Here is a 57,671-nt window from a genome sequence, read left to right on the forward strand (position 1 = left end):
GAAGCCGAGGCCAAGGCCGAAGGCGCCACCGTCACCACCCAGGGCCCCGAGAAGTTCGACCCGACCCTGCAAAAGCCCATCGTCGACGCGGTCGTCGCGTCCAAGCCCGACGCGCTCCTCATCGCTCCCACCGACGTGTCGGCGATGCAGGCGCCGATCGCCGCGGCCGAGGCCGCGGGGATCAAGGTCGTCCTCGTCGACACCACCCTGGAAGACCCCTCGGGTGCGGTGTCGCAGATCTCCTCCGACAACGAAGGCGGTGGCGCGGCAGCGTTCGAGGCGATCCAGAAGGCCAACCCGAACGGCGGCAAGGTCCTCGTCGTCTCCACCGACCCCGGTGTCTCCACGACCGATGCCCGCGCCCAGGGCTTCGAAGACGCCGTCAAGAAGGACTCCAAGTTCACCTCCGTCGGTGTGCAGTACTCCCACAACGAACCCTCCACCGCCGCCGAGATCGTCACCGCCGCGCTGCAGAAGGACCCCGACATCGTCGGCATCTTCGCCGCCAACCTCTTCGCCGCCGAAGGCTCCGCCACCGGTGTCCAGCAGGCCGGCAAGCAGGGCCAGGTCACCATCGTCGGTTTCGACGCCGGTCCCGCCCAGGTCAAGGCCCTCGAAGCCGGCACCGTCCAAGCCCTCGTCGCCCAGGAACCCGCCACCATCGGCTCCGACGGCGTCAAGCAGGCCATCGCCGCGCTGAAGGGCGAATCCACCGAAGCGAAGATCCAGACCGGGTTCACCATCCTGACCAAGGACAACATCAACGGCGACGGCAAGGACGCGGTCTACAAGTCCTCCTGCTAACCCCCCTCTCGTTCTCGCGTGAGGGGTCAAGAACTGTCGCCGCGGCGTGCCCCCGGCGACAGAAGATGACCCCTCACGCGAGATGAACCCGGCTGCCCGGACCCGCACCAACCGCCAGGGCCCGGCATCCACCCCTCCCGCCCGGAGGCTTCGACAAGCTCAGCCACCGGGCACCCGCCCCGATCGAATTCAGCCACCGGGCTCCCGCAGATCAGGTCCCCGCGCGTGTGGAAGGGACGGGTACCTGCACGACCCTCAACCGAACACTCGCAAGGAAAAGGACAACGATGTTCACCCACTCGATGAGACGAGCGACGACGACGACCGTCGCGCTCGCGATGATCACAGGAGCGCTTGTGGCCTTCCCCTCCGATGCGCGCGCGAGCGCCGCGACGACGACGGCGGTGGCGGGCGCGACGGCCTCCGTCGACACGGCAGCGGAGTTCGCCACTCTGCGCGAGAAATACGCGGCCATGCTGACCGGGGGCGCGACCGTCTCCGCCTCCGACCCCGACATCTCGGCGCGGATCGCCGCGATCACGGCATCCGGTCAGCAGTCCTGGGACTCGATGAAGAAGAACGCGGACCGCAACCGGCTCTGGGACGACTCACCGTTGGGCAACGACTCCGCGGGCGTGACCCGCACCTACGAACACCTCCGGTCGATGGCGCTCGCCTACGCGACCCACGGCTCGACGTTGGAGGGGAATGCGCAGCTCGAAGCCTCCCTCATCGACGGCTTGGACTGGATGAACACGAACGCCTACTACGCCCAGGGCCCGTCGTACCAGAACTGGTGGCACTGGCAGATCGGCGCACCGCTCGCGCTGAACGACATCGTCGCGCTCATCTACGACGACCTCACCAGCACGCAGATCTCGAACTACATGGCCGCGGTCGCCTTCTACCAGCCCTCCGTGACGATGACCGGGGCGAATCGTCTGTGGGAGAGCCAGGTCATCGCGATCTCGGGGATCATCGCCCAAGACGCCACGCGCGTCGCGGCCGGCCGCGACGGTCTCAGCGCGCTCTTCCCCTACGTCGCCTCCGGTGACGGGTTCACGCGGGACGGGTCGTTCGTCCAGCACAACTTCTACGCGTACAACGGCGGCTACGGCACCTCGCTGCTCTCCGGCATCGCCGACCTTCTGTACCTGCTCAACGGATCCACGTGGGACGTCACCGACCCGCAGCGATCGAACGTGAGCGAGTGGATCTTCGACGCCTTCGAGCCGTTCCTCTTCCAGGGGAACCTGATGGACATGGTCCGCGGACGGGAGATCAGCCGCTACGGCGTGCAGGACGACGATGCCGCGGTGCCGGTCATGGCATCCATCATCCGTCTCTCGCAGGTGTCGCCCGCCTCGGATGCCGCCGCCTTCAAGAGCATGATCAAGGCCTGGCTGGCGGTGGACGCGGACAAGACCTTCCTGAACCAGGCCTCGGTGGATCTCATCGTGAGCGCCAAGGCGATCCAGAACGACTCCTCGGTGGAGCCCCGGGACGAGCTCATCTTCAATCGGCAGTTCACCGGCATGGACCGCACCGTGCACGCGCGACCGGGATACCGCTTCGGGATCAGCATGGCGTCGAGCCGTATCGCCGCGTTCGAGTCGATCAATGCCGAGAATGCGAAGGGATGGCACACCGGCGACGGGATGACCTACCTCTACAACAACGACCTCAGCCAGTACAACGACGATTTCTGGCCCACCGTCGACAACTACCGGTTGCCCGGAACGACGGTCCTGAAGAACACGCCGCAGAAGGCGAGCACCCGCACGGACCGGTCATGGGTCGGCGGCGCGAGCATCCTGGGGCAATACGGCGTCACCGGGATGGACCTGCACACGATCGACCGGACGCTGGAGGCGAAGAAGTCGTGGTTCATGTTCGATGACGAGATCGTGGCCCTCGGGGCGGGAGTCACCAGCACCGACGGGATCGACACCGAGACGATCGTGGAGAACCGCAAGCTGAACGCGGCGGGCGACAACGCCCTGACCGTGGACGGGGCGACCGAGCCGGCGACGCTCGGCTGGTCGGACACCCTGACGGGGGTCGACCGTGTGCACCTGGCGGGCAGCGTCGCCGGTTCGGACATCGGCTACTACTTCCCCGGGGGTGCGACGGTGAACGGCCTCCGCGAGCAGCGCACGGGGAACTGGAAGCAGCTCAACTCGTCGTCGCAGTGGGGCAACTCCACCCCGATCACGCGCAACTACCTCTCGCTCGCGCTCGATCACGGTACCCACCCCAGCGATGGCGCGTACTCCTACGTGCTCCTGCCGAACAAGACGAGCGCGCAGGTCGACGCCTACGCCTCGAACCCCGACATCAGCATCCTCGAGAACTCCACGTCCGCTCAGGCCGTGCGCGAGAACGGCCTCAATGTCACGGGCATCAACTTCTGGAAGGACGAGGTCACGACCGCCGGAGGCGTCACGTCCGACCGGAAGGCCTCCGTCCTGCTGAGCAAGAGCGCGGGGACCCTCGACGTCTCGGTCGCCGATCCGACGCAGAAGAACGTCGGACAGATCTACCTCTCGCTGGATACCCCGGCGACCGGCCTGATCTCGAACGACCCGGAGGTGACGGTGCTGCAATACACACCGACGGTCAAGCTCAAGGTGAACGTCAACAAGGCGGGCGGCAAGGACTTCCACGTCGCGCTGTCACTCGACGGCACCCAACAGGCGAACCCCGCACCGATCGCGATTCCGAGCACCTACGAAGCCGAGACGCTCCCGGTCAACGCGATGACGAAGGGCGTCTCGGTCGCCAATGACGCGAACGCGAGCGGGGGGAAGAGGGTCCAGATCCAGAACACCGTGGTCGGGGACTACATCGAGTACAGCCTCGATGTGCCGCAAGCGGGTACTTACGACGTGGTCGCCCGCGCCTTCAAAGCGAGCAACAACGGCATCTACCAGCTCGCCGTCGATGGAACGAACGTCGCGAGCCCGCAGGACTTCTTCTGGAACACCAGCGTCGCGCAGCGGGATCAGACGTTCGGCTCGTACGCGTTCACGAAGCCGGGCAGCTATCTCGTGCGGCTGACCGCGACGGGCAAGAACGCCAGTGCCTCGGGGATGAAGCTGATGCTCGACTATCTGAAGCTGGTGCCGACGACGGGCGGCTAGGAAGGCTGATGACCCGCCCGCGCGCCGTCGGCGCCGGGCGGGTCTGCCGCTCGAGGGGCGGCTCACTGTGCGGAGTGACCGCCCGCTGAGCGGCGGGATCGGGACGCCGGAATCGGAGTCAGGGGCGCAGGCGCTCGGCCAACACCCCTCCGGCCCGGCGGAGCCAGCGCGACGGGTCGCGTCGGGCGTCGACGCTCGAGCCGGCGAGGTCGGTGAGCGACACGACCTCCGCGAAGCCGGACGTATCGGCGTCCAGCGACACCTGACCGGCGACGACGACCGCGGGCACTCCGGCCTCGGCGGCGGCGTCCCGCACGAACTGCGCGACCTTCCCACGCGCGGACTGCCCGTCGAAGCGCCCCTCGCCGGTGACGACGAGGTCCGCCCCGGCGATCGCCGCGCCGAGTCCCACGCGTTCGGCCACGGCGGCTGCTCCCGACCTCATCACGCCACCCCACCCCGAGAGAGCGAAGCCCGCCCCTCCGGCGGCACCGGCCCCCGGCGCGTCCGGTCGGGCGGCGGGCAGCGCACGCGAGAGGAGCGCGGCGAAGGCGTGGAGGTCCCCGTCGACGCGTCGACACTCGGCGTCGGTGAACCCCTTCTGCGGCCCGAACACCCGCGCGGCGCCGGTTTCTCCCGTGAGAAGACTGCGCACGTCGCAGAGCACGCTCACCCCGCCCGCCGGAAGCGTACGCAGGCGGGACACGTCCACCGTGGCGACCGAGCGGAGCCCGCGTGCCCCCGGGGCTACCGGCCGACCCGCCGCGGTGAGGAAGCGCGCGCCGAGCGCGGTCAGCAGTCCCGTTCCGGCATCCGTGCTCGCCGAGGACCCGATGCCGACGAGGAGCCGCTCGACCCCGTGGTCGAGGGCGTCCGCGATGGCCTGCCCCACGCCGATCGTGTGGGCGTCCCACGGGCGGAGCGTCCCGGCGAGAAGCTCGATCCCGCTCACCGCGGCCAGCTCGACGACGCCGGTGCGATCGGGGAGCTCGACCCACGATGCGTGCGCGGGACCGGCGGGTCCCTCGACGACCAGCGGGTGGCGCACGGCGCCGGCCGTGGCGCTGAGGAACGCCGCGAGCGTGCCCTCGCCGCCATCCGCCATCGGGCGCGCCAGGGTCTCGATCGAGGGGTCGGCGCGTCGCAGTCCCTCCTCGAGCGCGCGGACCACCCCCTCCGCGGTCGCGGAACCCTTGAAGCTGTCGGGGGCGAGGACCACCCTCACGCGGTGGTCCGGCGGCGGCCGACCGGAACCGGAGCGCGGCGCAGGTGCGGGGCGACGACGTCCTGGAAGGCACGCGCGGTCTCGGCCAGGACGACCTTCGGGTCCCGCGCCCAGATGTCGGCCTGGAAGATCTCGACCTCGATGTCGCGGTCGTACCCCGTCGCCTCGACGGCGCGCGTGAGAGCGGCGAAGTCGATCACGCCGTCGCCGGGGTAGTGGCGGCTGAGGAGCACGTCCGCGGCGAGCGGGGTCTTCCAGTCGCACACCTGGTACGTGGCGATGCGCCCCTCGCGTCCCGCCCGCTCGATCGCTGAGATCGCCCCCGGATCCCAGAACACGTGGAACGTGTCGACCGTGACACCCACCTCGTTCGACGCGAAGGGCTCCGCGAGATCGAGGGCCTGGGAGAGGGTCGACACGACGCACCGGTCGGTCGCGTACAGGGGGTGAAGCGGCTCGATCGCGAGGGTGACGCCGGCACCCCGGGCGTGCGGGACCAGCTCGCCGATCGCGTCGCGCACCCGCTCACGGGCTCCCGCGAGGTCACGGGACCCCGGGGGGAGTCCACCGGCCACGATCACGAGCGTCGGCGTCGAACCGGGCGCTCCCGCCGCGGCCAGCTCCGCCGTCTCGTCGATCGCGCGGCGGTTGTCGTCGAGCGATCCCGTTCCGGTGAAGAAGCCCGCGCGACACGACGTGGTGAAGCGCAGTCCCGAGTCCCGCAACATCGCGCACGCGGTCGCGAGGCCGACCTCGGCCACGGGCTCGCGCCACAGGCCGATCGCCCCGTACCCCGCCGCGACCGTCAGCTCCAGCGCGGAGCGGAGGTCGGCGTGCTTGATGGTCGCCTGGTTGATCGACAGGCGCGGGTGGGCCCTCACGCGTCCGCCCCGTTCACACGCAGAAAGGCGTGCCAGCGGGATGCCGCCCGCTCGGGGTCCTCGAGGACGTTCGCCGTGTTCGCCAGCTCGACGATCCGCGACAAGTGGGGGAGGCTCCGCGCGGAGTGCAGGCCACCGACCATCTGGAACGCCGGTTGGTGTCCGTTGAGCCACGAGAGGAACGCCACTCCCGTCTTGTAGAAGTGCGTCGGGGCCGCGAACAGGTGCCGGCTCAACGGCGTCGTGGGATCCAGCACGGCGCGGTACGACGCGTGGTCGCCAGCGTCGAGGGCTCGGATCGCCGCGGAGGCGGCGGGGGCGACGGCGGCGAATGCGCCGAGGAGGGCATCGGAATGGGTGCGGGTGCTCCCCGGCGGCGGCTCGGCGTCGTCGAGCAGGTCGACGTAGTGGAAGTCGTCGCCCGTGAACATCCGGACGCCCTCCGGCAACCGCGCGCGGACCCACCGCTCGGCCTCGGCGTCGAGCAGGCTCATCTTGACCCCGGCGACGTGGTCGACGTTCTCCGCGATGATGTCGAGCAGCGTGGTCGCCGCGTCCTCTCCGCGCGTCGAACCGAAGTACCCCGCCAGCTCCTGATCGAACGCCTCCCCGAGCCAGTGCAGCACGACCGGACGCGACGCGCGGCTCAACACCTCGCGGTACACCCGGCGGTAGTCGTCCGCCGAGGTGGCGGTGCGCGCGAGATGACGGGATGCCATGAGCACGGCATCCGCTCCCTGTTCCTCCGCGAACTCGAGCTGCCAGACGTACGCATCGACGATCTGCGAGAGGGACGCGCTCGGGGCCTCGAGGTGATCGGTGTTGACCCCCACGACCAGCGAGCCGCCTTCCTCACGGGCGACCTCCGCGGACCGAGCGATCAGCTCGCGGGTCGCGGGGGTGTCGAGCCCCATGTTGCGTTGCGCGGTGTCCATCGCATCCGCGACACCGAGGCCCCACGAGAAGAGGAAGCGACGGAAGTCCAGCGTCGCATCCCAGTCGATGCGGGCGGGCACGCCGGGGGTGTTGTCCGCCCACGCGAGGGGAACGACGTGCGCGGCCGCGTACACGACCCGACTCCGGAGGGGAGAGGTGGGCCGCCGCCAGGACGGCGCGGGGCGCAGCGCGGTCGCGGTCAGTCGACCATCCGCACCGAGCAGGCGAAGCCCGGTCATCGGGCGACACCACCGGGCACCGCCGTCAGCGTCTCCAGCGCGATCTTCCGCCCCTCGCGGCTCGAGCGAAGGCCCGCCTCGGCCAGCTGCACACCGCGCGCGCCGGCGAGGAGGTCGAACGCGTAGGGCGTCTCCTGGACGTATGACACGAGGAAGTCCTGCCACTGCTGACGGAAGCCGTTGAGGAAGACGTCGTTGTCGGGCACGCGTTGCCAATCGGCGGCGTAGTCGTGCGCGTCCTCGAGGTCGGGGTTCCACACGGGCTTGGGGGTGGCGCCCCGCGGCTGGATCTCGGCGCCGAACAGACCGACGACGGCGGAGCCGTGGGTTCCGTCCACGTGGAACTCGACCAGTTCGTCGCGGTGGACGCGAACGGTCCAGGAGGAGTTGATCTGCGCGATGATCCCGCCCTCGAGCTCGAAGATGCCGTAGGCCGCGTCCTCGGCGGTGGCCGTGTAGTGGTCCCCCGACTCGTCCCAGCGGTCGGGGATGTGCGTGGCGGCTTCCGCGTACACGCTGCGCACGGGGCCGAACAGGTTCTCCAGCACGTAGTTCCAGTGCGGGAACATGTCGACGATGATGCCGCCGCCGTCCTCGGCGCGGTAGTTCCAGCTCGGGCGCTGGGCGCGCTGCCAGTCGCCCTCGAAGACCCAGTAGCCGAACTCGCCACGGACGGAGAGGATGCGTCCGAAGAACCCGGAGTCGACCAGGCGCTTCAGCTTCTGCAGCCCCGGCAGGTAGAGCTTGTCGTGCACGACGCCGGTCTTCACCCCCGCTTCCGCGGCGAGGCGCGCGAGCTCGAGGGCTTCGTCCAGGCTCTCCGCGGTGGGCTTCTCGGTGTAGATGGTCTTGCCCGCCGCGATCGCCTTCCGCAGCGCCGCGGCGCGCGCTTTCGTCACGAGGAAGTCGGCGTAGATCTCCCAGCGCGGGTCCGCGAGAGCGGCATCCAGGTCGGTGGTGAAGTCCTCGATGTCGTGCCGGGCCGCGAGCTCGGCGAGGGTGGCGCGGTTACGGCCCACGAGCAGCGGTTTCACGGTCACGCGAGAGCCGTCGGGGAGGTCAATGCCCCCGGCGTCGCGGATCGCGAGGATCGAGCGCACGAGGTGCTGACGGTAGCCCATGCGTCCCGTGGCGCCGTTCAGGATGACGCCGATCTCGCGGGTGCGCACGGCGGTGTCGGTCGGAAGGGTCATATCTGCCTCTCTGTCGGCCGTCGGGGGCCGGGGTCGGTGGTGCGCGCCGGTCGGCAGCGCAGCGTGAGGATCTGGAAGGCGCGGAGGGTGAGGTCCACGGCGTCCGTGTCGGCGCGGTGGAGCGCGGCGTCGAGGGGGCGTTCGAGCAGGTCGACCTCGTCGATCGTCGCGAAGGGGATGCCGAACGTCAGTCGTCCGTCCTGCCGGCCGCCCGTCGCCTCGTGCAGGCGCACGATGAGATCGCCGGAGCCGTCCTCGGCGAGCTTGACGGTGAGGACGCGGATGCCATCGGTCGAGCAGGCGACCAGGGGACGGACCTCCTGTCCGCCGAGGACCACGCGCTCCGCGCGATCGAGCCGGTGCCCTTCCTCCGCGGCATCCGTCAGTGTCGCCTCCGGACGGATGCGGAAGCGCATCTCGTGCCGCCCCTGGTCGGCGTGCGGATCGGGGAAGGTCGGGGCGCGGAGGATCGACAGCCCCACCGTCGTCACGACGGCACCGCTGACGGAGAGGCTCCTCTCCACGGAATGGCCGTAGGTGGAGTCGTTGGCGATCGCGACGCCGTATGTGGAATCCGCGACGTGGATCCACCGCTGCGCCACGACCTCGAACCGCGCTTCGTCCCAGGAGGTGTTGGTGTGCGTGGGGCGCGTAACGTGTCCGAACTGGATCTCGGCTCGGGTCTCGTCGGCGTGGATCTCCAGCGGGACGACCATCCGGAGGAGGCGGTGCGTCTCGCGCCAGTCGACGCGGACCTCGACGTCGATTCCCGCCGCATCGGGTGCGAGGCGCAGCGTCTGGGTGAGGGTGCTCGCTCCGACGGAGCGCGTGGCCGAGACCACTCCGGCTCCGTCGTCGCCCACGAACGCCACGATGGTGTCCGCGCGGTCGAGGTCGATCGCGCGAGCGCGAGCGCGGTCGTGGGCGTCGACGTCCCACGCGTCCCATTTGTCGGGGTAGTCGGGGTGCAGGCGCAGGAGAGCGGCGCGAGCGCCCTCGGGCAGGGCGTTGCGCCCCGAGGGGCCGGAGAGCCCGACGAGCAGGCCCTCGGCGTCCACGACGGCGCGGACGACGCCGTTGGACAGCACCCAGCCTCCCTCGGCGGTCGCCGTGAGACGCGTCGCGGCTCGGGGCGGGGGAGACAGCGCGACAGCACCGGCGCCGACACCGCCGAGGGGAAGAGGCGCGGAGTTCGCCGTCAGTGTGCGCGTGCCCGGACCGGTCAGCGCGGCGAGGCTCGCACCGATCGCCTCTTCGAGCTCGATCGCGAGAGCGGCGTACGCCTCCTCGGCCTCGCGGTGCACCCACCCGATCGAGCTCCCCGGCAGGATGTCGTGGAACTGCAGGAGAAGGGTCTGCCGCCATGCGCGGCGCAGCAGCTCATGCGGGTAGGGCGCATCGCCGTAGAGGGCGGCCGTCGCGGCCCACAGCTCGGTCTCGTGCAGGAGCCGCTCGGTCCGGCGGTTGCCCTGCTTGGTCTTGACCTGGCTGGTGAGGGTGCCGCGGTGAAGCTCCAGGTACATCTCGCCCGTCCACACCGGCAGTGCGGGATCCTCGTCGCGAGCGCTCTCGTAGAAGTCGCGCGGTGCGCCGAGGGTGACGCGGGGCGACCCCTCCAGATCGGCCTGGCGGTGCGCTCGCTCCACCATCTCGCGCGTCGGACCGCCGCCCCCGTCGCCCCAGCCGAACGGCGCCAGAGACACCGTGCCGGTCGCGTGATCGGTGTAGGTGCGTTCGGCGTGGGCCAGTTCGGCGGGGGAGAGCTCGGCGTTGTAGGTCTCGATGGGCGGGAAGTGGGTGAAGACCCTCGTGCCGTCGATGCCCTCCCACCAGAAGGTGTGGTGCGGCATCCGGTTCGTCTGGTTCCACGAGATCTTCTGCGTCATGAACCAGTCGGCACCGGCCAGACGGATGAGTTGGGGAAGGGATGCCGAGTACCCGAACGTGTCGGGGAGCCAGACCTCCGAGGTCTCGACGCCGAACTTCTCCAGGAACCATCTCTTTCCCACCACGAGCTGTCGCGCCGTCGCCTCGGAACCGGGCAGGTTGGTGTCGGGCTCCACCCACTGCCCGCCCACGGGGACGAATCGCCCGGCGCGCACCTGCTCCTCGATACGAGCGAAGACGGCCGGATAGTGCTCCTCCATCCACGCCAGCTGCTGGGCGGAGGAGCAGGCGAAGCGGAGATCCGGATGCCGCTCGAGCAGATCGAGCACGTTCGAGAAGGTGCGCGCGCACTTGCGGATCGTCTCGCGGAGGGGCCAGAGCCACGCGGAGTCGATGTGCGCATGCCCCGTGGCCAGCACCGTGTGCGCGCTGGCTGCGGCGGGGGAGGAGAGGACCGGCGCGAGGATCGCGCGGGCACGCTCGACTGAGCCGCGGACGTCGTCCGGGTCGATGGCGTCGAGCATCGTCGACAGGCTCGAGCCGATGCGGGCGGCGCGCGGCGAAGATGGCGGGAGCTGTTCCGCGAGCCCCGCGAGCACCTCGATGTCCAGCAGCAGGTGCTCGACCCTCGTGTCGATGCGGCCGATCTCGAGCCGACGCAGCGTATAGAGGGGAGAGGACTCCGGCAGGGGACCGTCTCCGAGGTGCGTCGGACGCCAGTGGGACTCGGGCGGGATCGTGGGATTCGCGGCGAGCTCGAGATACAGGTCGACCTCGCCCTCCACCGGGACCCAGGCGTTGCGGGGCGACACGGCTTTCACGATCGAGCCGTCCGGGCGGAAGGCGAGAGCCTCGGCCTGGAAGCCGGGCGACTGGTCGTTGAAACCGAGGTCGACGAGCAGCTCGCTGCGGTGGTGTTCCGAGGCATCCCAGTCGCGGGGGACGACGCCGGTGACGTGCAGCCAGAGCGTGCTCCACGGCGTTCCCCACGGCGCGCCGACACGGAGGGGACGGAACTCGCGCCCCCGGGCCTCGGAGAAGGGCACGGGTTCCCCCGGTACGGGCCACGCCGCGATGTCGACCGGGGCGGACGCCTCCACCCTGAGGGGGCGCAGCCTCTCGCGGACGAAACGGTCGAGACGGTCGGCGACGGGAAGTCTCATCGGGCGGACACCACGAGTCGGTGGCCGGCCGGGAACAGCGGATCCGCCGTGCCGTTGGGCACGTCCTCCGGGGAGTTCTCGACGGCGGCCATCGACCGGGGGATCTCGAAGGGAAGGCGACCACGCGGGGCGATGCGGCCGGAGAGCGCGGCGACCAGCGCCGCGTCACTCACCCCGCACGTGCCGACGACGGTGTCGGCGATCTCGACGAGCGGCGTCAGGATCGCCGGTCGTTCCAGGTTCGCGTCGACGATGAGACGGGTCGCCTTCGCGAGGGAGCCGAGGCGTGCGAGCAGACCCGGACGGTAGTTCAACGACCCCTGGTGGAAGAGCGACTCGAAGAGGAGGTCGTCTCGCGGATCGTAGGGGGCGGGCAGGCGCACGACCGCGACGTCGGCGTCTTCGGGACGGGCGACGACGGTCCCCCACGGGCGGGCGGCCTCGGCGGACATGCCCTCGACATAGACGCGCCGGCCGGGCGCGGCCGCGAGGGGCAGGACGCCGTCGTCGGAGAGCACGATCACGGAGGACGCCTGGGCGTGGAACCCTGCTTCGCTGTGCGCGGCGCACCCGACGATCTCGGCCGCGGCGTCCTCGTCGACGAAAGGGTCGTCAAACAGGCCGAGTCGGAACTTGAGGGCGAGCAGGCGGAACGCCGACTGGTCGATGCGCTCTTCGGCCACGTGCCCGGTGCGGACGAGGTCGAGCAGCAGATCGGTGCATTCCTCGCCGCCGAACTGATCGCACCCGGCGTCGAGGACCTTGACGATGCGTTCCGAGGGAGACAGATGCTCGACGCCCCACGCCTTGGCCGGAAGGACCTGCCCCTGAGCCACGTTGTCGTGGATCAACTCCCAGTCGGTCACGACGATCCCGTCGAAGCCGAGGGACTCGCGCAGAAGCCGTGTCACGATGCGGCGGTTGAACGCGAAACCGACCTCTTCGACCGGCTCTCCGTCGAGCTCGAGCCCCACCGGCATGCCGTAGTAGGGCATGAGCCCGGCCGTCCCGGCGCCGATCGCGGCGGCGAACGGCGCGAGATGCTCGGCGAAACGTCCGCCGGGGTAGACCTGCTCGCGTCCGTACGGAAAATGCGCGTCCTCCCCGCCCTGCTGGGGGCCCGCTCCGGGGAAGTGTTTGGTCACGCAGGCCACGGAGGTCGGACCGAGCTCGTCGCCCTGGAACCCGCGCAGGTAGGTGAGCAGGGCGCGGGTGGTCCGCTCGGCATCCGCTCCGAAGGTCTGGAACTGCCGTCCCCAGCGGGCGTCGCTCGCCAGGTCGACCTGGGGGTGCAGGGCCATCCGGATGCCGACGGCGAGATACTCCGCGCGGGCGATGCGCGCGTGTTCCAGGATGTCGGCGTCATCGAGCGCGGCCAGGCCGAGGGGCTCTGGCCACTGCGAGAACCCGCGAGCCGCGAACGACGCGCCGGCATTCTCGGTGAACGCGTGCCGCGGGTCGGTGCTGATGGTGACCGGGATGCCGTGCTCGGTCTGCGCCGCGAGAGCCTGCAGCGCGTTGGCCCAGCGCGCGGCTTCGCGAGGCGTTCCCAGACCGTGCACGTTGAAGTGGTTCATCCGCTTGTCGAGCACGACGGTGCTCGTCGGCGACTTGCTGAGGGCGCCGGTGGTCTCGACGAGCGAGCCGTTCGCGCCTGACTCGATGACCGTGTGGAACATCAAGCCGACCTTCTCTTCGAGGCAGAGGCGCGGCAGCAGATCGGCTGTGCGTTCTTCTGCGGAGAGGCGGGGGGTGCGGTAGTCGGGGGTCACGGTCAGCCTTTCAGGCCGGTGAAGCCGATCCCCTTGACGATGGAACGCTGGAAGATCAGGAAGATGAGGATGGGAGGGATGCTGGCGATCACCAGACCCGCGATGAGATACGCCGGGTCGGTCGCTTGCGCGAGGCGGGGGAGGGCGACGGCGAGCGGCTGAGTCTCGGGGTCGGTCAGCACGATGAGCGGCCAGAGGAACTCTTTCCAGGCCGTCATGATCGACAACAGGGAGACCACCGCGAGGATCGGCCGCGACATCGGCAGGACGATCCGCCAGAAGATGGTGAACCATCCCGCTCCGTCGAGCTGCGCGGCCTCGAAGAGATCGCGCGGGATGTCCTCGAAGAACTGCTTCACCAGCAGGATGGTGAAGGCATTCGCTCCCGCGGGCAGCCACACGGCCCAGGGGGTGTCGGTGAGGCTGAGGTGCAGCAGCGGCAGGTCGAGCACCGTGAGGTACAGCGCGATCAGGGTCACCGTGCCGGGGACGAAGAGCGTGAGCAGGATCGCCCCGTACACGATGCGCCCGTACCAGGGTCGGATCACCGCGAGAGCGAACCCCGCGGTCGCCGAGACGACGAGCTGGACGATCCACGACCCGCCCACGAGCACGACCGTGTTGCCGAGATACTGTCCGATAGACAGGAGGTTCCACGCGTCGGGGAGGTTCTCCCACTTCGCGGGGCTGGGAACGAGACTGAGGGGATGCTGCAGCAGATCCGTCGTGGACGAGATCGCCGCGCGCAGCATCCACAACAGGGGAACGGCCCCGAGGGCCACGAGACCGATCAGCAGGACGATGTGCATCGCCCGCCACCCGACGAAGATGCGGGGTCGGCGCCAGTCGAAGCTGGACAGGATGCCGCGTTCGCGCGGCTGTGCGGCGGCTCGCGCCGGACGGTTCTCGGTCGTCGCGGTCATCGGGTGCTCCAGGAACGGGTGAGCCGCAGATAGACCGCGGAGACGATGATGAGGACGACGGCGAGGAGGAGGCTGAGGGCCGTGGCCACGCCGTAGTTGCCGAAGAGGAACGCGTAGCGGTAGATCATCAGCAGGATCGTCACGGTGGCGTTGGCCGGTCCTCCGTCGGTCATCACGTACGGCTCGGTGAAGACCTGGATCGCCCCGATGATCTGCAGCAGCAGGAGCACGAGGATCACCCCGCGCATCTGCGGGAGAGTGATGTGCACGATGCGCTTCCAGACCGAGGCGCCGTCGAGTTCGGCCGCCTCGTAGAGCTCTGTGCTGACGCCGGTCAGCGCGGCCAGGTAGATGAGGATCGCGGTGCCGGCACCCGACCAGGTCGCCACGATCACGAGGCTCGGCATCGCGGTGCCGGGGGACTGCAGCCAGGGCAGGGGGTCGATGCCGACGAGTCCGAGGAGGCTGTTGACCACCCCCGACGCGCCCGGGTTGAAGAACACCTTCCAGAGCAGGACCGAGACCACGGGAGGGATCACGACGGGCAGGTAGGCGAGAACGCGTGCGAGGGTGCCGCCGCGGCGCAGCTCGGAGATGAGCACCGCGCACACGAGCGGGACGGGGAGTCCGATCGCCAGCGAGAGCACGGTGAACCACAGCGTGTTCACGGCCGCGCGGGGGAGGAGCGGATCCGAGAAGAGCACCTCGAAGTTGCTCCACCCGACCCACTCGGGGGCAGTGACCAGGTCGGTCTGCTGGAAGGCGAGGGCCGCGCTCTGGAGGATCGGCCACCAGGCGAAGTAGCCGAAGACGACGAACGTGGGGAGCAGGAAGACGAGCCCCGCGATCGCCGCCCGCCGGCGCGTCAACGAGCGCCGACGCGGTACGCCGGGGCGAGCCGCCTGCGCGGCACGAACGGGTGTCGTGCTGCGCAGGCGGTCGGTGGTGACGGTCATCACTTGTGCTGGGCCAGGATCTGGTTGACCCGCTGCTCCGCGTCGTCGAGCAGCGAATCGATGTCGGCGTTCTCGTCCGTGAGGACCGATTGGACGACCGGATCGAGGGCCGCATAGATCTCCTGCGAGGCGACGGCCGGCTCGGGGACGTACTCGAGCTTGTCGAGCGAAGCGGTGTACGGCGCGAAGTTCTGCACGGGGACGTTGACGTAGTCGGCGATCGCATCGCGGTAGGCGGCGTAGGCCTCAGCGGTGAAGATCGGGGCGACGGGCACGCCGACCGGCAGGCCGTCGGCGGCCGAGGCCTTCGCGGTCTCGGCCGCGACCTCGAGGTCGTAATTGGGCCGCAGGGCACGCCAATCGATCCACTTGACCGCGGCCTCTTTCTCGGCCTCGGTCGCGGTGGCGTTGACCATGAGGACGGTGGCTCCGGCCAGCGTGGCGTTCGCTCCGCCCTGGGGCATGGGTCCCGCACCGAACGCCTCGGGCTTGCCGCCCGCCGCGATGTAGTTGGGGTACACGTCCGGCGGGGCGGTCACCCACATGCCGACGTTGCCCGCCGTGAATTCCGCGACGAGGTCCTCCTGCTTTCCGAGGACGTTGTCGCCGAGCGAGTCGTCCTTCCAGCGCATGTCCTTCCACATCTGCAGCACCTCGCGGGAGGCGTCGTCGTTGAACGCCGCCGTCCAGGTGCCGTCAGCGGCCTGGTCGATCATCTTCCCGCCGTAGGTGTAGTCGTAGCCGGTGAGGTGCCACCCGCCGCTGTTGTTCGTCGAGATCTCGCCGAAGCCGGTCTTGCCGGTGGCCTCGGTGATCTTCTTCGCCGCGGTCCGGACCTGGTCCCACGTCTGCGGCGGAGAGTCGGGGTCGAGACCCGCCTGGGTGAAGAGGTCGCGGTTGTACACGAGTCCGAAGGCGTAGCTCTTCTCTGGGATGCCGTAGACGGCGTCGCCCTGCTCGAGGAACTGCATCACGCGCGGGTTGAGGTTCGAGAAGCTGTCCAGCTTCGAAGCGACGGAGGCGATGTCGGCGACCTGGCCGCGTTCGATGAGAGCCGGGGGCTCGGTCAGCGGCACGCGCAGGAGCGTGGGGGCGCTGCCGCCGGCGAGGCGGGTGGCGAAGGTCTTGGCATCCCACGGGACATCGGATGCCTCGAGGGTGATGTTCGGGTTCGCCGCCTCGAACTCCGACACCTGGCGTTCGAAGAGCTGCACGGCGGCCGTGTTGGTCGCCGCGGGCTTGCCCATGACGGTGATCGTGACCTTCCCGTCTCCGCTGTCGGCGTCGCCGGCTCCATTGCCGCCGCTGCAACCGGCCATGACCGCCAGGGCGGGCACGACGACGGCGGCTGCGATGACGCGGCGTGTGCGGTGTTGCATGATTCCTCCGTTCGGGGGCGGCCGGATGACCGCCGCGCGCGTACCCGACGAGGAACAGGTGGTGCGCCACCTCGTCGTGTACGTGGCCCAGTATGAACACAGCCGTGTTCAGTTCGCAAGAAATATTTTCAAATCGGAAACACAAAGGTTTAAGACTTGTGCACTTGTGAGAGGTGTGGTTGCCTCGTGCTCATGGCTGACACCGTCGACGGCGACACCTCGAGCGGACGCCCCCACGCGCTCCTCGTCATGGCCCCCCGCACGTACGCCGATCTGTTCGATGAGGCCCGCTGGGCGCGTCTGCGATCGCTCGTGACATTGGACGACCCGGTGCGCGTCGACGTCTTCGACGGCCGTGCGCTCGAACGCCTCGCCCAGGTGGAGTATCTGATCACCGGGTGGGGAGCCCCGCACCTCGGGCCCGAGGTTCTCCGCGCGGCTCCGCGCCTGCGTGGCATCCTCCACACCGGTGGGTCGGTGAAGAACCTCATCTCCGAGGACGTCTGGGACCGGGGCATCGTCGTCACGAGCGCGGCGGAAGCCAACGCGATCCCCGTCGCGGAGTTCACGCTCGCGATGATCCTGCTGGAGGCCAAGCGCGTGCCCGCCTACATCGCGGGCTACGCCTCGACGCGCGAAGTCGCCGGGGGCTGGCGCGACGGGATCCCCCCGTCGGCGACCTTCGGCGGCGCCGTCGGCATCGTCGGCTTCTCGCGTGTCGGACGACGCGTCGCGGCGCTTCTCGCCCCCTTCGGCTTCGAGGTCCTCGTGGCCGACCCGTACGCCGCGGCGGAGGAGGTGCGGGCGGCCGGCGCCGCTCTGGTGGAACTGGACGCCCTGATGGCCGGGAGTGACATCGTGTCGATCCACGCCCCGGAGCTCCCGTCCACCCGGCACCTGCTGGACGCGCGACGGATCGCCTCCATGCGGCCGAACGCGGTGCTCATCAACACCGCTCGCGGATCGCTCGTCGACACCGAGGCCCTGCTCGAGCGCTGCCGGAGCGGACTGCTGCGCGCGGTCTTGGACGTCACGGACCCCGAGCCGCTCCCGCCCGACTCCCCGCTCTTCGGGGCGCCGGGGGTGGTGCTGACGCCGCACATCGCCGGGGCGATGCACGCCGAGACCCTGCGGCTCACCGACTCCGCCCTGGACGGTCTGCAGACCCTCGTGCGGGGCGAGGCGCCGACGAACAGGGTCGATCGATCCCTGCTCGGGCTCTCGGCCTGACGCACGACGAAGCAGGGGCGAGCCGGAGCTCGCCCCTGCTTCGTCGTCACTGGACGACGACCCCTGTCGTCGTCGCGGAGGTCACCACAGCCGACGTGGTGTCGGTGGTGCGCACGGAGTAGCTGTGCACGCCCTTCACCCATCGGCCGGTGACGGCGTAGACCGCACCGTCGGTCACGACCGTGTCGGACGGATCCACCGGGGCCATGTCGTGCACCACCCCGTCCAGCACGAGCTGGACCTTGTGCGGCGCCTGCCCGTCGGCATCCGTGTACGTCGCCTGCACGGTCACGTCGTCGCCGGTGGTCAGCGATCCGCTCGTGTGCGAGATCGCCGTGAGGGTCGGGGCTGTGCCCGTCGCCTGGTTGGTGAAGCTCACATCGTCGACGAACAGCTCGCCGTCGGTGTCCGCCGTCTGCTGCAGCCAGAAGACGATCTTCGCCTGCGAGCGATCGAGGCCGGGGAAGGCCGCAAGGTCGAACGAGTACGTGTTCCACGTGCTCGACACCGCGATCGGCGCGTTCCCCGTGACGCGATGGTTCGAGTCGGCGTCGGAGACCTCGATGCGCAACCGCAGGTTGGGCGAGGGCGAGCGCATCGTGACGCTCAGGTAGCGGTAGCCGCTGGCGTCCGCGGCGTGGTGCCACGGCTGGAACTTCGCCTGGGATGCCGCTGTCGCGGGGTTCTGGAAGAACCTCCCGACCGTCCGCCCGTCGACGGTGGTGTTGGTCACCGAGCCCACGCCCGCGTGGTTGTTGTACCAGTTCGTCCAGGTGTAGCCCTGGACGCCGAACAGGCCGTCCTTGCCGAACCCGTCGTACAGCAAGGGACTCTGCGGCGTCGGCAACGGAGGGGCCACGGTGTAGTGCGTCGACGAGTACACCTGCGACCCGTCGGTCTGGGTGCCGCGGACGTCCACGCGCGTGTTCGTGAACGGGGCGGCGCTGTCGACGTTGACGACGCCGGTCGCGACGCCGCCCGCCACGGTCATGGGCGACCAGTTCGGTCCGAGGGCGGGAGCGTCGAGACCGCTCTCGGCGAAGACGGTGACGTCTCCCGTGACCTCGTCGCCGATCCGGGGCGAGGTCACGTTCCGCGCGGCCGGCGCGGTCCCCGCGGACCAGGGGGCATCCCCGACGGCGGTCAGGCCGAACAGCGCCGAGAAGAGTCCCGCCTCGATGCTGACGCTGTACTCGTTGTAGCGCCACTGCTGCCCGCTGTCCTGCCACACCGGGCGGTCGACGTACCACGGGCTCGCGCTGCGGACGTCGAGCGGGTCCCGGGCGTTGGGGCCGCTGACCAGCGCACCCGGCACGACGACGCCCGTGCCCGCTTGATTCTGCGCGTCCTCGTCGAGGCGGGTGTGCAGGAACTTCACGCTCTTCTCGCCTACGCCGGACACCCAGCTCGTGCCCCAGGGGTTGTTCCCGAACACCCAGTAGAGACCGCGCTGGACGGCGCGGAGAGCGCGCTCGTCGCCGAACAGCTCGTAGTAGCGCAGGGCGTCGGCCACGTAGGAGACGTGCGGTTCGTTGACCCCGAAGTTCTTGAACTGATTGACGACGCCGTAGGGCGTGTCGTCGGTGCTGGAGAGGAAGTAGTCCAGCTGCTTCTCGAGGTACGCATGGATCTGCCCCTGGGCCGTCGGCGTCGCCGCGGGATAGAGCTCCGCCATCGAGAGGGGCGCGAGGTCCCAGTAGTTCGTGTTCGACAAGATGCTGAAGTCCGTGGCCGCGATGGTGCTCTCGGCGGCATCCCGGTACGAGGTGTCGCCCGTCAGCAGGTGCAGCTCGACCTCGGCGAACAGCAGCGAGTTGTCGATCCCTCCGCGTGTGGTCGAGTACCCGCCGAGCGGATCCGCCCGGTGCGTGTCGGCGTAGGAGTAGAAGCCCTCCGCGCCGGCGCGGGCCTGTGCGGAGAACGCTTGCCACTCGGCGACGTCGGCGGACGGGATCGCGCCGTCGGCGAGGGCCTTGTCCACCGCGCGCGCCGTCGCGGCGAGAGTGCCCGCGGCCTTCGCCGAGCCGCCGACCCCGTAGCCCGAGATACGTCGGTCGTCCTTCGTTCCGACGATGCCGTCGGTGTGCTTGTCGGGATGCTGGAAGCCCCCGCTGCCCTTGACGTCCCAGAACGCCCCGCCGAAGGCATCCCACATCCGCAGGAGGTACTCGCTGCCGAAACGGGCCTCGTCCACGAGATCGGGCACGCCGTTGGCGTCGTTGTCGAAGGCGACCGCGGGGGTGTCGCCGTAGCGGAGGTAGCTGATGGCGATGTTGCCCCCGACCCACTGGTTTCCGCCGTAGATGCCGTAGTCGCCGGCGTCGTACCACCCACCCGTGAGGTCGTAGTGGACGGTGCCGTTCTCGGACGCGGCGTCGTCGAGGTGGCCCGGGCCGTGGAAGATCTTGGCCGAGGGCGCGATGCTGCTGTAGCCGTCCGGGTAGGCGTCGGCGGTGGCGACACCCGAGCGCTGCAGGCGGTAGAACGCCGTCATCTCGTCGAGGTAGCCCGCCCAGACGTTGTCGCGGATCGCGAAAGGGGGCGAGGCGATGCCGTCGACCTCGAGTGCGTAGTCCTCGCCGAGGGTCGTGAGATCGGAGAAGTCCACGGTGTACACGTGGTCGCCCCACACGGTTCCGGCGTCGGTGAGCGTGCATGCGGGCACCGCGACCGTCGTCCCCTGGAGGATGCGACAGGATGCGCCGGGGGCGAGGTTGCCGTCCACGACGATGGACCCCACCTTGAGCCCCGTGGCGCTGTAACCGGCCTGGCTCACCGCCACCTGGGTGACGGTCGCCGCGAGCGCGGGTGTGGCGGCGATCACCCCTCCCGCGGCGAGGGCGACGACCGTCGCACCGCCGATCCAGAGTGTCGTTCGTCGTCGAATCATGACGTCTCCTTCGAGTCGTCGCGGCGTCGTTGCCAGCGACCCGTCAGTATGATCACGGATGGAAAGATATGGCAAGTAAAAGAAAGATAAAGAAAATCGGAAGGGCAAATTTTTCAGACTGGAACAGAATGGGCCAGCTGATTAGGATGAGACCGACGGACGGGCAAAGGAGGCCTCGATGCTTGCTGCGGAACGACGTGCGCGGATTCTGAGTCGTGCGCAACAGGACGGAGCGGTCAGCATCACCTCGCTCGTCAGTGATCTGGGCGTCTCCCACGTGACGGTGCGTCGCGACCTCGACTCCCTGGTCGCGGAGCAGGTTCTCGACAAGGTCCGCGGCGGCGCGGTTCTGCGCTCGGAGTCCGCGGCCGGGACGGAGGCGGCGTTCACGGGAACGATCGGTGTCGTCGTGCCGACGTCGTACTACTACCGCTACGTCGTCGAAGGAGTCAACGACGTCCTCGCGGCGGGGGGAGACATGCGGCTCGCGATCTCCGAGTACGACCTCGACGAGGAGTACCGCCTCATCGACGAGCTCGTGGCGAGCGGCGTCGCGGGCCTGCTCTGGGTTCCCACGGTCTCGGAGCGACAGGCGCCCCCCGGATTCCTCGAGAAGCTCGAGAGCCTGAGTGTCCCCGTGGTGTTCGTCGAACGGGAGCTTCCGGGCGGGGGGCTGGGAACGGTGTCGTCCGTACGCACCGCGCACGAGCGCGGCGCGCTGTCCGCCGTGCGTCACCTCACCTCCCTCGGTCATCGCCGCATCCTCATGGTCAGCCGCGGCAGCTCGCAGAGCTCGGAGTTCGTCCGTCTCGGCTGGCGCGATGCGCTCGAGCGCCTGGGCATCGCCGAAGGGAGCGGCATCCTGGGTCCCGCCGAGCTCGGGGCCGGACCCCGCTGGGAGCGCGGGGGTGCGGATGTCGTAATGGATGCCGTGGAGCGCACCGGCGCCACGGCACTGTTCTGCCACGGCGACGAGAACTCCCTCTTCGGCCTCCTCCAGAACGCCCGGTCGCGGGGCATCAGCGTGCCACAGCAGCTGTCGATCGTCGCGTACGACGACGACGTCTCCGCTCACGCCGATCCGCCGATCGCCGCGGTGGCACCGGATCGGCGTCGGGTCGGGGCGCTCGCCGCTCGCCGGCTCATCGACCTCGTCTCCGATCCGAGCGCGGAACCGCCCCTGCAGCTGCACGTGGAGCCGCGCCTGATCCTGCGCGGGTCCACGGCGGCGCCCGCATGAGTCGCGTGGTGCTGTTCTCGGGCGGTGGGGATTACGTCGACCCGTGGCATCCGTTCGTCGAGACCAGCGCGGTGCTCGCCGACATTCTGCGGGACGAGGGGTTCTCGGTGGACTCCGTGCTGACGGTCGACGAGCTCGCCGAGCGGTCGAGCGGAGCGGATCTCCTCGTCGTCAACGCCGGCGGCGGGCCGCAGGCGCATCCACGCGACGCGGATCTCCGCGCGGCGGTCGACGGGCACACCGGGGGACTGCTCGCGCTGCACGTCGCCTCGACATTGCTCCCCGAACACGACCTCTGGGAGGAGCGACTCGGCGGTCGCTGGGTGAGGGGCCACTCTATGCACCCGGAGCGCGGATCGATGCGGCTGGTCCGCGCGGCGGAGGCCGCGGCGGGAGATCTCCCCGCCCTCATCGACACCGTGGACGAGGCCTATTCTTGGCTCCGGGTCGCCGATGAGACGCGCGTGCTGTATCGCCAGGACCACGCGGGTGAGGCGCACCCGGTGGTCTGGGTTCGGGAGAGCGACGGGGTTCGATCCGCGTACTCGGCTCTGGGGCACGACGTCGAGGCGTACGACAGTCCCCTCGTGCGGGCCCTAGTCGCGCAGCTCGCGCGGTGGGCGAGCACGCGGATAGCGCACTGAACGTTCCTCGCCGAGATGCGTGCCGCGGTCCGCGAGCCGTCTCGCGGAGTTCATGCGCGACACGCCGCGCGAGCGTCGCCGCGAGCGGCGTGTCGGTGGCCGACTCCGCGTGGCGGTACGACCGGCGACCGGTCCCGCGCGGGAGGTCGGAGAAACTCAGCCCGGCCACACCCGCCGCTCGAGGCGGTCCAGCAGCAGCTCGACCGCCGAGCCCTCCATGCCGCGCACCCAGCGCTGCCTCTCGGACGGGTGCGATGACACCGTGCGTCCGCGCTCGCCGCGTTCGAGGCGCACATCGATGCGTCCGCGGGCGACGCTGACCCCGCGCAGCGCGCCCGCGGCGACCATCGCGGCGAGGGGGTCGTGCAGTGCGCAGCGGCGGTCGGGGAACACGCGGCCCTCGTAGAAGTCGAGGTAGGCCGGGAGCATCGCGGCCAACGCCCGGGGGAAGGCGCCGGGGATCGCGTCGAGGCGCACGAGGTCGGTGGCATCCAGGGTCTGCGTCATCGTCACGTCGAGGGGAACGGCGGTGATGTCCCAGTCCTGCGCGAACACGGCGGCGGCGGCCTCGGGGTCGTTGTGGATGTTGGCTTCGGCCCACGCGGTCACGTTGCCCGAGTGCGAGAACGCGCCTCCCATGATCACGAGCCGGTCGAGAGCGGCCACCCCGGGGGTCTCGGCGTACGCGGCGAGGTTCGTGAGCGGTCCGAGGGCGAGCACGGTGAGATCCGGATGCCGCTGGGCCAGGTGATCGATAAGCTCGACGGCCGCGCGGGCGTCGTGTGCGCGGGCGGCCGCCGTCAGCGTGATCCCGCCGACCCCGTCCGCCCCGTGGACGTGCGGAGCCCCACCCGCGTACTCACGCCCGCGGAAGTCGTGCGCTCCGATTGCGACGGGGATGTCGTCGACCCCGGCGAGCTCGAACAAGGAGAGGGTGTTGGCGGCCGCGCGGGCGGCATCCGTGTTCCCCGACACCGTCGTGACGCCGACGATCTCGACCGTCGGCTCGGCCAGCAGGTACGCCAGGGCGAGGGCGTCGTCGATGCCGGTGTCGCAATCGACGAGGATCGGGCGGCGGGTCATGCGGATGCTCCGTACGCGTCGAGGGGTTCGAGGGCGGGTTGCGACGCGTCGTCGGCGACGGCCGCGGCTCCCACGGCGCAGGCGCGCGCGAGGGCGTCGGCCTCGGCGTCGCCGCGCAGCAGCCCGCAGACGAGCGCCGCGCAGAAGGCGTCGCCCGCCCCGACGGTGTTGCGGACGGTTGTGCGCACCCCCTCCGCCGCGGCGACGAGCTCGCCGTGGCGGTACAGGCGCGCGCCGTCGGCGCCGAGCGTCACGCACAGCAGGGGAGCGTCGTGCACCTCGGGGAGCTGCGCGTACTCCGTTTCGTTCACGATGATCAGGTCGCAGCGCTCGAGGACCCCCGCGGGCAGGGGCCGCGCGGGAGCGGCGTTCAGCGCGAGGTAGCCCGCGGCCTCCGCGGCGGCCGAGACGACGGCATCCGAGACCTCCAGCTGCATCAGCACCGCGGCGCCGGGCTCGATTCCGAGCGTGCCCGGGTCGATCGCCGCATTCGCTCCCGCGCACACGACGATCGAGTTCTCGCCCGTCGCGTCGACGACGATGAGCGCGGTGCCGGTGGCGGCCTCGGTGCTCTGCACACCGGACGCGTCGATGCCCACGGCGGCCAGTTGATCCCGGATGCCGCGCCCGTCGAGGTCATCGCCCACGGCGCCGACCATCCGCACCTCGGCGCCCAGTCGCGCGGCCGCGACCGCCTGGTTCGCGCCCTTCCCGCCCGGCCCGCGCTGGAGCACCCCGTCCGCGACGGTCTCTCCCGCGGCCGGGGCGCGCTCGACGCGCGCGGTGAGGTCGACGTTGATGGCGCCGACGACGGTGAGACGGGGGACGGCAGAAGACGGGCTCACGAGAACCCAGCCTGTCACGGTCCGCCGACATTGCCGGTGACACGGGCCGGTGACACGGGCGGGTGACACGCGCGCGACACGAGCGCGCGAGTGCGCGACGATGTTCGCATGACCTTCGACGACGCCCTCCGCGACCTCGCCAGAGCCCTGGATGCCATGGGCCACGGCGATCCCCGCCCGTTCGCGTCGCTGTGGACCCGCACCGATGACGCCACGCTCATGGGCGGCTTCGGGACGCACGCGACGACCGCCGCCGACGTCGCGGCGACGCTCGAGGTCGTGGCGCGCCGCTTCCGCGGCGGAACCCTCGTGCCCGAGTACGACCGCGTGCTCGTCGGGGAGGACTGGGCGATGACGGCGGGACGCGAGAGCGGCGTGCTGTCGGTCGACGGCGCCGAACCGCGGCCTTTCGTCGTCCGTGTCACCCATGTCTGGCGTCGCGAAGAGGGCGCGTGGCGCATCGTGCACCGGCACGGCGACCACACCACGACGCCGGTCTGAGACCGGCTCCGGCCCGCGGTCAGTGCAGGAGCAGCTTCGCCACGATCAGCAGGCCGGCGATGACCGCCGCGCCGACGGCCGTGAGGATCACCACGATCGGGGAGTACCCGCGCAGACGCGCGCCGACCGTCGCCACCGCGACGAGATAGGCCATCGCCACGCCGACGCCCCAGAGGAGAGCGGTGGGCAGGTCGACACCGGTCGCCACGAGCACCACGACGACGAGGAGCGGCAGGAATGTGACCGACACCATCGGTGCGCTGACCGCGAGGTGGTGTCGGATGATCGACAGCGGACGCTTCGCGGAGACATCGCCGAGCGAGTAGGCGAAGACATGGGTGGCGAAGTACACGACGTTCGTCAGCGCCACCACCGCGATCACGTCGCTCAGATCGGCGTCGCCGAGACCGATGAGAGTGGATGCCGACACCAGGGCGCCGTAGCATCCGGCACTGATCCGCTCGGCGGCGTCGGTTCCGAGGCGGCGGGCGTTTTCGGCATCCATGGGGTCAGTCTGTCGGGGAACGGCGCCGGAGCCCCGCCGACACGATCGCGACCACGGTTCCGACGGCGACGCCGATGATCGTCTCGAGCACGCGATCGCGCAGCAGCAGGTCGGGCGTGACCGGCGAGGCGAGCGAGACCATGAGGAGGGCGAGCGGCGTGATGAAGATCATCGCGATGCCGTAGTTGCGGCCCACGAACAGCTCGGCACCGGCCTGCAGGGCGACGGCGACGACGATCACGAGCCACGGCGGCAGGTAGAGGGCGAGGAGTCCGGCCGCGATGAGCACGCCGAGGAGTGTTCCGACCAGCCGCTGGACGCCGCGGATGAGACGAGCGGTCACGTGCGCGCCGCCGACCGCCGCCACCGCGCCGACCATGGCCCAGTACCAGTGCGTGCCGATCAACAGCGCGCCCGCGATGCCGGCGAGCAGGGCCGCGACGCCGACCGTCGCGGTCATCTCCCACGCGACGGGGCCGATCGGCGGGCGCGTGCGCTCGGGGCGTCGCCAGGACGCGCGGCGGCTGAGTGCGAGGACGGTGGTGACGACGAGGCTCCAGACCACGCTCGCGCCGCCGACGAGCAGCACGAGGCCGAAGGTCGCCGCCGTCGCGGGAAAGCTCGCCGTCGCTCCCGCGGCGAATACCGCGAACAGCGCCCCGGGCGGATGCCAGCGCTTGCGGTAGGCGAACAAGGTCACCGCGGCCGCGAGCACGGCGACGACCGCGACGCTCGCGATCGCGGGCGTCGCGAGGAACGACAGGAGCGTCCCGACGAGCATCGAGCCGACGAGGACGGCACCCGCGGTCGCCTGCATCCGGACGCGCGTCCGCGGGCGGTCGGCGCGGCCGTACAGCGCGGCGAACGCGCCGAAGCTCGCGTACACGCTGAGATCGAGGCGGCCGATGAGGAACAGGACGAGGAGGGGAGCACCGACGCTGATCACGGCCCGCAGCGCCACGCGATGATCACCCTGTCGCGGCCCCACCCGGATGACCCCGGTCCACACGCGCCCCCGGGATTCCGCCACCCCTCCACCCTACGCGCCCCCCACCGGGCGGTCGGATTCGCCTTCGCGGCGGCCCGGGCGAAACTCCTGAGAATTCGGAGGCAGCAGCCGTGCGACGGCGTTTCGGAGCGCCACAGCCCTGATATCTCAGGAGTTTCGCGCGGGCTCGGTGCGGCAGATGCTCGCCTCGAGGCGTCAAGTCACTGGCATCCCGACGCCGATCTGGTGGAGTGGAGGCATGGACACCGAGCGAGAGAAGCGCCCCATCGAACCCGGCCCCGAGCCGGACACGTCGACCGCGGCCGAGGCCGACAGGTCGGACCCGTCGCTCGAGGAGGACGACCAGCCGATCGAGTGAGCGTCGTTCGACGTCGAGGAGACCCGGGATGCCGCGGCCTCGGGTTCCGTAGGGTGGAAAACCCCGACTCCGGGATCTTCCACCCCGCCCGAGGAGAGACGTGTTCCGCACGCCGCTGACCCTGTTCCGCACGCTCGCGATCGCCGAAGCGATCTCGTGGACCCTGTTGATCGGCGGGCTCGTCCTGCGGGCCACCGCCGACCTCCCGATCGCCGTGAGCATCGGCGGCGGCATCCACGGGTTCGTGTTCCTCGCCTACGGTGCGACAGCGGTGCTCGTGGCGCTGAACCAGCGGTGGGGATTCGTTCCGGCGGCGGTGGCGATCGTCAGCGCCGTGATCCCGTACGCGACGATTCCGACCGAGCTGTGGTTGCAGCGGTCGGGGCGGCTCCGCGGCGCGTGGCGGCTCGACGACAGCGGCGACCCGCGCGACAGGCGTCCGATCGACCGTGCGCTGCGGTTCTTCCTCCGCCGGCCGTGGGTGCTCGGCCTCGTCCTCGTCGCCGTCGTCGCGCTCGTCTTCGTCGTGCTGCTCGTCGTCGGCCCTCCCGGTGGCAAGGGCTGAGACACGCCTCAGCGCACCCCGATGCGCGCGGGAGCCGACGAGAGCGAGCAGGCCGCCACGGCCGTTTCGACGGTTCCCGAGATCGTGACGACCGCGAGACCGGTGCCGACGTAGATCACCATCCCCTCGCTCGCCGGCGTCGAGCCGGTCGGCCCCGAGAAGCGGTGCACGGTGGTTCCCGCCCGCCCCGAGACCGACACGGTCAGGTTCACACCCTCGATCGGACCGGTCTCCGATGACGCTCTCCACGCGATCGCCGCGACACCCCGCCCCCAGCTCATCGCCGTCAGGGTGAGCGCGCCGCACTCCTCGCCGCCGACCGCTTCGGTGCGCAGTGCGACGTCCGGCGGGGTGGTGTTCGCCGCGCACACCGCGATGCCGTGCCGGCGCGCGTACTCGCGACCGCTCGCGTCCACCCCTGAGCAGTCGGCGAACAGAGGGGTCGTGACGGTGGTCCCCAGAGGATCGGTGTAGGCCGCCACTGCCGCCGTCGTGGGGATGCCGGTGGTGACGAGGATCACCAGGGCGGCGACGGCGATCGGCACCCCGATGATGCGACGTCGCATGGCGCCTCCTCGCGCTGATGACGAGAATCTACGCCGTCCGGCTCGACACCGTCACCGTGAATTTGCGATCGCGGGCGACCTGCCGGGTCGGCCCGACGAGACGCTCGAGTGCGGGCCGATACTGCAGCGCGGAGTTCCACACCGTCCAGAGCTCGCCGCCCGGGCGGAGCACGCGCGCCGCCTCGGCGAACATGCGCGGGGCGATGCCCTCGGTGACCGCTGCTCCCGAGTGGAACGGCGGGTTGAGCGCGATGAACGACGCACTGTCGTCGGGCCGGCTTCGCAGCATGTCGTCGCGCACTACGGTGACCCGGTCGCCGACGCCGTTGGCCTCGGCCGTGGCGCGCGCCGACTCCACCGCGATCGCGGACTGGTCGCACGCGAGCACCCGGAGGGAGGGATGCCGTGTCGCCAGCGTCGCGGCGACGATCCCGGTACCGCACGCGAGGTCGATCGCCTCACCACCCCTCGGCTCGGGCAGGTGGGCGAGGAGTAGGCGAGTGCCGATATCGAGAGACGCCCCGGCGAACGCTCCACCGAACGCGCGGACCTCGAGTCCGTCGATCCGCGCCCGCTCCGGCTCGGGGTCGGCGCCGTCGTGCGGTCCACGCACGATGAGGACGCGGGACTTCTGCCGGGCGTGCGAGACGTCGACCCGCTCGAACCGCTCGCGGAGCACGTCGTTCATCGTCACGGTCATGTGCTTCAGTCGCCCGCCCGCGAAGACGACCACGTCCGGGTGGGCGTATCGGGCGATGAGCCCCGCGATGTCGTGCAGCTCACGCAGCGCCCGCGGCAGGCGCAGCAGCACGACGCGCGCACCCTCGACGAGGGCGGCATCCCGCGCGTGCGAGGTGAACGATCCGGTGAGCTGCGTCGTCTCGGCGTTCGCGGCGAGGGCCTGTTCGCCGGTCAGCTCGTCCTGATGCACGCGGATGCCGCGTGCTCCGGCGGCGGCCGAGGCCAGGGTGAGCGCCCCATAGGCGTCGCCGATCACGACGAGCTCTCCGTCCGCCAGATCCGTCCGGGCTTCCGCGGACTCGTCGAGGATCAGCCGGTCGGCCGCATCAGCGGCGAGCAGGTCGGGTGCCTCGAGATCGGGCCAACGGCGGAGGGCATCGAGTGAGAACGGCACTCGGACACGGTACCCGGCCGGTCGGGGTGAGGACGCCGCGTCCGGTGCGTCGGATAGGGGCGGTCCGCGTCAGGACCGGCGGTTCGCGGCGGCCGCGGCGGCGGCGAGGTCGGCGAGAACCGGCGGCACGTCGTCCTGCGGGACGACCGCCTGGATGAGCGTCAGCCCCTCCGATCGCCGCGCCGCGGCGAGTGCGTCGCTGAGAGCGCCGACGGTGTCGACGCGCACGCCGACGTTCGTACCGCGGGGATCCATGGCGCCGAGGAGCGCGGTCCAATCCCACGTCGCGATGTCGTTGTACTCCTCGTGCAGGCCGTGGATCACGCGCTCGACCGTGTAGCCGCCGTTGTCGACCACGACGATGACCGCGGGCACGCCGTGACGCACGAGAGTGCCGAGCTCGGCGCTCGTGAGCTGGGCAGCGCCGTCGCCGATCAGCAGCACCGGACGCCGCTCGGGTCGGGCGAGGGTCGCACCGAGGATCGCCGGGAGCGTGAAACCGATCGCTGCCCACAGCGGCTGGCCGCCGAAGACGACGCCGTGGGGGAGGCGTTCTCCGGCCATGCCGTAGAACGAGGTGCCCTGGTCGGCGAGCACGGTATCGCCGTCACGGAGGAAGGCGGCCACCTCGTGCCACAGCGCCGACTGCGACAGCGCTTCACCCGCTTCGGCGGGCGGTCGCGGAGCGACGGGCGGGGCTCCCGCATCGACCGCGAAGCGACCGGGGAGCGCGGCGAGTTCGTCGGCGACGGCGTCGAGGGCATCTCGCATCGCGAGCGGGCGGAAGTCGTCGTCGCCGATGCGCGCGTGTTCGCCGCGGATCTCGATCGTGCGCGCCGGGTCGATGTGCTGCGAGAAGAATCCGCTCGTCAGATCGGTGAACTGCACTCCCGCCATGACGAGCACGTCGGCGTCTTCGATGCCCGCGCGGACGGCGGGAGCGCTCGCCGCACCGAGGTAGGGACCGAGATACCCCGATGCCGACTCGTCGACGACGCGGCGGCCCCACAGCAACGAGGCGTGCGGCACTCCTCTCTCGAGGACGCGGTGCAGGTGGTCTTCGGCGTCGAGGCGCGCGACGAGGATGTCGGCGAGGACGGCGACGGAGTCGGCCACGGCCAGCCGAGCGGCGACCGCATCGCGGAAGCGGGTGAGGACGGCGGGATCGGTGACGGTGTCGGGGGAGGGGAGCGGCTCCGATGGAGGGTCGACGGGCGTCTCGCCGATGTCGGCGGGGATCAGCAGGTATCCCGGCAGGCGCCGATGGCGCACCTCGGTGATGAGGCGGTCGATCTGGGCCGTGGCATCCGTCGCCGTCAGCACTTCTTGAGCGGCGGTGACCTCGGCGGTCATGCGGGCGAAGTGGCCGAAGTCGCCGTCGCCGAGGGAGTGGTGGCTCGCCCGCCCGGCTGCCTGCACCGCGGTGGTCGGCGCGCCGACGACGTGCAGGACGGGGACGTGCTCGGCGTAACTGCCGGCCACCGCGCTGATGGCGGAGAGCTCGCCCACGCCGAAGGTCGTGCTGAGCGCGCCGAGGCCGTGGAGGCGCGCGTAGCCGTCGGCGGCGTAGCCCGCGCCGAGCTCGTTCGCGCACCCGACCCACTCGATGAGCGGGTGGCGCTCGACGTGGTCGAGGAAGGCGAGCGTGAAGTCTCCTGGGACGCCGAAGAAATGCCGTACCCCTGACTCGGCGAGCCGGTCGAGGAGGTAGTCGGCCACGGTATAGGTCGTCATGGCCGATGCTCCCGGCTTACCGCGTGCCGAAGTGGAAGGGCAGCGCCAGCGCGGCCGAGACCAGGATGATGCCGAGGGCGAAGAAGAGCGCGGGGGCCGCGAGCGAGAACGACAGGCCGGTGAGCAGCATGCCCCCGACGAACAGGATGAGCGAGACGATGAACATGAGGATCCCTTCGGTCGCTCCAGGCTACCGTGCCGGGTCGGCGGGTCGCGCCTCGCGCTCGACCGCGTCGCGGGACGGTTTCTCGCCGAGCGCAACGTGCGCCCAGAGCGTGCTTCCCGCCACGGCCGCCGGCATGATCGCGACAGCGCCCAGCGGGACGAGGAAGCAGATCTGGGTCGCGACGCCGAACCCGAGCGCCTTCGCGCGGTGCTCGCGGAGCAGGGTGCGTCGCGCCCGACGGTCGAGACCCCGGGCCGAGAGTGCGCGCGAGGTGAGCTCGTCGGCGAGGAGCCAGCCGGTCAGCAGAAGGCCGACGACACCCCCGAGCACCCCTCCGACGAGGGGGATGAGCCCGAGCAGCCACGCGAGGAGGGCGACCAGGATGCCGCGCAGCACCAGCCGCACGCTGTCGCCGACGCCCCGCCAGAAGCCGTACTCGACGTCCGGCACTGCGCCGAGGGCGGAGCGCTCGGTCGCGCGCCAGATCCGGTCGTAGATCGGCTCGCCGACCGTCAGCGTCACGGCGGTGAACGAGACGGCGAAGAGGAACAGCACCGCGCCGAACGACGCGATGCCGATGGCCACGCGGAGGGCGCCGGCCCAGAACGGCTCCCATCCGTCGGCGAACGGCGTCCAGTCGTCGACGAGGCTCGGGAGCCAGAAGCCCCACCCCACGAGCGCGGCGCCGAACGCCAGGCCGACGACGGCACCCGGGATGAGCCCGAGTGCCATCGCGCCCGGCGTGCGGCGCCACTGGCCGAGACCGCGGAGAAGGAGGCCGGCGCCGGCGAGGAAGTCGCGCATGGCGACGAGTCTGGCAGACGCCTCCGACACGGGTCGGACTGCGTCGACGGTCGGGATGGTCGGCGACCGATAGCCCGGGCGTGGTCGTGTCGGTGGCCGATGCCAGGATGTGGGCATGCGGATCCGCACGACGTCGACCCAGCGCACCTACCGATACGTGCGGCTGTCGATCGTGGCGGCGACCCTCGTTCTCGCGGTGTCCGTGGGGCTCGAGGTCGCGAGGGCGGGTGTGCTCCCCTCGATCAGTGCCGCGTTCTACACGCCGGCGGGCGACCTCTTCGTGGGGAGTCTGTGCGCGATCGCGCTGGCGCTCCTCGTCCTCTCCGGGCGCAGCATCGAGCAGGGGCTCCTCGACGTCGCGGCCGTGTTCGCTCTCGTCGTCGCGCTGGTGCCCACGCCGATCTCCGACGCGTCCTGCGAGGTCGGCGCGGTGTGCGTGCCCCCTGCGGCGGTCCCCGGCGTGATCAACAACGGTGTGTCGGTGGCATCCCTCTCCGTCGTCGTCCTGATCTCCGCCGCGGTCCTTGCGCGCACGCAGGGCTCCGCGGGGTGGGGGACCGTCGTGACACTGCTCGGGATCGCCCTGATCGTCGCCGGGTTCGTGACGTGGGCTCTCTCCGATTTCCCGACGTTCCTCCGCGGTGCGCACAACGTCGCCGCCGTCGGGTTCTTCTCGGTGATCGGCGTCGTCGCCGCCGTTTCGGCCTGGCGCCCGCAGCGCGCGCTCCGTCGCTTCCGTGTGCTCTACGCGGTGGTCGCGGTCGGCATCCTGGGGGTGCTCCTCGCCCTGGTCGCGGTGCTGGTCGCCGGGGCGGCGACGGCGACCGTCGGGGGTGTGCCGGTGATCTTCCTCGGGGAGTCGGTCGTGGTGACCCTGTTCGCGGTGTTCTGGCTCGTGCAGACGGTCGAACTCTGGGACGCCCCCGACCCCGCGCTGCGCGCGTGAGATTGCCGGGAATAACCTCGGAACGTCGTCGTTGAACTTGATACATGGCCGCTCAAGTCTCAAACTTGAGTGAGCTTGACTCATGTATCACAGGAGACATTCGTGCCAGAAGACTTCACCCCCGGCGCCGGGGACAACGGCGCCCAGTCGTTCGACGAGTTCCTCGCCCGCTACCTCGCGGGAGAGCGTGCGCGCGCCGAGCGGTCCATCGACCTCAGTCGCTTCCTGAGCGCCCGTACACAGGAAGCGCTGCAGGCCGCGGGCCGTTTCGCGCTCGGTCGCGGACAGCGCGAGCTCGACGCCCTGCACGTGCTCCACGTCCTCGTGGGGCAGTCGCCCGCACGCGAGGCCGTGGCTCGTATCGGCGCCGACCCCGCCGCGATCGCCCGCGCCGCCGAGAGTCGGCTGCCCGCCGCCACCGACGCGGCCGACGTCGACGGGGCCGTCGTCGCCGGTTCCGTCCAGCGCGCGCTGTTCCACGCGTTCCAGGTCGCCCGGGCCGCCGGCTCGACCTACGTCGACCCCGACCACCTCTTCTTCGCCCTCGTCCTCGCTCAGGATGCACCCGCCGGGCAGATCCTCGCGCAGGCCGGTGTCACGGCCGAGGCCCTGACCCAGGGCGTGCGCGAGACCGTCGTGGGCGGCGAGCCGAGCTCCGTGCCCGAGCAGACGGCATCCACGACCCCGAATCTCGACCGCTTCGGCACCGACCTGACCGCCCTCGCGACGGCGGGCGAGCTCGACCCGGTCATCGGCCGCGCCGAAGAGATCGAGCAGACGATCGAGATCCTCAGCCGCCGCACGAAGAACAACCCCGTGCTGATCGGCGAGGCCGGCGTCGGAAAGACCGCGATCGTCGAGGGACTGGCTCGCGCGATCGTCGCCGACGAGGTTCCCGAGCAGCTCCGCGGCACCCGCGTGGTCTCGATCGACCTCGCGGCGATGCTCGCGGGCGCACGTTATCGCGGCGACTTCGAGGAGCGACTCACCCAGACGATGGAGGAGATCGCGGCATCCGAGAAGCTCGTCGTCTTCATCGACGAGGTGCACACCCTGGTCGGTGCGGGCGGCAGCGGCGACGGGTCGATGGACGCGGGCAACATCCTCAAGCCGCGTCTCGCGCGCGGCGACGTGCGTCTCATCGGCGCGACCACGCTGCGCGAGTACCGCACGATCGAGAAGGACCCCGCTCTCGAGCGGCGTCTGCAGCCGGTGCGCGTGGGCGAGCCCTCGCTGACGGATGCCGTGGAGATCCTCCGCGGTCTGCGTTCGGCGTACGAGGAGCACCACGCCGTCACCTACACCGACGACGCGCTGCGCGCCGCCGTCGAGCTCAGTGATCGGTACCTTCCCGACCGCGTGCTCCCCGACAAGGCGATCGACCTCATCGACCAGGCCGGAGCGCGGCTGCGTCTGAAGCTCGGCGTCTCGGTCGACACCTCGTCGCTGCTGGAGCGCCTCGCCACCCTCGAGGCGGAGAAGAACGCCGCCGTCTCGGCCGAGCACTACGAGGAGGCCTCGCGTCTGCGTGACGAGATGGCGGCCGTGCAGGCGCGACTGGACGACGCGACGCGGGGCCCCCGGGTCGCGGCCGTGGTCGACGAGCCCGAGATCGCCGCGGTGATCAGCCGGTCCACCGGCATCCCGGTCGCCCGACTGACGGCGACCGAACGCGGACGCCTGTCGCAGCTCGAGAACGAGTTGCACGCCCGGGTCATCGGGCAGGACGACGCCGTCACCGCGGTCGCCAAGGCCGTGCGCCGCAACCGCACGGGCATGGGAGATGAGAACCGTCCCGTCGGTTCGTTCCTCTTCCTCGGCCCCACCGGCGTGGGCAAGACCGAGCTCGCGAAGGCCCTCGCGGGGTCGCTCTTCGACGACGATGGTGCCGTGATCCGCTTCGACATGAGCGAGTTCGGTGAGCGCCACACCGTGTCGCGCCTCGTCGGCGCCCCTCCCGGGTACGTCGGCTACGACGAGGCGGGTCAGCTCACCGAGCGCGTCCGGCGCAACCCTTACGCGGTCGTGCTGTTCGACGAGATCGAGAAGGCCCACCCCGACGTGTTCACCCTGCTGCTGCAGGTGCTCGACGACGGACGCCTGACCGACGGCCAGGGGCGCACGGTCGACTTCCGCAACACGGTGATCGTGATGACCTCGAACCTGGGCGCCGAGATCCTGGCATCCCGTTCCGGCGCGATCGGCTTCGCGACGCGCGAGTTCGCCGCCGAGGACGTGCGCGACCGCGTCATGGGCAAGCTGCGCGAGGCGATGCGGCCCGAGTTCCTCAACCGGATCGACGACATCGTCCTGTTCCAGAAGCTCGAGAAGGTGCAACTGCGCGAGATCGTGCGGCTGCTGCTGGGCGCGTCCGCGCGGCGACTCGCTTCGCGCGACGTGGCTCTGGAGGTCACCGACGCGGCCGTCGACCGCCTCGCCGAGGTCGGGTACGAGCCCGAATACGGCGCGCGGCCGCTGCGCCGCCTCATCCAGCGCGAGGTCGACGACCGCATCGCCGACCTGTTCGTGTCGGGCGAGCTGAACGACGGGGGAGCGGTGACGGTGGATGCCGACGCCTCGGGCTTCGTCGTCCGCGCGTCGTCCGCGGCTCTCGCGGCCTAGGCGTCGGGCTTCAGGCCCCCGGAATCTTCGGGTTCCGGGGGCCTTTCGCGTGTTCCGGGGGTCTGCGCGGGGTGGTTGGGGCTGGTGGTTGGGGCTGGTGGTTGGTGGTTGGTGGCTGGTGGCTGGTGGCTGGTGGCTGGTGGCTGGTGGCCGCGGCCGCGGCCGCGGGGTCGGCGTGGGCTGTGCCGTTGGGCGGAGTTCGTGGGTGACACGCCGGTGGGAGTGGATCGGTGGCGGCGTGTTGCCGGTGATCTCCGCCCGACGGTACGGGGCCGCCCGTGGCCCGTGGCCCGTGGCCCGTGGCCCGTGGCCCGTGGCCGGTGGGTGGGGGCGGGCCGTGCCGTCGTGCGGAATTCGTGGGTGACACGCCGGTGGGAGTGGATCGGTGGCGGCGTGTTGCCGGTGATCTCCGCCGGACGGTACGGGGCCGCCCGTGGGCAGCCGGCAGACCGACCCACCGGATGCCGCGACCCTCGCCCGATGTCGGAGGTTCGGGGCAGAGTAGACACATGAGTCGTATCGGCACGATCTTCAGCCCCTACCCCCACCCTCCCGAGGAACTGCGCGACGCCGCGCGCGCGGCGGAGGACGCCGGTGTCGAGGAGCTGTGGCTCTGGGAAGACTGCTTCCGCTCTTCCGCGTGGGCCGCCGCAGCCGCCGCCCTCGCCGTCACCGATCACCTGCGCATCGGTGTCGGGATCGCGCCTTTCCCCCTCCGCAACGTTGCCGCCTCGGCGATGGAGGTCGCGACGATCGAGCGGATGTTCCCCGGTCGGCTCCTCCCCGGTTTCGGACACGGCGTACAGGACTGGATGCGTCAGATCGGGGCGAAGGCCGCCTCGCCGCTCACGCTCATGCAGGAGCAGCTCCCCGCCCTCCGCTCGTTGCTCGCGGGCGACACCGTCAGCGCCGAGGGGAGGTACGTCCGACTGCGCGAGGTCACCCTCGACTGGCCGCCCGCCGAGGCTCCGCTCGTCTACGCGGCGGCCGAAGGGCCGAAGACACTGGCTCTCGCCGGTGCCGTCGCCGACGGCGTCATCCTCGACAGTCGGCACACGGTCGACGAGATCGCCGAGGCCGTCGGCGTGGTGCGGGCGGGGAGAGCGGATGCCGGTCGCGACGGCCGCACCGATGTCGTCGCCTACGTGCTCACGGCCTTCGGTCCCGGCGCCCGGGAGCGGGCGGCAGCCGCGGTGGGCGACCGGCCTGACGCCGCGGATCGGGTGCTGGCCGGCTCCGTATCCGAGGTCGCCGAGGGCGTCGCTCGATTCCAGGCCGCCGGCGTCGACGATGTCGTGCTGCTTCCGACGGATGACGTCGACCTCGCGGCCTTCTACGCCGCGGTCGGCCAGGTTGCGATCGCCGTTCCGAACGCCGGAGGGGTGTCATGAGCCGGGGCGTCGTCTCGCTCGGACTGGCGGGAGCGCTCGGCCCCGAGTCGATCGCCCGTATCGCCCCCGAGGTCGAGAGAGCCGGATTCCACGCGCTCTGGATCAACGACACCCCCGACGGTGACGCCCTTGCCGCGCTCGCCGCGGCGGCGACGGTCACCGACCGTCTGCACCTCGCCACGGGGGTCGTGCCCGTCGACCGTCGACCTGGTGATGCGATCGCCGCAGAGGTGGCATCCCTCGATCTTCCGCTCGACCGGTTGACTCTAGGGATCGGCTCGGGCATCGCGAAAGAGGGCGCTCTGGCACGGGTCGGCGACGCGATCGAGGTGCTGCACGGCGCGGGCATGCCGCGTGTGCTCGTCGGCGCGCTCGGCCCGAAAATGCGCCGCACCGGCGTCGAGCGGGCCGAGGGGGTGCTTCTCAACTGGGTGCCGCCGGTCGAGGCACGCGCGCAGACCGACGCTCTGCACGAGATCTCTCCTGCTGCGCACATCGCGGTCTACGTGCGGACGGCGATCGTTCCCGGCGCGCGGGCCCGCCTCGAGGCCGAGACGGAGCGATACGCGTCGTTCCCGAACTACGCCGCGAATTTCGCGCGGATGGGGGTGGATGCCGCCGACACGACGATCCGCGACGTCACCGAGCTGAGCGACGCGCTCGAGGCGTACACCGCGGCGACCGACGAGGTCGTGCTCCGCGCGATCGTGCCGGAAGACACGGTGGAGGCGTACATCGACTTCGTGCGGCGGACGGCGCCCTCGCCGAGCTGACGGGAAGGGGGGCCACGGCTGACCCGTGTTCGCGGGGCCGACGCGACAGTCGTTTGCACGGCTCTCCCGCTGGCCTATTCGCGCCTGTCGGCGCGCGAGGGCGGTCGCTGCGGGCCCCGCACCGAGCGCACTCCGGAACACGCCGGGCCGCGCGCTCGCTGCCGGGTCGCGCTCGCTGCCGGGTCGCGCTCGCTGCCGGGTCGCTCTCGCTACCGAGCCGCGCGCGGCCGCTGCGGGACTCCGCGCGCACGTTCGCCGCGCCGCGCGCCGTAGCATGGGCCCATGCGGCGACTTCCGGTGACCCTCGTGACGATCGCGGCCACTGCGGCGCTGCTTTCCGCCTGCACCGGTGCGCCGGCAGCGGGGGACGCTCCTACAGGGAGCGCCGCGGCGGCCTCGGTCGGCCCGCCGCCCGCCACGGAGTCGAACCTCGGTTCGGAGCCGACCCCGACTCCCGCGTCGACTCCGGACGCCGCCTCGATCGCCCAAGCCGATGCGTGGCTCGGCGCGATCGCGATGCCCGCGGGGGCGGTGCGCACGGACGACAACACCCGGTTGTACACGTCGTTCGCCGGATGGATCTGCGCCCCCATTGCGGGGCGGCACGGGGAGTGGCTCGTCCCGAACGCCGATGTGGACGGGACGATCGACTGGATTCGCGAGAACCCGCCCGCCGGATTGAAGGCCACGACCGGGGGCGGCTCGTTCGGCGATGCCCCGCCGCCGACCTCCGCGACTGTCGCCTTCACCCCGGAAGACCTCTCCCAGCAGGGCGTCCTCTTCCGGGTGGATCGCAGAGGTTCCAGCGTCGCCGTGCAAGCCGACGTCGTCGCGCTCGGCTCGACCTCCGTGTGTCCGACGCCCGATCCCGGCACGAGCTTCGGTCTGCCCGGTCAGGGTTGATCCGGCGCGGGTCAGGCTGAGGTGCCGGCCGTCTCCATCCCCACCGGCGCGTCCGCGATGACTCGATCGATCCAGTCCCTGCGGGGAAGCGCGGCGATCTCGTCGCGCGCGAACCATCCCACTTCGAGCAGCTCATCTTGGTCGGCGACGGCCGCGCTCAGCAGCTCGCAGTCGTAGGCGGTGGTCACGTATCCCACCTGATCGCCGTTCGGGTAGGTCACCATCATGGGGTCCCCGCCATACACGCCGACGATCCCGCGGATGCGCACGGCGGCTCCGGTTTCTTCGCCGACCTCGCGGTGCAGGGCCTCGGCCGGCTCTTCGCCGGGTTCCACCGCTCCGCCCATCAGGCTCCACAGCCCTGAGTGTCGGTGACGGGCCAGGAGGAACCGATCCCGTTCGCGGATCACCGCGGTCACTCCCGGCAGGAGCAGTAGGTCGGTTCCGATGCGCGAGCGGATCGAGGCGACATAGTCCGAGACGGGCATGCGGCGAGTTTAGGCAACGGACCTGGCGGCGAACGGGGCCAACGCCGCAGCGACCAGCCTCTGCCCGCGCTCGGGCGGCATCCGTCCGTCCCCTTCGGCCCCACGCGCCACCGCGATGCCGTCGAGGACCGCGAGAAGCAGGCCCGCGTCGTTGGCGGTGATGTCGGCGGCGGGATAAGCCTCGGACAGCAGCATTTGCACGGCCTCTTCGGTGCGCCGCCACTCCCGCTCGTGCATCGCGCGGACCTCGGGATCGGTGCCCGCGCGCGAGGCGAAGGCGGTCCACACGATCGCGTCCCGCCGGCCCGCTTCACCGAGGGCGGCCAGTTCCTCGCAGAACACGCTCAGGCGCTCGCCCGCCGAGTCGACTCCGGCCAACGCGGCCCCGACGCGATCGTGGAAGTGCGCGGTCACGGCATCCATGGCCCCGATGATCAGCGCCGCCCGTGTGGGGAAGTGATGTTGGACCGCGCCGACGGAGACACCCGCGGCGGCGGCGACCTTGCGGACGCTGAGGTCGTCAGCGCCCCGCGTCGACAGCACGTCGAGGACCGCCTCGGTGATGATCTCCCGGCTGCTGGGCGCGGGGGGAACGCGTGGGTTCACCCTCGTAGGCTACGGTGAAGGCGTGACCAATACGAACGTATTGCCCAGTCCTCGTCGTCTCGAGGCCCTCGACGTCGTGCGCGGAGTTGCCATCGTCGGCACGCTCGCGACCAACATCTGGGTGTTCTCGCACCCGTGGGGTCTGCTCGGCATGCTGAGCTCGCCCACGGTTCCGGGGGAGCAGGCAGCCGACGCACAGTTGGTGCTCATGGCCTTGGCTCAGGGGAAGTTCCTCGCGCTGCTTTCGCTCACCTTCGGGATCGGCCTGGCCCTGCAGCATCGCTCGGCCCATAGCCACCGACGGCGGTGGCCGGGACGCTACCTGTGGCGCGCCGCGCTTCTGTTCGTCGACGGTGTCGTCAACTATGTCCTCATCGCCGAGTTCGACGTCCTGATGGGGTACGCCGTCACGGCTGCGATCGTGTCGTTCCTGCTCCTGACCCGGCCCCGGGCGCAGCGGGCGATGATCCTCGTGTTCGGCGGTCTCCACGTCGCCATGATCTCGCTCATCGTGCTGGCGCTCACGGCGATTCCCGGGGCGAACGTCGATGGAGCGCTGCCGGACGGTCCAAGTCCGTACGCCACCGAATCGTTCTGGGGTCTCGCTCTTTTCCGCGTGGACAACGTCGACGTGTTCCGCGCCGAACCGGTCCTCATCGGCTTCCTGTCGCTCGCGATGTTCCTCGCCGGTGCGGCCCTCTTGCGGGCCGGTGTCTTCACGGCCGACGGCGCAGGGCTGCGTCGCCGACTCATGGTCGCGGGGGCGTGCGCTGCTCCACTCGACCTCGTGCTCGCCCTCACGGCGACGCCCGCGGGACTCCTCCTCGAACGGTACGTTGCGGCACCGGTCGTCGGCCTCGGTCTTCTCGGACTCATCGTCGAGCTCTGTCGGTTCCGTGGAGTGAGCGGGTGGTGGGCCCGCCGCGCGACCGAGATCGGCCGGGTCGCGCTCAGCGCATATCTTCTGCAGAACCTTCTCGGCGGCGCGCTCTTCTACGGATGGGGGTTCGGGCTCGCCGAGAGTCTCGAGCCCTGGCGCGTGCCCGTGACGGTGATCGCCTTCGTCGCGATCACCGTCCTCGTCGCGAGCGCGGCGCACCTCTGGTTGCGTCGCTTCTCGACGGGACCGGTGGAGTGGCTGTGGCGCGCGGCCGCGAACCTGGGCGCTCGCGACCGGCCCTCGACCGCGTCGTGAGTGGAAGACTGACCGGATGCCACGCCCCCGAGGTCTCACCATCCGCTCCGTCGCGCGCGGCGGCCTGGCCCTGCTCCTTGTCGGCGCCGGCGTCAGCCACCTGACGTGGGGCCGTCGCGGCTACCGCATCGTCGTGCCCGGCTGGGCGACGAGGATGCTCCACACCGACAAGGACGCCATCGTCGTGGCATCCGGAGCGGCCGAAGTGCTCCTCGGCACCGCGCTCATCGCGCTCCCGCGAGAACGCGGACGGATCGGCGCGGCGATCGCCGCGTTCTTCGTCGCGGTGTTTCCCGGCAACGTGCACCAGTGGCGCACGGGGCGATCGGCACCCGGCCTGAACACCGATCGCGCGCGTTTCGTCCGGCTCTTCCTGCAGGTCCCGCTCGTGGCGTGGGCCTGGTGGGCGACGCGTCGTCCCTGACGCGTCGCCGCGCTTCGCCCCGTCGCCGTCAGACCGCGACGGCGACCGCAGACGACGCGGGATGCTCTACGCCGCCTCCCCGAGCTCCAGGATGCCGTTCTCGAACGCGGCGCGGGCGAGGACCTTGTAGCCGTGCTCGGGGAAGAAGACCGTCAGTCGGTCGTCCTCGATGCCCATGACCGTGCCGGTCCCGAACTCCGCGTGTTGGACGGTCGAGTCGATGCGGATCCCGCCATCGTCGTTCGCGTCCGTGGCCTCGACCGGCGCGACGACGCCGTCATCGCACCGGTCGCAGGAACCGCACGATGCAGGACTCTCGACACCGAAGTACTCCAGCAGAGCACGGCGGCGGCAGTGCGTGGTCTCGGCGTAGCCGCGCATGATCTCGATGCGCGAGGCGCGGATGCGCTCCTCGGCCTCATCGCGCTCACGCACGGCGGCGACGGCGTCGCCGGCCGAGACCTTCTTCTGCACGGACACGCCCTCGGCCCCCGACACGGCCAGACCACTCGCGACGAGCTGATTGAGCACGCGACCGATGACCCGAGCGGGGCGACCGCTGCGCTCAGCGACGTCTTTCGCTCGGAGCGGCTTGCGCGAACGGCGCAGCACATCCCAGACCCCCGCGATGTCGGCGCGCTTGGTGTGCCCACCCGCGAAGAACGACCGCAGCGAGAAGTCTTCGGCTCGATAGTGGAGGATCGCCCGCGCGGGCTGACCGTCGCGCGCGGCGCGGCCGATCTCCTGCGCGTACGCATCCAGCGACTCGGTCACGTCGGCGTGCACGACGAGGCGCACGTCGCTCTTGTCCACGCCCATCCCGAACGCCGAGGTGGCGACGACGACGTCGAGCTCGCCGGCGCTCCACGCGGAATGCACCTCATCACGTCGCTTCTGCGCCATCGCGCCGTGGTAGGCGGCCGCCCGGAGCCCGAGCTCACCCAGCTCGTCCGCGTACAGCTCGGTGCCCTTGCGCGTGGCAACGTAGAGGAGCGCCGGGCCCTCGGCATCCTGAACGTCCGCGAGCACGGCGCGACGCTTGTCGGCGTCGTGCTCATGGCGGCGGACAGCCATGTGGATCTCGGGGCGGTCCATGCCGCGCACCTCGAGGTGCGGATCGCGCATGCCGAGGCTCGCGACGATGTCATCGCGGACGGGCGCGGATGCCGTCGCCGTCAGCGCCAGGACCGGCGGGTGCCCGAGGGCCTCGACGGCATCCCCGATGCGGGCGTAGTCGGGGCGGAAGTCGTGGCCCCAGGCCGACACGCAGTGCGCTTCGTCGACCACCACCAGCCGCACGTCGGAGCGCGCGAGTCTCTCGAACACCTCGGCGTTGGCGAGCTGCTCCGGCGCGAGGAACGCGTAGACGGCGTCGTCGCCCTCGATCGCCGCCCAGGCTGCCTTGCGCGCCGAGGCGCTCGTGCGGGAGTTCAGGGCCACGGCGGCCGGGGCGTCGGGGGCGGCGTCGATCGAGTCGATCTGGTCGCGCTGCAGCGCCAGCAGCGGCGAGATCACCAGGGTCGTCCCGCCCAGCTCGCACCCGGCGATCTGGTACACCGCCGACTTGCCGGCCCCCGTGGGGAAGACCACGAGCGTGTCGCGCCCTCCCACGACCGCGTCGATCGCCTCGGCCTGACCGGGCAGCAGATCGTCCCAGCCGAACACCTCGCGGGCGGTGCGGGCGGACTGTTCGAGGGTGGCGGGTGCGTTCACGGTGCCTCATTCCTGGGGGAGGCTCCCAGCACACCCTGAACCTCCGACATCGCCGCGGGGGTTGCGAGGAGGGGGCGCGTGTGGAACACACGACATCCGACGTGCTCCTCGCACGGCCGCTCCGCGCGCGCAAGTGTCGAAGCGATGTCGGAGGGGGATGCCAGGATGCCGACATGCTTTTCGGCGACATCGAGACGACCCTCGTGGCGGTGACGAGCACGCGCTCGCGCCTGGCCAAAGTCGACGCCTTGGCCGCCCTGCTCAGCGACCTCGGGCCGGATGAGATCGCTCCGGCGGTGGGTCTGCTCACGGCGTCTCCTCGGCAGGGCCGGCTCGGCGTCGGCTGGCGCACGCTGTCCGCGCGCGGAGGGGCGCACGCGGCGGATCCGAACCTCACGATCCGCGAGGTCGACGAGGCGTTCTCGCGTCTCGTCGACATCGGCGGAGCGGGATCCGCGGCCGTGCGGACGGCCCTCCTCGACGATCTCGCGTCCCGCGCGACCGCGAGTGAGTGGCAGCTCCTGGTCCGCATCATGACGGGCGAGCTGCGGACCGGCGCCCTCGAGGGCGTCCTGCAGGATGCCATCTCCCGAGCCTCCGAACGCGACGGCGCCGCGGTGCGTCGGGCCGCCATGCTGTCGGGCGACCTGGGTGAGACCGCTGTCATCGCCCTGACCGGCTCCGCCGACGACCTCACCGCCGTCGGGCTCGTGGTCGGCCGCGGCGTCCAGCCCATGCTGGCGTCCACGGCCGCGACCGTGGCGGAGGCTCTGGATGCCGCGGGCCGAGCGTCGGTGGAGTACAAGCTCGACGGGGCACGGGTGCAGGTCCATCGGCGCGGCGACGAGGTGCGCGTGTTCACCCGGACGCTCGCCGACGTCACGCACCGCGTGCCCGAGATCGTCGAGGTGGCGCGTTCTCTTGCCGTCGACGACGTGATCCTCGACGGTGAGACCCTGTCCCTCGACGACGACGGTGCTCCGCGTCCGTTTCAAGACACGATGGCGCGCTTCGGTGCCGAAACGGCCCGCGAGATCGCTCTGCGGCCGTGGTTCTTCGACGTCCTGCACGTCGACGGTCGTGACCTCATCGACGAACCGCTCGAGGCGCGCCTCGACGAGCTGCAGCGTGTCGCGGGGGAGTACCGCATCCCCGCGCTGCTGACCGACGACGTCGAGGCCGCCGATGCCTTCGCCCGCGCGGCGCTCGACGCGGGACACGAGGGCGTCATGGTGAAGGGGCTCGACGCGCCCTATGCGGCGGGGCGCCGCGGCAAGAGCTGGCTGAAGGTCAAACCCGTGCACACCTTCGACCTCGTGGTGCTGGGCGTCGAGCGAGGGTCCGGGCGCCGTGCCGAGTGGCTGTCGAACCTGCATCTCGGGGCACGTGATCCCGAGGGGGCATTCGGCGAGGCGGGCGGTTTCGTGATGGTGGGCAAGACCTTCAAGGGGCTGACCGACGAACTCCTGCGGTGGCAGACCGCGCACTTCGCGGACCGGGCGATGGGTGAGGTGGCCGGTGGCATCCGTGTCGTCCCCGACACCGTGGTCGAGATCGCGATCGACGGGGTGCAACGCTCGGTGCGGTACCCCGGCGGGATTGCTCTGCGCTTCGCCCGGGTCAAGGGGTACCGCCCCGACAAGCCGGCGGTCGAGGCCGACACGATCAGCACCCTCCGGGCGATGCTTCCGGGTGGTGCCGCCGGAGCGGCGACCTCCCCCGACGAGAGGACGACACGATGAGTCTGGCTCCCTGGCTCGACGGCGAACTGGGCTACCGCAGCTTCGGCACACCGGGCGCCCCGCGGGCGGTGTTCGTCCTCCGTACGGGCGACGTCTCAACCACGGATCCCGATGCGCGTGTGACTTCGGGGTACGACGTACGGGTCGTGGCGGTGGGGCTCGACGCCCCCGAACTCGAGGATCCGCCGGTGTTCGGCGGACAGACGCCCGCGGGCCTGACCGTCGAAGCGCTGCGCGACCTCCTCGAGCGTGAGGCCCCCGGCGCGACCGTGGGACTCGTGGGCGAGCGGGCGGCCGGACCGATCGCGATCTACCTTGCCGCGGCGATGGGGCCGGTCGTCGACCGCCTCGCGATCGTCGGCGTGGCGAGTCCGTCCGACCCGTTGAGTCGCGACCTGCGGACCCCTCTCCTCGACCATCTCGACGCGGAGGCGCTGGTGATGGTCGGCGGAGGGGGACCCGCCGCGGTCGCCGACGCCGAGTGGTACGTCGGGCGCATGAGGGCGGCCGAGATGCAGGTTGTCCCCGACGACGAGATCGGCTCGGTCAACGGAGAGATCACGCTCACGTCGGTATGGGACCGCGTTCTCGCTCACGTCGCCCCGGGCGCCGCGCGTCGCTGACTCGCCGCGAGTCTCGGCTCACCGCTGCCGACGCGTCGCGGCATGGACCGCGCGCGCTCGAGTCGCCGGCGGATCGATGGCGGGATGGCGCCGGGTCAGCCCCGCGACACCGCCTTGACCTGCACGACGTTGGACTCCTCGTCGACCTCGACGTGATCCGTCTGCGCCTTCAGGAAGTCCGAGAAGCTCCGGAACCCGAGCGCTTTCTCGCTGAACGAGGGGTCGAGGCGCTTCATGAGGTCCTTCACGGCGGAGGCGTGCAGCCATTCGCCGTCGGCGCGCTCGCCCTCGAGCTGCATCGCGCGGTCGAGCAGGTCGACTGCCGGGTCCTTCGAACGCTTGCGTGCGCGGGGCCGCGAGGGCGCGGCATCCTTCTTCGTCTCCGCCAGATTCGGGATGCCGGGAAGCGAATCGTACGAATCGAACCGGTCGCACGCCGCTGCGAGCGACTTGGCCGTCGAACCGGCCACGCCGACGCCCACGACGTAGCGTCCGAGTCGCTTGCAGCGCTGCGCGAGGGGGACGTAGTCGCTGTCGCCGGCGACGATCACGACGTGAGTGAGGTCGGGGAGACGGAACATGTCTTCGACGGCATCCACCGCGAGGCGGATATCGGCGCCGTTCTTCGCGTACGCCGCCGCGGGGAAGAGCTGCACGAGATCGACGGCGCGAGCGACCAGCTGTGAGCGGTACTCAGCGTTCACGGGGGCCGACCAGTCGGCGTAGGCGCGCGTGAGCACGAGTGTGCCGAACGACGCCGCGTAGTCGATGACCGCCCCGACATCGATGGTCGCCTTGGTGAGCCGGTCGGCGATCTCGGGATCCATCGGGTTCTCGGCGATCTTTTGCCGGTCGCGCGAGTAGGCGTTGCGGCCGTGCACCCGGTCGTACCAGGACATGACGATGTTGTCGAAGTCGAGATAGACGGCGACGCGGGCGCTCTGCGTTTCGGGCATGGCATCCAGTTTCACCCGTCGGGGCTGCCAGGGCCAGTCCGCGGTCGGTCGCGCCGCTCGGCGCGGTGGTCGGCGTGCTGCTCGGTGCTGCGTGGTGTGCCGTCGTGCGGAGTTCGGCTGCGGCGCGCCGGTTCGGGCCGTTTCGGGGCGGCGTGTCGGCCACGAACTCCGCGCGACGGCACGCCCCTGATGCCCACCGCCCGTACGAACCGGCCACGGACTCCGCGGGACGGCGCGCCCCGTACGCCGCACGCCGGGGGAATGGATGCCGTGGGCCGGTGCTGCGGTAGGGGTGGGGTGTGTGCCGTCGTGCGGAGTTCGTCCGCGGCGCGCCGATTCAGCTTGTCTCGTGGCGGCGTGTCGGCCACGACCTCCGCGCGACGGTACGCCCCGAATGCCCGCCGCCCGTCCGAACCGGCCACGGACTCCGCGCGACGGCGCGCCCCGTACGCCGCACGCCGGGGGAGTGGATGCCGTGGGGCGGTGATGCGGACGGGGTGGGGTGTGTGCCGTCGTGCGGAGTTCGGCCGCGGCGCGCCGGTTCGGCCCGTCTCGTGGCGGCGTGTCGGCCACGAACTCCGCGAGACGGTACGCCCCGACGGCCCGCCGTCCGGGAAATGGACGCGGCCGGTGCCGCCCCGCCGATCGCCCCGGACTCAGCGCTCCCCGGGGTAGACCACGCCGATCTGGCGGCGGACCTCGTCGAGGACGCCCATGATCGCGACGGTCTCGTCGATCGGCAGCACGTCGCTCGAGGTCACGCCGGCCGCGACGAAGCGCTCGGCGGCCTCGGCCTGGAACTGCATGCCGCGACCCTCGATCTCGGTCGTGAACTCCTCGAGCACGTCGCCGTCGGGCGACACCACGCGGAACGACGTGGGGGTGTACCAGACCCGGTCGATCTCGATCCGGGCGTCGGTGCCCACGATCTGCGCGGTGTTCGCTCCCGCCCCGCGCGACGACGACACGGTGGTCGACAGGGCGCCGCCGGGGTGCACGAAGAGCGTGGCGACCTCGGCGTCGCTGGCGGCATCCGACAGTCGGGCGACAGCCGAGACGCTCTCCGGCAGGCCGAGCACGTCGACGGCGAACGAGATCGGATAGATGCCGAGGTCGAGCAGGGCACCGCCCCCGAGCTCGAGGGCGTTGAGGCGGTGAGCGGGGTCGGTCGAGATCTTCTGCGTGTGATCGGCTGAGACCACACGGATCTCACCGAGGGTCCCCTCGGCGATGATCTCGCGGATGCGCACCATGTGCGGGAGATACCGGGTCCACATCGCCTCCATGGCGAGGAGGCCCTTCTCGGCGGCGCGGTCGCGGATGATCGCGGCTTCGGTCTCGTTGAGCGTGAAGGGCTTCTCGACCAGGACGTGCTTGCCGTGGTCGAGGGCGAGCAGCGCGTTGTCGACGTGACCCGGGTGGGGGGTGGCGATGTACACGATGTCGACCGTCGGGTCGCTCACGAGCTCTTCGTACGAGCCGTGCGCGTGCGGGATGTCATACTGCTCGGCGAACTCGCGCGCGCTCTCGATGCGGCGGGAGCCGACGGCGGCGACGTCGAGGCCCGCCGTGCGGAGGTCGGAGGTGAAGGCGTGGGCGATGCCACCTGTCGCGAGGATGCCCCAGTGCAGTCCGGTCATGGTCCCACCGTATCGGCGGCGTCCGACATCGACCGCCCCGTCTGCGCGGGGAGTCTCGGATGCCGCGGGCTTAGGCTCGCTGCATGACGCCCGTCGAGCGATTCCGCGAGCTCCTGCGCATCCCCACCGTCTCCCGGGTGGACCCCGCCGAGGTCGATACAGGCCGGTTCGAGGAGTTCCACGCGGCGCTCGCACGGCTCTACCCGCTGACGCACGCGCGGCTGGAGCGCGAGGTCGTCGCCGGTCACTCGCTGCTGTACCGGTGGGCGGGGGAGTCGGCGGATGCGCCCGTCGTGCTCCTCGCACACCAGGATGTCGTGCCGGTGGACGGGCAAGCGTGGCGGCATGCGCCCTTCGACGCCGTCGTCGAGGGGGAGGGTGTCGAACAAGCGATATATGCCCGTGGAGCCATAGATGACAAGGGTGCTCTCGTCGCCATCCTCGAGGCGGTCGAAGAAGCGCTGGCGGAGGGTGTCACGCCGCGGACCGACGTCTGGCTCGCGTTCGGTCACGACGAAGAGACGCACGGCTCGGGGGCTCGTGCGATCGCGGCGCTCCTCGCGGAGCGTGGCATCCGTCCGGCCCTCGTGCTCGACGAGGGTGGGGCCGTGGTGGAAGGGGCGCTGCCGGGCGTGGCGGCACCGACCGCGATGATCGGCGTCGCCGAGCGCGGGGTGGCGACGTTCGATCTGGTCACGCGCGAGGCCGGGGGCCACGCCTCGACTCCGCCGCGCCTGCCCGCGACCGCCCGGCTCGCGCGCGCGATCGACCGCCTGCGTCGACGTCCGTTCCCGCTGCGGCTCGCGGATCCGGTGCGCGCGATGCTCGGGACGGCCGCCGCCCACGCGGGCGAACCCCTCCGCACGCTCTTCCGGCGCACCAGCCTGTCGGCGCCGGTCGTCACCGCCGCGTTCTCTCTCCTCGGTCCCGAGACGAACGCCCTCGTTCGCACGACCGCGGTCGTGACCCGGCTCGAGGGCGCGGCCGGCGAGAACGTCCTGGCCACGACGGCGCGCGCGAGCGTGAACGTCCGACTCCTCCCCGGAGACACGCTCTCCGACGTCGCGATCCATCTCCGCCGCGCCGTCGCGGATCCGCTCGTCGACCTCGAGCTCCGCCAGGGCGGCGAGGCCTCTCCGGTGTCACCCTGGCACGGCGACGAGTGGCGCCGCGTGGCGAGTGCGGTTGTCGCGACGCTCGGGGACGACGTGGTGCCTCTGCCCTACCTCCAGCTCGGGGCGAGCGACAGCCGCTTCTACACCGGTCTCACCGCGAACGTGTACCGGTTTGCACCGTTCCACCTCACCCGTGCAGAGCGCGACGCTCTGCACGCGCCGGACGAGCGCATCCGCGTGGATTCCTGGCTCCGCGGCATCCGCTTCTACCGGGCTCTCCTCGAATCCTGACCGTGCGATCGCGCGCGGCACGCAACGGACGAAGCGCCGGGTTATCCTCGTGTGACCGGTCACGCGAGGGCCGTTGACGCAAAGAGGCGAACCATGAGCGAGACCGACCTTCCGGATGCCACGGGCCGTGCCCCCAGCATCCGCGACGTGGCGCGTCTCGCGGGGGTGTCCTATCAGACGGTTTCGCGGGTCATCAACAACAGCCCCCAGCTCCGCCCCGAGACGGCGGCGCGGGTCCGCTCGGCGATCGCCGAGCTGAAGTTCGTCCCGAATCAGGCGGCACGCGCCCTGGCGACGAGTCGTTCGCGTCTCATCGGCGTCCTCGGTCCGAGGACGACGACGCACGGCACGGCGACGATGGTCCAGGCCATCGAGTCCGCAGCCCGCGCCGCGGGATACCGGCTGACCCTGACGAATCTGGCCACGAGCGCCCCCGAGGACGTGCGTGCCTCGATCGATCACCTCATGCAGCAGTCGGTCGAGGGGCTGATCGCGGTGGCGCCGCAGACGCGCGTCGTTCCGATCCTCGACGAGCTGCGGCTCCCCGTGCCGGTGCAGATCGTCGCCTCGACGGGCACCTCGACCTCGCACAACGACCAGGCGGCCGGCGCGCGCGCCGCGGTGCGCCACCTCATCGAGATCGGGCACACGCGCATCCTGCACATCGCCGGTCCCCGCGACTGGGTCGAGGCCGACCACCGCATGCGGGGGTACCTGGCGGAGATGGATGCCAACGACCTCGCGCCGCGTCCACCCGTCCTCGGCGACTGGACGGCGCAGTTCGGTTTCGAAGCGGGCCTCGAGCTGCTGCGCACCGAGGACGCGACCGCGGTGTTCGTGGGCAATGACCATATGGCGCTCGGGTTCATGCATGCCGTCCGGGCCATAGGACGCTCGGTGCCCGAGGACATCTCGGTGGTCGGCTTCGACGATGTGCCGGAGTCGGCGCACCTGTGGCCGCCGCTGACGACGGTGCGGCAGGACTTCGCGGGCATCGGCGCGCGCGCGGTGCGCGAGGTCCTCGCCGCGTTGGGTGAACCCGCCGACGCGGGCGCCTCGGTCGAGCCCGACCACCTGCGCCTGATCGTGCGATCGTCGACCGCGCCGCCCAGTCGCTGATCGTCACATTTCGGCAACGGCTGGACGGGGTGCGCACGCGGACTTGACACGTCGGTCCCGCACGGGGGTAGCATCACACACACAATGTGAACGGTCACATGACCGGTCACACGACCGACGGGACTCGCTGCGGAGCGGATCCGTCGAGACGAAGATGTTTCGACCGTCTTTCGTTTCGCCCTGTCGAATCGTGCGTCCGGCGTGACCTCGTCCGCAGAGACCGCGGTGGGCTCCACGTGGAGACACCGCGACACAAACCCAATGGAGGGAACCAGAGTGAACAAGCACAGCATGCTCAAGACGATCGCCGGAGTGGGCGTTCTCGCGCTCGGCATCGGCCTCGCCGGTTGCGCCGGAGACCGCACGGGCAACAGCGCTGGCGGCGACCAGGAGGCGGGTGGCACCATCGGCGTCGCGATGCCGACCCAGCAGTCGGAGCGGTGGATCGCCGACGGCAACAACGTCAAGTCGCAGCTCGAGGAGCTGGGCTACCAGGTCGACCTGCAGTACGCCAACGACGACATCCCCACCCAGGTCTCGCAGATCGAGAACATGATCACCACGGGCGCCAAGGCCCTGATCATCGCCTCGATCGACGGCACCACGCTCACCGACGTGCTGCAGCAGGCCAAGGACGCGAACATCCCCGTCATCGCGTACGACCGCCTCATCAACGGCACCGAGAACGTCGACTACTACACGACATTCGACAACTACAAGGTCGGCGTCCAGCAGGCCACCTCGCTTCTCACGGGCCTCGGCGTCCTCGACGCCTCGGGCAAGGAGACCGGCGCCACCGGCCCGTTCAACGTCGAGCTGTTCGCCGGAAGCCCCGACGACAACAACGCCACGTTCTTCTGGAACGGCGCGATGGACACCCTGAAGCCGTACATGGACAAGGGTGTGCTCGTGGTGCCCTCGGGTCAGACCGAGTTCGGCCAGGCCGCGATCCTCCGCTGGCTGCCCGAGACGGCGCAGAAGCGCATGGAGAACATCCTCACCGTCATCGGGGGCACCAAGCTCAACGGTGTGCTCTCGCCCTACGACGGTCTGTCGATCGGCATCATCTCGGCCCTCACCTCGGGCGGCTACTCGGCCAGCGACCTCCCCGTCATCACGGGTCAGGACGCCGAGGCCGGCTCGATCAAGTCGATCATCGCCGGCGAGCAGTACTCGACGATCTTCAAGGACACGCGCGAGCTCGCCAAGCAGGCCGTGACCATGGTCGACGACATCCGCAAGGGCGAGACCCCCGAGGTCAACGACGAGAAGACCTACGACAACGGCAAGAAGGTCGTCCCCTCGTACCTCCTGCAGTCGACCATCGTGACGAAGGACAACTACAAGGAAGTCCTGATCGACAGCGGTTACTACACCGAGGCCGACCTCAAGTAATCCCCGTGGGCGCGCCCTGCGCCGCCCGCACCGCCTCCGCCGCGATCGACCCGTTCGGTCGCGGCGGAGGCGCCCCCACGTCTCTCACCCCCACCGGCCCATGGCCGGCCCTGCAAGGAGGACCTCGTGAGCACCATCCTCGAGATGCGCTCGATCACCAAGGAGTTCCCCGGCGTCATCGCGCTCGCCGACGTGTCGTTGACCGTCGGGCGCGGAACGGTCCACGCCATCTGTGGCGAGAACGGCGCCGGCAAGTCCACTCTCATGAAGGTGCTCAGCGGTGTGTATCCCGCGGGCGACTACCGCGGCGAGATCGTCTTCGACGGCAAGACCGTCGAGTTCAAGGACATCCGCGACAGCGAATCCGCCGGCATCGTCATCATCCACCAGGAGCTCGCGCTGAGCCCCTACCTCTCGATCGCCGAGAACATCTTCCTCGGCAACGAGATCACCCACCGCGGTCTCATCGACTGGGACGCCACCAACCGCGAGGCGTCGAAGCTGCTCGCCCGCGTCGGGCTCGGCGACAGCCCCGACGTGCCCGTCAACGAGATCGGCGTCGGCAAGCAGCAGCTCGTCGAGATCGCGAAGGCGCTGTCGAAGGACGTCAAGCTCCTCATCCTCGACGAGCCCACCGCGGCCCTGAACGACGACGACTCCGAGCACCTGCTGGATCTGATCCGTCACCTCAAGGGCCAGGGGATCACCTGCATCATCATCAGCCACAAGCTCAACGAGATCCGCGCGATCGCCGACGAGGTCACGATCATCCGCGACGGGCGCACGATCGAGACGCTCGACGTCGCCACCGGCGGCACGAGCGAAGACCGCATCATCCGCGGGATGGTCGGACGCGAGCTCGAGAACCGCTACCCGGACCGGGACGTCGAGATCGGCGAAGAGGTCCTGCGCATCGAGGACTGGAACGTCAGTCACCCCACGGATGCCAGTCGCACGGTCATCCACAACGCGAACCTCACCGTTCGCGCCGGCGAGGTCGTCGGGATCGCCGGTCTCATGGGTGCCGGTCGCACGGAGCTCGCGATGAGCGTCTTCGGCAAGAGCTTCGGCTCGCGCATCTCGGGGAACGTGTACGTGCGCGGCCAGAAGGTCGACACCTCCACGGTCCCCGCGGCGATCCGCAGCGGACTCGCGTACGTCACCGAAGACCGCAAGGGCGCCGGACTCAACCTGATCGACACCATCAAGCGCAACATCTCGATCGCCGGGATGCGCAAGCTCGTGAAGGGCGGGTTCGTCGACGGCGACGAGGAATACCTCGTCGCCAACCGCTACCGCAAATCGATGAACATCAAGGCGCCGAGCGTCGATGTGGTCGTCGGGAAGCTCTCCGGCGGCAACCAGCAGAAGGTCGTGCTGTCGCAGTGGCTCTTCTCCGACCCCGAGGTGCTCATCCTCGACGAGCCCACGCGCGGCATCGACGTCGGCGCGAAGTACGAGATCTACACGATCATCAACTCCCTCGCGGCACAGGGGAAGGGCGTGCTGGTGATCTCTTCGGAGCTCCCCGAGCTGCTCGGCATCTGCGACCGCATCTACACCCTCAGCGAAGGCCACATCACCGGCCAGCTGCCCATCGAAGAGGCCACTCCCGAGGCACTCATGGTGCTCATGACGAAGGAAAAGGAAGCCGACCATGTCAGCGCTTGACAACACCGTGACCCCGCAGGGTCCCGCGACGCCGAAGGGTCCCGTCGGCGGCGGCACCGGCGGCGGTGCCGGCAGCATTCTGCAGTTCTTCACGTCGCGACTGCGTGAGATCGGCATCTTCATCGCCCTGATCGTCATCGTCCTGCTCTTCCAGGCGCTGACCGGCGGGCGCCTGCTCACCGCGGGCAACGTGTCGAACATCATCGTCCAGAACAGCTACATCCTGATCCTCGCGATCGGCATGGTGATGATCATCATCGCCGGACACATCGACCTGTCGGTCGGTTCGGTCGCCGCCTTCGTCGGTGCGGTCTCGGGTGTGCTGATCGTGCAGTGGGGCCTGCCCTGGTGGCTCGGCATCCTGCTCTCGCTCCTCCTCGGTGCCGTGGTCGGCATGTGGCAGGGCTTCTGGGTGGCGTACATCGGCATCCCGGCCTTCATCGTGACCCTGGCGGGCATGCTGCTCTTCCGCGGTCTGACCCAGATGACCCTGGGCAACACCCAGATCACGCCGTTCCCCACGGAGTACCGCGCGCTGGGCGGCGGCTACCTCTTCCCCGACCTGTTCCCGGCCGCGTCCTCGCCGGCGGAGTGGATCACCGTCGGCCTCGGCGTGCTGACCCTCGTCCTCTTCGTCGTCTCCCAGGTGCGTCAGCGGGCGAAGCGCGCTGCGCTCGAACTGCAGAACGAGCCGCAGGTCGCCTTCCTCGTCAAGCTCATCGGCGGCGGCGCCCTGATCGCCTACCTCACCTACCTGCTCGGCGTCGCTCCGGGATCGCGCGGGACGCCCATCGTGCTCGTCGTGCTCGGCGTGCTGATCATCGGGTACTCCACAGTGATGAGCCGCAGCGTGTTCGGTCGCCACATCTACGCGATCGGCGGCAACCGCACCGCCGCGAAGCTGTCGGGCATCAACACCCGTCGCGTCGACTTCCTGCTCTTCGTGAACATGGGCGTCCTCGCGGCCCTGGCGGGCATCGTCTTCACGGGCCGACTGAACTCCGCCGGCCCCGGCGCCGGAAACCTGTTCGAGCTGGATGCCATCGCCGCCTCGTTCATCGGTGGCGCCGCCGTCCAGGGCGGTGTCGGCCGCGTGGTCGGCGCGATCGCCGGTGGTCTGGTCATGGGTGTGCTCAACAACGGCATGTCGCTCATGGGTATCTCGACCGACGTCCAGCAGTTCATCAAGGGTCTCGTGCTCCTTCTGGCCGTGGCCTTCGACGTGTGGAACAAGAACCGCACGCGCGGTTGATCCACCCCCGTAGAGACGCCCCGACGCTTCCGCGCCGGGGCGTCTCGTCGTTCCTGCGGCAGGATGGAACGGTGACCCCCCGCACGCCCGTCCGCCGCGCCGCCGCGGTGCTCGCCGTGCTCGCGCTGGGACTCGCCGGTTGCACGGCGACGTCGACCCGGGCGGCCGGCTCGAGCGACGGGGCCGGCGTGATCGGCGTCGCGCTGCCCTCGACCACCGATGCCGGATGGGAGCACGCGGGGGAGGCCGTGGCATCCGAACTCCGCGATCGTGGCTACCGCGTCGACCTGGAGTACGCCGCCGACGACGCGCGAACGCAGGCCGCGCAGGTGCAGAACATGCTCACGAAGGGGGTGGATGCCGTGATCGTCGCGCCCCTGTCCGCCGAAGAGCTCGCGGCGCCCGCCGAACTCGCCGACGAAGACGGCGTTCCGGTCGCCCTCCTCGGTCGCGGTCTCGCCGTTTCCGGAGCGGGGTTCGCCGCGGTGGTCGAGCCGGAAGAGCTCGGCCGCGCCCAGGCCCAGGCTCTGCTCGACGCGCTCGACGCGGGGCAGGGGGCGGATGCCACGGACCCGACGCCCGCCCCCGGGACCGAGACCCCCGAGAGCGCCGCGCCCGAGACGGTCGCACCCGACGACGTCGGCCCGACCTCGCCGGCCGGACCCGTCGAACTGACCGTGCTCGCCGGCGCCGCGGACGACGCCTGGGAACAGCGCCGTCACGCCGCCTCGATCGAGGCCCTGACCCCCGCGGTCGACGAGGGGCGCCTGGTCATCGCGTCGGGCGCGACGTGGGATGAGGCCGCCGTCGACGCGGATCCACTCGACGTCTCGGACGCCGCGGAGAAGCGCGTGCGGAACGCCGTCGCGGAGGCGGACGCGCGGGGTGAGACGGCCGGCCGCACGGCGTTCCTCGCCCTCGGCGACGACGTGACCCGCGGTGTCGTGACCGCGCTCACCACCGACCCGCCCGTCTCCGAGACCGCTTCGCCCACGCCGTCGCCCTCGCCGGCCGCGGAGCGTTCGACGCCGAGCGTCGACCGTCCGACCCCGATCGTCGTCGTCTCCGGAGCCGACGTCGGGACCGTGCGCGCCCTCGAGCAGGGCACGCTCACCGCGACCGTCTTCGTCGACACGCGCGATCTGGCCGCGCCGATCGCCGATGCCGTGGAAGCGCTGCTCGACGATCGCGAACCGGAGTCGGACGGCACCGAGATCCCCGGATCGACGGACGTCCCGGCTGTCGCGGTCGGCCCGCAGACCGTCCGAGCCGACGACATCACGCGTGTCCTGCTCGACACCGGCTGGATGACCCCCGAAGAGCTTTCGGGATAACCCGAACGAGGGCGGGGGCTGCCCGGGCGGTGCGGAGACGAGGCCCACCCCTACCGTGGAACACATGACCACGGCATCCGTTCTTCCGCCTCCTCCGCCGAACCCGCCCGGACGCGACGACTCCGCGACCATCGCCGCGGACACCGCAGCCCACACCGTGTCGCTGCCGCCCGTCGAGCCGGCCGTGACCCCCTCGTCCCGTGTGCGCATCGCCACCCCCGGGCGCATCGCCGGGGCCGCGGCCCAGATGGCCGCGCTCGGCCTCATCGGCCCGATGGTGTTCAGCGCGCTGTTCGGCATGCTGGGCGGCGGCATCGGACTGCTCTTCGCGCTCCTGATCGGCGTCGTCGTTCTCGTCGCCCTCGTCTACGCCCTCTTCGCAGTGGCCTGGTTCGAGAGGGCCCGTGTCGACGGCCTCTACGGCTTCGGCCTCCCGGCGCTGAGTCCCCGCCGCAGCCCGCGCCCCGGATTCGTCGGCTTCCTCCACACGGTCTGGCTGCAAGCGATCGACCCCGGCCAGTGGCGCGCGGTGGCCTCGTTCACGATCGGCACGATCCTGGGCCTGGTCACCCTGACCGCCGCGGGTCTCGTGGCGTGGGGCTTCGCCCTCGCGATCGCCCCGATCGTCGGGTGGCCGGATACGCGCTTCCTCGGCATCTTCCCGCTCGACGGGTTCGCTGCGCCCGTCGTCGGCGTCGTCGCGCTCGTCGCATCGCTCGCCGGAATCGTCGGACTCGCCGTACTGCACGGCGTGATCGTCCGCGCGATCTTCGTCCCCTCTCGCGAGGCGGAGCTCGAGGAGCGCGCACGCACCTCCGACACCCGCCGCGCCGGAGCGGTCCGTGCCGCCGAGGTCGAGCGCACGCGCATCGAGCGCGACCTCCACGACGGCGTCCAGCCGCGACTGGTCTCGATCGGCATGACCCTGGGGCTCGCCCAGACCAAGATCGACGACGACCCCGAGACGGCGAAAGCGCTCGTCGCCGAGGCGCACGCCTCGACCAAGTCGGCGATCACCGAACTCCGGCAGCTGGCCCGTGGCATCCACGCCTCGGTGCTCGATGATCGGGGACTGGATGCCGCCCTCTCGGCGCTCGCGTCGCGCTCGCACATCCCCGTGACCCTCGACGTGCGTCTGCCGCGTCGGTGCAGTCGTCCGGCGGAGGCCGCCGTGTACTTCGCGATCGCCGAGGCCCTGACGAATGCGGCGAAGCACTCACGGGCGACCGGGTGCCGCGTACACGTCCGCCTCCGCGAGGACGGGACCCTCTGGGCCCGGGTCGAGGACGACGGGCTGGGCGGGGCGCGCGTCGTCCCGGGCGGTGGCCTCGACGGCATCGTCAACCGCGTCACCGCCGCCGGCGGCACGGCGCGCATCGACAGCCCCCAGGGCGGACCGACGACCGTGGAGGTGAGCGTCCCGTGCGCATCCTGATCTGCGAGGACTCCGTGCTGCTGCGCGAGGGGCTCGTCCGCCTCCTCGCCGACGACGGTCACGAGGTCGTCGCCGCCCTCCCCGACGCCGATGGGCTCCTGGCCGCGGTCGACGAGCACGCCCCCGACCTCTGCGTCCTCGACGTACGGCTTCCGCCGACCTGGACCGACGAGGGCATCCGCGCGGCGATCGCGCTGAGGTCCCGGCATCCGGGACTCGCCGTCCTCGTCCTCTCGCAGTACGTCGAGGAGCAGTACGCCA

General features: G+C 70.7%; 48 protein-coding genes (1 of these 48 running past the window's edge). 24 read left to right on the forward strand and 24 right to left on the reverse strand.

Features of this window, described 5'->3' with window-relative positions; translation table 11 throughout:
- A partial coding sequence (locus ACMW4R_RS10790) for an ABC transporter substrate-binding protein (protein ID WP_418299903.1) occupies positions 1-804 on the forward strand: 804 nt, incomplete at its 5' end.
- Between the two features lie 356 nt (positions 805-1,160).
- Complete coding sequence (locus ACMW4R_RS10795; RefSeq protein WP_418299904.1) at positions 1,161-3,947, forward strand: polysaccharide lyase family 8 super-sandwich domain-containing protein; 2,787 nt, start codon at positions 1,161-1,163, stop codon at positions 3,945-3,947.
- A gap of 118 nt (positions 3,948-4,065) precedes the next feature.
- On the opposite strand, the gene ACMW4R_RS10800 is transcribed toward ACMW4R_RS10795, so the two are convergent.
- From ACMW4R_RS10800 to ACMW4R_RS10840, 9 genes are read right to left on the reverse strand one after another with little or no spacing between them, the layout of a single operon-like run.
- Complete coding sequence (locus ACMW4R_RS10800; RefSeq protein WP_418299905.1) at positions 4,066-5,172, reverse strand: glycerate kinase; 1,107 nt, start codon at positions 5,170-5,172, stop codon at positions 4,066-4,068.
- A complete protein-coding gene (locus tag ACMW4R_RS10805; RefSeq protein WP_418299906.1) occupies positions 5,169-6,053 on the reverse strand; it encodes a sugar phosphate isomerase/epimerase family protein in 885 nt (294 codons plus the stop codon). Before ACMW4R_RS10805 ends, ACMW4R_RS10800 begins: the two co-directional genes overlap by 4 nt.
- Positions 6,050-7,228 (reverse strand): DUF993 family protein, encoded by a 1,179-nt coding sequence (locus tag ACMW4R_RS10810; protein WP_418299907.1) that lies wholly within the window; start codon positions 7,226-7,228, stop codon positions 6,050-6,052. Before ACMW4R_RS10810 ends, ACMW4R_RS10805 begins: the two co-directional genes overlap by 4 nt.
- Positions 7,225-8,421 (reverse strand): Gfo/Idh/MocA family protein, encoded by a 1,197-nt coding sequence (locus tag ACMW4R_RS10815; RefSeq protein ID WP_418299908.1) that lies wholly within the window; start codon positions 8,419-8,421, stop codon positions 7,225-7,227. The genes ACMW4R_RS10810 and ACMW4R_RS10815 overlap by 4 nt, the downstream gene beginning before the upstream one ends.
- A complete protein-coding gene (locus ACMW4R_RS10820; RefSeq protein WP_418299909.1) occupies positions 8,418-11,471 on the reverse strand; it encodes an alpha-mannosidase in 3,054 nt (1,017 codons plus the stop codon). The genes ACMW4R_RS10815 and ACMW4R_RS10820 overlap by 4 nt, the downstream gene beginning before the upstream one ends.
- Positions 11,468-13,243: a glycoside hydrolase family 3 protein gene (locus tag ACMW4R_RS10825; RefSeq protein ID WP_418299910.1), complete on the reverse strand. Its 1,776-nt coding sequence runs from the start codon at positions 13,241-13,243 to the stop codon at positions 11,468-11,470. Before ACMW4R_RS10825 ends, ACMW4R_RS10820 begins: the two co-directional genes overlap by 4 nt.
- Positions 13,244-13,245: 2 nt before the next feature.
- The gene (locus ACMW4R_RS10830; RefSeq protein WP_418299911.1) at positions 13,246-14,166 is read right to left on the reverse strand and encodes a carbohydrate ABC transporter permease; all 921 of its coding nucleotides are present in this window, start codon (positions 14,164-14,166) and stop codon (positions 13,246-13,248) included.
- Positions 14,163-15,122, reverse strand: a complete 960-nt coding sequence (locus tag ACMW4R_RS10835) for a carbohydrate ABC transporter permease (protein ID WP_418299912.1) — start codon at positions 15,120-15,122, stop codon at positions 14,163-14,165. The genes ACMW4R_RS10830 and ACMW4R_RS10835 overlap by 4 nt, the downstream gene beginning before the upstream one ends.
- The gene (locus ACMW4R_RS10840) at positions 15,122-16,501 is read right to left on the reverse strand and encodes an ABC transporter substrate-binding protein (protein WP_418299913.1); all 1,380 of its coding nucleotides are present in this window, start codon (positions 16,499-16,501) and stop codon (positions 15,122-15,124) included. The genes ACMW4R_RS10835 and ACMW4R_RS10840 overlap by 1 nt, the downstream gene beginning before the upstream one ends.
- 192 nt (positions 16,502-16,693) lie before the next feature.
- On the opposite strand from ACMW4R_RS10840, the gene ACMW4R_RS10845 reads away from it, so the two are divergent.
- Positions 16,694-17,731: a hydroxyacid dehydrogenase gene (locus ACMW4R_RS10845; RefSeq protein ID WP_418299914.1), complete on the forward strand. Its 1,038-nt coding sequence runs from the start codon at positions 16,694-16,696 to the stop codon at positions 17,729-17,731.
- Between the two features lie 46 nt (positions 17,732-17,777).
- Here ACMW4R_RS10845 and ACMW4R_RS10850 read toward each other — a convergent pair whose 3' ends face one another.
- Positions 17,778-20,621, reverse strand: a complete 2,844-nt coding sequence (locus tag ACMW4R_RS10850) for a glycoside hydrolase family 9 protein (protein WP_418299915.1) — start codon at positions 20,619-20,621, stop codon at positions 17,778-17,780.
- A gap of 178 nt (positions 20,622-20,799) precedes the next feature.
- Here ACMW4R_RS10850 and ACMW4R_RS10855 point away from each other — a divergent pair, with 178 nt between their 5' ends.
- Both ACMW4R_RS10855 and ACMW4R_RS10860 read left to right on the forward strand, forming a co-directional pair.
- Positions 20,800-21,861: a substrate-binding domain-containing protein gene (locus ACMW4R_RS10855; protein ID WP_418299916.1), complete on the forward strand. Its 1,062-nt coding sequence runs from the start codon at positions 20,800-20,802 to the stop codon at positions 21,859-21,861.
- Positions 21,858-22,505, forward strand: coding sequence for a ThuA domain-containing protein (locus ACMW4R_RS10860; protein WP_418299917.1), 648 nt, complete (start codon positions 21,858-21,860; stop codon positions 22,503-22,505). Before ACMW4R_RS10855 ends, ACMW4R_RS10860 begins: the two co-directional genes overlap by 4 nt.
- A 156-nt stretch (positions 22,506-22,661) precedes the next feature.
- On the opposite strand, the gene ACMW4R_RS10865 is transcribed toward ACMW4R_RS10860, so the two are convergent.
- Both ACMW4R_RS10865 and ACMW4R_RS10870 read right to left on the reverse strand, forming a co-directional pair.
- Complete coding sequence (locus ACMW4R_RS10865; protein ID WP_418299918.1) at positions 22,662-23,588, reverse strand: nucleoside hydrolase; 927 nt, start codon at positions 23,586-23,588, stop codon at positions 22,662-22,664.
- Positions 23,585-24,433 (reverse strand): ribokinase, encoded by an 849-nt coding sequence (locus ACMW4R_RS10870; protein ID WP_418299919.1) that lies wholly within the window; start codon positions 24,431-24,433, stop codon positions 23,585-23,587. The genes ACMW4R_RS10865 and ACMW4R_RS10870 overlap by 4 nt, the downstream gene beginning before the upstream one ends.
- Positions 24,434-24,541: 108 nt before the next feature.
- Between ACMW4R_RS10870 and ACMW4R_RS10875 the strand changes: the two genes are divergently transcribed.
- Positions 24,542-24,934 (forward strand): YybH family protein, encoded by a 393-nt coding sequence (locus ACMW4R_RS10875; RefSeq protein WP_363334518.1) that lies wholly within the window; start codon positions 24,542-24,544, stop codon positions 24,932-24,934.
- 19 nt (positions 24,935-24,953) lie between these two features.
- Here the strand turns inward: ACMW4R_RS10875 and ACMW4R_RS10880 are convergent, their stop codons facing one another.
- Together ACMW4R_RS10880 and ACMW4R_RS10885 are read right to left on the reverse strand one after the other, a co-directional pair.
- Positions 24,954-25,439, reverse strand: a complete 486-nt coding sequence (locus ACMW4R_RS10880) for a hypothetical protein (protein WP_058595098.1) — start codon at positions 25,437-25,439, stop codon at positions 24,954-24,956.
- Positions 25,440-25,443: 4 nt separating this feature from the next.
- Entirely contained in the window at positions 25,444-26,469 is a 1,026-nt protein-coding gene (locus tag ACMW4R_RS10885) for an FUSC family protein (protein WP_418299920.1), read from the reverse strand.
- 437 nt (positions 26,470-26,906) lie between these two features.
- On the opposite strand from ACMW4R_RS10885, the gene ACMW4R_RS10890 reads away from it, so the two are divergent.
- The gene (locus ACMW4R_RS10890; protein WP_363334512.1) at positions 26,907-27,371 is read left to right on the forward strand and encodes a DUF3817 domain-containing protein; all 465 of its coding nucleotides are present in this window, start codon (positions 26,907-26,909) and stop codon (positions 27,369-27,371) included.
- Positions 27,372-27,379: 8 nt separating this feature from the next.
- Here ACMW4R_RS10890 and ACMW4R_RS10895 read toward each other — a convergent pair whose 3' ends face one another.
- The 5 genes from ACMW4R_RS10895 to ACMW4R_RS10915 all read right to left on the reverse strand — a co-directional run bounded on the left by ACMW4R_RS10895 (position 27,380) and on the right by ACMW4R_RS10915 (position 31,776).
- A complete protein-coding gene (locus ACMW4R_RS10895; RefSeq protein WP_418299921.1) occupies positions 27,380-27,937 on the reverse strand; it encodes a hypothetical protein in 558 nt (185 codons plus the stop codon).
- A 28-nt stretch (positions 27,938-27,965) separates the two neighbouring features.
- Positions 27,966-29,072 (reverse strand): class I SAM-dependent methyltransferase, encoded by a 1,107-nt coding sequence (locus ACMW4R_RS10900; protein ID WP_418299922.1) that lies wholly within the window; start codon positions 29,070-29,072, stop codon positions 27,966-27,968.
- A gap of 69 nt (positions 29,073-29,141) precedes the next feature.
- Entirely contained in the window at positions 29,142-30,806 is a 1,665-nt protein-coding gene (locus ACMW4R_RS10905) for an alpha-keto acid decarboxylase family protein (RefSeq protein ID WP_418299923.1), read from the reverse strand.
- Between the two features lie 16 nt (positions 30,807-30,822).
- A complete protein-coding gene (locus tag ACMW4R_RS10910) occupies positions 30,823-30,972 on the reverse strand; it encodes a hypothetical protein (RefSeq protein WP_193751309.1) in 150 nt (49 codons plus the stop codon).
- A 24-nt stretch (positions 30,973-30,996) separates the two neighbouring features.
- A complete protein-coding gene (locus ACMW4R_RS10915; protein WP_418299924.1) occupies positions 30,997-31,776 on the reverse strand; it encodes an EI24 domain-containing protein in 780 nt (259 codons plus the stop codon).
- Positions 31,777-31,891: 115 nt separating this feature from the next.
- Here ACMW4R_RS10915 and ACMW4R_RS10920 point away from each other — a divergent pair, with 115 nt between their 5' ends.
- The 5 genes from ACMW4R_RS10920 (at position 31,892) to ACMW4R_RS10940 (ending at position 38,411) form a co-directional block, all read left to right on the forward strand.
- Complete coding sequence (locus ACMW4R_RS10920; protein WP_418299925.1) at positions 31,892-32,722, forward strand: hypothetical protein; 831 nt, start codon at positions 31,892-31,894, stop codon at positions 32,720-32,722.
- Between the two features lie 102 nt (positions 32,723-32,824).
- Positions 32,825-35,344, forward strand: coding sequence for an ATP-dependent Clp protease ATP-binding subunit (locus ACMW4R_RS10925; RefSeq protein WP_418299926.1), 2,520 nt, complete (start codon positions 32,825-32,827; stop codon positions 35,342-35,344).
- A gap of 509 nt (positions 35,345-35,853) precedes the next feature.
- A complete protein-coding gene (locus ACMW4R_RS10930; RefSeq protein ID WP_418299927.1) occupies positions 35,854-36,735 on the forward strand; it encodes an LLM class flavin-dependent oxidoreductase in 882 nt (293 codons plus the stop codon).
- On the forward strand, positions 36,732-37,508 hold the full coding sequence (locus ACMW4R_RS10935) for an LLM class flavin-dependent oxidoreductase (RefSeq protein WP_418299928.1): 777 nt from the start codon (positions 36,732-36,734) through the stop codon (positions 37,506-37,508). Before ACMW4R_RS10930 ends, ACMW4R_RS10935 begins: the two co-directional genes overlap by 4 nt.
- A gap of 282 nt (positions 37,509-37,790) precedes the next feature.
- Complete coding sequence (locus tag ACMW4R_RS10940; RefSeq protein ID WP_058630313.1) at positions 37,791-38,411, forward strand: hypothetical protein; 621 nt, start codon at positions 37,791-37,793, stop codon at positions 38,409-38,411.
- 11 nt (positions 38,412-38,422) lie between these two features.
- Here ACMW4R_RS10940 and ACMW4R_RS10945 read toward each other — a convergent pair whose 3' ends face one another.
- Both ACMW4R_RS10945 and ACMW4R_RS10950 read right to left on the reverse strand, forming a co-directional pair.
- On the reverse strand, positions 38,423-38,899 hold the full coding sequence (locus ACMW4R_RS10945; protein ID WP_058615177.1) for an NUDIX domain-containing protein: 477 nt from the start codon (positions 38,897-38,899) through the stop codon (positions 38,423-38,425).
- Between the two features lie 9 nt (positions 38,900-38,908).
- Complete coding sequence (locus tag ACMW4R_RS10950; RefSeq protein WP_058596905.1) at positions 38,909-39,505, reverse strand: TetR/AcrR family transcriptional regulator; 597 nt, start codon at positions 39,503-39,505, stop codon at positions 38,909-38,911.
- Between the two features lie 22 nt (positions 39,506-39,527).
- Between ACMW4R_RS10950 and ACMW4R_RS10955 the strand changes: the two genes are divergently transcribed.
- Together ACMW4R_RS10955 and ACMW4R_RS10960 are read left to right on the forward strand one after the other, a co-directional pair.
- Positions 39,528-40,700 carry a DUF418 domain-containing protein gene (locus tag ACMW4R_RS10955; RefSeq protein ID WP_418299929.1) on the forward strand — a complete coding sequence of 391 codons (1,173 nt, stop codon included), beginning with the start codon at positions 39,528-39,530 and terminating at the stop codon, positions 40,698-40,700.
- Between the two features lie 16 nt (positions 40,701-40,716).
- Entirely contained in the window at positions 40,717-41,124 is a 408-nt protein-coding gene (locus tag ACMW4R_RS10960) for a hypothetical protein (protein ID WP_418299930.1), read from the forward strand.
- Positions 41,125-41,190: 66 nt separating this feature from the next.
- On the opposite strand, the gene ACMW4R_RS10965 is transcribed toward ACMW4R_RS10960, so the two are convergent.
- Positions 41,191-42,837, reverse strand: a complete 1,647-nt coding sequence (locus ACMW4R_RS10965; protein ID WP_418299931.1) for a RecQ family ATP-dependent DNA helicase — start codon at positions 42,835-42,837, stop codon at positions 41,191-41,193.
- Positions 42,838-43,010: 173 nt separating this feature from the next.
- Between ACMW4R_RS10965 and ACMW4R_RS10970 the strand changes: the two genes are divergently transcribed.
- Complete coding sequence (locus tag ACMW4R_RS10970; RefSeq protein ID WP_418299932.1) at positions 43,011-44,579, forward strand: ATP-dependent DNA ligase; 1,569 nt, start codon at positions 43,011-43,013, stop codon at positions 44,577-44,579.
- The gene (locus tag ACMW4R_RS10975; protein WP_058626416.1) at positions 44,576-45,202 is read left to right on the forward strand and encodes a hypothetical protein; all 627 of its coding nucleotides are present in this window, start codon (positions 44,576-44,578) and stop codon (positions 45,200-45,202) included. The genes ACMW4R_RS10970 and ACMW4R_RS10975 overlap by 4 nt, the downstream gene beginning before the upstream one ends.
- 95 nt (positions 45,203-45,297) lie before the next feature.
- Here ACMW4R_RS10975 and ACMW4R_RS10980 read toward each other — a convergent pair whose 3' ends face one another.
- Together ACMW4R_RS10980 and ACMW4R_RS10985 are read right to left on the reverse strand one after the other, a co-directional pair.
- Entirely contained in the window at positions 45,298-46,158 is an 861-nt protein-coding gene (locus ACMW4R_RS10980; protein WP_058596910.1) for an NYN domain-containing protein, read from the reverse strand.
- Positions 46,159-46,814: 656 nt separating this feature from the next.
- A complete protein-coding gene (locus tag ACMW4R_RS10985) occupies positions 46,815-47,798 on the reverse strand; it encodes a Gfo/Idh/MocA family protein (RefSeq protein ID WP_418299933.1) in 984 nt (327 codons plus the stop codon).
- An 83-nt stretch (positions 47,799-47,881) separates the two neighbouring features.
- Between ACMW4R_RS10985 and ACMW4R_RS10990 the strand changes: the two genes are divergently transcribed.
- The 8 genes from ACMW4R_RS10990 to ACMW4R_RS11025 all read left to right on the forward strand — a co-directional run.
- Positions 47,882-49,204, forward strand: a complete 1,323-nt coding sequence (locus ACMW4R_RS10990; RefSeq protein WP_418299934.1) for a M20/M25/M40 family metallo-hydrolase — start codon at positions 47,882-47,884, stop codon at positions 49,202-49,204.
- A 93-nt stretch (positions 49,205-49,297) separates the two neighbouring features.
- On the forward strand, positions 49,298-50,323 hold the full coding sequence (locus ACMW4R_RS10995; RefSeq protein ID WP_418299935.1) for a LacI family DNA-binding transcriptional regulator: 1,026 nt from the start codon (positions 49,298-49,300) through the stop codon (positions 50,321-50,323).
- A 291-nt stretch (positions 50,324-50,614) separates the two neighbouring features.
- Positions 50,615-51,718: a multiple monosaccharide ABC transporter substrate-binding protein gene (chvE, locus tag ACMW4R_RS11000; RefSeq protein WP_058596951.1), complete on the forward strand. Its 1,104-nt coding sequence runs from the start codon at positions 50,615-50,617 to the stop codon at positions 51,716-51,718.
- A gap of 144 nt (positions 51,719-51,862) precedes the next feature.
- Complete coding sequence (gene mmsA / locus ACMW4R_RS11005) at positions 51,863-53,389, forward strand: multiple monosaccharide ABC transporter ATP-binding protein (protein WP_058596952.1); 1,527 nt, start codon at positions 51,863-51,865, stop codon at positions 53,387-53,389.
- Positions 53,376-54,641 carry a multiple monosaccharide ABC transporter permease gene (gene mmsB / locus ACMW4R_RS11010; protein ID WP_241490381.1) on the forward strand — a complete coding sequence of 422 codons (1,266 nt, stop codon included), beginning with the start codon at positions 53,376-53,378 and terminating at the stop codon, positions 54,639-54,641. Before mmsA ends, mmsB begins: the two co-directional genes overlap by 14 nt.
- A 71-nt stretch (positions 54,642-54,712) precedes the next feature.
- Positions 54,713-55,975 (forward strand): substrate-binding domain-containing protein, encoded by a 1,263-nt coding sequence (locus ACMW4R_RS11015; protein WP_418299936.1) that lies wholly within the window; start codon positions 54,713-54,715, stop codon positions 55,973-55,975.
- 64 nt (positions 55,976-56,039) lie between these two features.
- On the forward strand, positions 56,040-57,410 hold the full coding sequence (locus ACMW4R_RS11020) for a histidine kinase (RefSeq protein WP_418299937.1): 1,371 nt from the start codon (positions 56,040-56,042) through the stop codon (positions 57,408-57,410).
- Positions 57,398-57,671: the 5' portion of a response regulator transcription factor gene (locus ACMW4R_RS11025; protein WP_058629132.1), read on the forward strand. Its footprint extends 392 nt past the window's final position; only the first 274 of its 666 coding nucleotides appear in the window; its start codon is at positions 57,398-57,400; the stop codon falls past the right edge of the window. The genes ACMW4R_RS11020 and ACMW4R_RS11025 overlap by 13 nt, the downstream gene beginning before the upstream one ends.

Origin of the sequence: Microbacterium sp. S1037 (genome assembly GCF_048381605.1) — a bacterium.
Classification (GTDB): Bacteria; Actinomycetota; Actinomycetes; order Actinomycetales; family Microbacteriaceae; genus Microbacterium; species Microbacterium testaceum_B.

Bases quoted from the DNA above. Each gene is read 5' to 3' on its own strand.
- ACMW4R_RS10810 (WP_418299907.1), bottom strand. From the start codon at position 7,228: ATGACCGGGCTTCGCCTGCTCGGTGCGGATGGTCGACTGACCGCGACC.
- ACMW4R_RS10815 (WP_418299908.1), bottom strand. From the start codon at position 8,421: ATGACCCTTCCGACCGACACCGCCGTGCGCACCCGCGAGATCGGCGTC.
- ACMW4R_RS10820 (WP_418299909.1), bottom strand. From the start codon at position 11,471: ATGAGACTTCCCGTCGCCGACCGTCTCGACCGTTTCGTCCGCGAGAGG.
- ACMW4R_RS10830 (WP_418299911.1), bottom strand. From the start codon at position 14,166: ATGACCGCGACGACCGAGAACCGTCCGGCGCGAGCCGCCGCACAGCCG.
- ACMW4R_RS10835 (WP_418299912.1), bottom strand. From the start codon at position 15,122: ATGACCGTCACCACCGACCGCCTGCGCAGCACGACACCCGTTCGTGCC.
- ACMW4R_RS10840 (WP_418299913.1), bottom strand. From the start codon at position 16,501: ATGCAACACCGCACACGCCGCGTCATCGCAGCCGCCGTCGTCGTGCCC.
- ACMW4R_RS10845 (WP_418299914.1), top strand. From the start codon at position 16,694: ATGGCTGACACCGTCGACGGCGACACCTCGAGCGGACGCCCCCACGCG.
- ACMW4R_RS10850 (WP_418299915.1), bottom strand. From the start codon at position 20,621: ATGATTCGACGACGAACGACACTCTGGATCGGCGGTGCGACGGTCGTC.
- ACMW4R_RS10855 (WP_418299916.1), top strand. From the start codon at position 20,800: ATGCTTGCTGCGGAACGACGTGCGCGGATTCTGAGTCGTGCGCAACAG.
- ACMW4R_RS10860 (WP_418299917.1), top strand. From the start codon at position 21,858: ATGAGTCGCGTGGTGCTGTTCTCGGGCGGTGGGGATTACGTCGACCCG.
- ACMW4R_RS10865 (WP_418299918.1), bottom strand. From the start codon at position 23,588: ATGACCCGCCGCCCGATCCTCGTCGATTGCGACACCGGCATCGACGAC.
- ACMW4R_RS10875 (WP_363334518.1), top strand. From the start codon at position 24,542: ATGACCTTCGACGACGCCCTCCGCGACCTCGCCAGAGCCCTGGATGCC.
- ACMW4R_RS10880 (WP_058595098.1), bottom strand. From the start codon at position 25,439: ATGGATGCCGAAAACGCCCGCCGCCTCGGAACCGACGCCGCCGAGCGG.
- ACMW4R_RS10895 (WP_418299921.1), bottom strand. From the start codon at position 27,937: ATGCGACGTCGCATCATCGGGGTGCCGATCGCCGTCGCCGCCCTGGTG.
- ACMW4R_RS10905 (WP_418299923.1), bottom strand. From the start codon at position 30,806: ATGACGACCTATACCGTGGCCGACTACCTCCTCGACCGGCTCGCCGAG.
- ACMW4R_RS10910 (WP_193751309.1), bottom strand. From the start codon at position 30,972: ATGTTCATCGTCTCGCTCATCCTGTTCGTCGGGGGCATGCTGCTCACC.
- ACMW4R_RS10915 (WP_418299924.1), bottom strand. From the start codon at position 31,776: ATGCGCGACTTCCTCGCCGGCGCCGGCCTCCTTCTCCGCGGTCTCGGC.
- ACMW4R_RS10920 (WP_418299925.1), top strand. From the start codon at position 31,892: ATGCGGATCCGCACGACGTCGACCCAGCGCACCTACCGATACGTGCGG.
- ACMW4R_RS10930 (WP_418299927.1), top strand. From the start codon at position 35,854: ATGAGTCGTATCGGCACGATCTTCAGCCCCTACCCCCACCCTCCCGAG.
- ACMW4R_RS10935 (WP_418299928.1), top strand. From the start codon at position 36,732: ATGAGCCGGGGCGTCGTCTCGCTCGGACTGGCGGGAGCGCTCGGCCCC.
- ACMW4R_RS10940 (WP_058630313.1), top strand. From the start codon at position 37,791: ATGCGGCGACTTCCGGTGACCCTCGTGACGATCGCGGCCACTGCGGCG.
- ACMW4R_RS10945 (WP_058615177.1), bottom strand. From the start codon at position 38,899: ATGCCCGTCTCGGACTATGTCGCCTCGATCCGCTCGCGCATCGGAACC.
- ACMW4R_RS10960 (WP_418299930.1), top strand. From the start codon at position 40,717: ATGCCACGCCCCCGAGGTCTCACCATCCGCTCCGTCGCGCGCGGCGGC.
- ACMW4R_RS10970 (WP_418299932.1), top strand. From the start codon at position 43,011: ATGCTTTTCGGCGACATCGAGACGACCCTCGTGGCGGTGACGAGCACG.
- ACMW4R_RS10975 (WP_058626416.1), top strand. From the start codon at position 44,576: ATGAGTCTGGCTCCCTGGCTCGACGGCGAACTGGGCTACCGCAGCTTC.
- ACMW4R_RS10980 (WP_058596910.1), bottom strand. From the start codon at position 46,158: ATGCCCGAAACGCAGAGCGCCCGCGTCGCCGTCTATCTCGACTTCGAC.
- ACMW4R_RS10985 (WP_418299933.1), bottom strand. From the start codon at position 47,798: ATGACCGGACTGCACTGGGGCATCCTCGCGACAGGTGGCATCGCCCAC.
- ACMW4R_RS10990 (WP_418299934.1), top strand. From the start codon at position 47,882: ATGACGCCCGTCGAGCGATTCCGCGAGCTCCTGCGCATCCCCACCGTC.
- ACMW4R_RS10995 (WP_418299935.1), top strand. From the start codon at position 49,298: ATGAGCGAGACCGACCTTCCGGATGCCACGGGCCGTGCCCCCAGCATC.
- chvE (WP_058596951.1), top strand. From the start codon at position 50,615: ATGCTCAAGACGATCGCCGGAGTGGGCGTTCTCGCGCTCGGCATCGGC.
- mmsA (WP_058596952.1), top strand. From the start codon at position 51,863: ATGCGCTCGATCACCAAGGAGTTCCCCGGCGTCATCGCGCTCGCCGAC.
- mmsB (WP_241490381.1), top strand. From the start codon at position 53,376: ATGTCAGCGCTTGACAACACCGTGACCCCGCAGGGTCCCGCGACGCCG.
- ACMW4R_RS11020 (WP_418299937.1), top strand. From the start codon at position 56,040: ATGACCACGGCATCCGTTCTTCCGCCTCCTCCGCCGAACCCGCCCGGA.